The sequence below is a fragment of the Qipengyuania sp. ASV99 genome (assembly GCF_047872805.1).
Classification (GTDB): domain Bacteria; phylum Pseudomonadota; class Alphaproteobacteria; order Sphingomonadales; family Sphingomonadaceae; genus Erythrobacter.
Genome location: NZ_JBLQUK010000007.1, coordinates 113,280 through 170,830, shown reverse-complemented (window position 1 = coordinate 170,830; position 57,551 = coordinate 113,280). Strand labels below are relative to the sequence as shown.

Annotated in this window: 51 protein-coding genes and 1 other RNA gene (2 of these 52 cut by a window edge); 26 read left to right on the top strand and 26 right to left on the bottom strand. The window is 60.9% G+C overall.

Translation table 11 applies throughout. The features are described 5' to 3' along the window. Positions 1–143, bottom strand: partial view of a TonB-dependent receptor domain-containing protein gene (locus tag ACM64M_RS10070; RefSeq protein ID WP_416228554.1) — the 5' portion only. The gene continues 3,286 nt to the left of window position 1, outside the view; 143 of the gene's 3,429 nt are visible here — the first part of the coding sequence; it begins with the start codon at positions 141–143; its stop codon lies off the left edge, out of view. A gap of 368 nt (positions 144–511) precedes the next feature. Continuing rightward, entirely contained in the window at positions 512–3,088 is a 2,577-nt protein-coding gene (gene clpB / locus ACM64M_RS10065) for an ATP-dependent chaperone ClpB (protein WP_416228553.1), read from the bottom strand. A 151-nt stretch (positions 3,089–3,239) separates the two neighbouring features. Between clpB and ACM64M_RS10060 the strand changes: the two genes are divergently transcribed. The 4 genes from ACM64M_RS10060 (at position 3,240) to ACM64M_RS10045 (ending at position 11,554) form a co-directional block, all read left to right on the top strand. Beyond that, the gene (locus ACM64M_RS10060) at positions 3,240–5,492 is read left to right on the top strand and encodes a penicillin acylase family protein (protein ID WP_416228552.1); all 2,253 of its coding nucleotides are present in this window, start codon (positions 3,240–3,242) and stop codon (positions 5,490–5,492) included. 121 nt (positions 5,493–5,613) lie between these two features. Beyond that, positions 5,614–8,490, top strand: coding sequence for a M16 family metallopeptidase (locus ACM64M_RS10055; protein WP_416228551.1), 2,877 nt, complete (start codon positions 5,614–5,616; stop codon positions 8,488–8,490). Between the two features lie 204 nt (positions 8,491–8,694). Then, positions 8,695–8,994 (top strand): hypothetical protein, encoded by a 300-nt coding sequence (locus ACM64M_RS10050; protein ID WP_416228550.1) that lies wholly within the window; start codon positions 8,695–8,697, stop codon positions 8,992–8,994. A gap of 193 nt (positions 8,995–9,187) precedes the next feature. Then, the gene (locus tag ACM64M_RS10045; protein ID WP_416228549.1) at positions 9,188–11,554 is read left to right on the top strand and encodes a TonB-dependent receptor; all 2,367 of its coding nucleotides are present in this window, start codon (positions 9,188–9,190) and stop codon (positions 11,552–11,554) included. A 124-nt stretch (positions 11,555–11,678) separates the two neighbouring features. Here ACM64M_RS10045 and gatB read toward each other — a convergent pair whose 3' ends face one another. The 8 genes from gatB to rpsU all read right to left on the bottom strand — a co-directional run bounded on the left by gatB (position 11,679) and on the right by rpsU (position 18,367). Next, entirely contained in the window at positions 11,679–13,187 is a 1,509-nt protein-coding gene (gene gatB, locus ACM64M_RS10040) for an Asp-tRNA(Asn)/Glu-tRNA(Gln) amidotransferase subunit GatB (RefSeq protein ID WP_416228548.1), read from the bottom strand. Further along, positions 13,180–13,377 carry a hypothetical protein gene (locus ACM64M_RS10035; protein ID WP_416228547.1) on the bottom strand — a complete coding sequence of 66 codons (198 nt, stop codon included), beginning with the start codon at positions 13,375–13,377 and terminating at the stop codon, positions 13,180–13,182. Before ACM64M_RS10035 ends, gatB begins: the two co-directional genes overlap by 8 nt. Positions 13,378–13,413: 36 nt before the next feature. Further along, the gene (locus tag ACM64M_RS10030; RefSeq protein ID WP_416228546.1) at positions 13,414–13,785 is read right to left on the bottom strand and encodes a hypothetical protein; all 372 of its coding nucleotides are present in this window, start codon (positions 13,783–13,785) and stop codon (positions 13,414–13,416) included. Beyond that, positions 13,782–15,263, bottom strand: a complete 1,482-nt coding sequence (gatA, locus tag ACM64M_RS10025; RefSeq protein WP_416228545.1) for an Asp-tRNA(Asn)/Glu-tRNA(Gln) amidotransferase subunit GatA — start codon at positions 15,261–15,263, stop codon at positions 13,782–13,784. The genes ACM64M_RS10030 and gatA overlap by 4 nt, the downstream gene beginning before the upstream one ends. After that, complete coding sequence (gatC, locus tag ACM64M_RS10020; protein ID WP_416228544.1) at positions 15,264–15,566, bottom strand: Asp-tRNA(Asn)/Glu-tRNA(Gln) amidotransferase subunit GatC; 303 nt, start codon at positions 15,564–15,566, stop codon at positions 15,264–15,266. Positions 15,567–15,625: 59 nt separating this feature from the next. Next, the gene (locus tag ACM64M_RS10015; protein WP_416228543.1) at positions 15,626–17,341 is read right to left on the bottom strand and encodes a DUF4153 domain-containing protein; all 1,716 of its coding nucleotides are present in this window, start codon (positions 17,339–17,341) and stop codon (positions 15,626–15,628) included. A 36-nt stretch (positions 17,342–17,377) separates the two neighbouring features. After that, complete coding sequence (locus ACM64M_RS10010; protein ID WP_416228542.1) at positions 17,378–17,962, bottom strand: FKBP-type peptidyl-prolyl cis-trans isomerase; 585 nt, start codon at positions 17,960–17,962, stop codon at positions 17,378–17,380. 198 nt (positions 17,963–18,160) lie between these two features. After that, positions 18,161–18,367 (bottom strand): 30S ribosomal protein S21, encoded by a 207-nt coding sequence (gene rpsU / locus ACM64M_RS10005; protein WP_416228541.1) that lies wholly within the window; start codon positions 18,365–18,367, stop codon positions 18,161–18,163. Positions 18,368–18,650: 283 nt separating this feature from the next. Between rpsU and crcB the strand changes: the two genes are divergently transcribed. From crcB to ACM64M_RS09980, 5 genes are read left to right on the top strand one after another with little or no spacing between them, the layout of a single operon-like run. Beyond that, positions 18,651–19,082, top strand: a complete 432-nt coding sequence (gene crcB, locus ACM64M_RS10000; protein WP_416228540.1) for a fluoride efflux transporter CrcB — start codon at positions 18,651–18,653, stop codon at positions 19,080–19,082. Then, entirely contained in the window at positions 19,079–20,314 is a 1,236-nt protein-coding gene (locus ACM64M_RS09995; protein WP_416228539.1) for an RluA family pseudouridine synthase, read from the top strand. The genes crcB and ACM64M_RS09995 overlap by 4 nt, the downstream gene beginning before the upstream one ends. Continuing rightward, entirely contained in the window at positions 20,311–20,973 is a 663-nt protein-coding gene (locus tag ACM64M_RS09990) for an HAD-IA family hydrolase (protein WP_416228538.1), read from the top strand. The genes ACM64M_RS09995 and ACM64M_RS09990 overlap by 4 nt, the downstream gene beginning before the upstream one ends. Continuing rightward, on the top strand, positions 20,970–21,209 hold the full coding sequence (locus ACM64M_RS09985; RefSeq protein WP_416228537.1) for a hypothetical protein: 240 nt from the start codon (positions 20,970–20,972) through the stop codon (positions 21,207–21,209). Before ACM64M_RS09990 ends, ACM64M_RS09985 begins: the two co-directional genes overlap by 4 nt. Then, positions 21,206–21,910 (top strand): ATP12 family chaperone protein, encoded by a 705-nt coding sequence (locus ACM64M_RS09980; protein WP_416228536.1) that lies wholly within the window; start codon positions 21,206–21,208, stop codon positions 21,908–21,910. The genes ACM64M_RS09985 and ACM64M_RS09980 overlap by 4 nt, the downstream gene beginning before the upstream one ends. A 32-nt stretch (positions 21,911–21,942) precedes the next feature. Here the strand turns inward: ACM64M_RS09980 and ACM64M_RS09975 are convergent, their stop codons facing one another. From ACM64M_RS09975 to ACM64M_RS09960, 4 genes are all read right to left on the bottom strand, one after another. Next, on the bottom strand, positions 21,943–22,563 hold the full coding sequence (locus ACM64M_RS09975; RefSeq protein ID WP_416228535.1) for an ABC-type transport auxiliary lipoprotein family protein: 621 nt from the start codon (positions 22,561–22,563) through the stop codon (positions 21,943–21,945). A gap of 50 nt (positions 22,564–22,613) precedes the next feature. Next, entirely contained in the window at positions 22,614–23,561 is a 948-nt protein-coding gene (locus ACM64M_RS09970; protein ID WP_416228534.1) for an MlaD family protein, read from the bottom strand. Positions 23,562–23,623: 62 nt separating this feature from the next. After that, positions 23,624–24,451 (bottom strand): ABC transporter ATP-binding protein, encoded by an 828-nt coding sequence (locus tag ACM64M_RS09965; RefSeq protein ID WP_416228533.1) that lies wholly within the window; start codon positions 24,449–24,451, stop codon positions 23,624–23,626. A gap of 3 nt (positions 24,452–24,454) precedes the next feature. Continuing rightward, positions 24,455–25,567: an MlaE family lipid ABC transporter permease subunit gene (locus ACM64M_RS09960; RefSeq protein WP_416228532.1), complete on the bottom strand. Its 1,113-nt coding sequence runs from the start codon at positions 25,565–25,567 to the stop codon at positions 24,455–24,457. A 161-nt stretch (positions 25,568–25,728) separates the two neighbouring features. Here ACM64M_RS09960 and ACM64M_RS09955 point away from each other — a divergent pair, with 161 nt between their 5' ends. From ACM64M_RS09955 to ACM64M_RS09945, 3 genes are all read left to right on the top strand, one after another. After that, on the top strand, positions 25,729–28,851 hold the full coding sequence (locus ACM64M_RS09955; RefSeq protein WP_416228531.1) for a valine--tRNA ligase: 3,123 nt from the start codon (positions 25,729–25,731) through the stop codon (positions 28,849–28,851). Between the two features lie 201 nt (positions 28,852–29,052). Further along, on the top strand, positions 29,053–29,790 hold the full coding sequence (locus ACM64M_RS09950; protein ID WP_416228530.1) for a 7-carboxy-7-deazaguanine synthase QueE: 738 nt from the start codon (positions 29,053–29,055) through the stop codon (positions 29,788–29,790). 22 nt (positions 29,791–29,812) lie between these two features. Further along, positions 29,813–31,624 (top strand): TIR domain-containing protein, encoded by a 1,812-nt coding sequence (locus ACM64M_RS09945; RefSeq protein ID WP_416228529.1) that lies wholly within the window; start codon positions 29,813–29,815, stop codon positions 31,622–31,624. A 32-nt stretch (positions 31,625–31,656) separates the two neighbouring features. Here the strand turns inward: ACM64M_RS09945 and ACM64M_RS09940 are convergent, their stop codons facing one another. The 5 genes from ACM64M_RS09940 to ACM64M_RS09920 all read right to left on the bottom strand — a co-directional run bounded on the left by ACM64M_RS09940 (position 31,657) and on the right by ACM64M_RS09920 (position 37,881). Continuing rightward, on the bottom strand, positions 31,657–33,333 hold the full coding sequence (locus ACM64M_RS09940) for an ATP-binding protein (protein ID WP_416228558.1): 1,677 nt from the start codon (positions 33,331–33,333) through the stop codon (positions 31,657–31,659). A gap of 162 nt (positions 33,334–33,495) precedes the next feature. Further along, complete coding sequence (locus tag ACM64M_RS09935; protein ID WP_416228528.1) at positions 33,496–34,248, bottom strand: TIGR02186 family protein; 753 nt, start codon at positions 34,246–34,248, stop codon at positions 33,496–33,498. A gap of 14 nt (positions 34,249–34,262) precedes the next feature. Then, on the bottom strand, positions 34,263–35,177 hold the full coding sequence (locus ACM64M_RS09930; RefSeq protein ID WP_416228527.1) for a sulfite exporter TauE/SafE family protein: 915 nt from the start codon (positions 35,175–35,177) through the stop codon (positions 34,263–34,265). Between the two features lie 80 nt (positions 35,178–35,257). After that, complete coding sequence (locus ACM64M_RS09925) at positions 35,258–36,067, bottom strand: hypothetical protein (RefSeq protein ID WP_416228526.1); 810 nt, start codon at positions 36,065–36,067, stop codon at positions 35,258–35,260. A 362-nt stretch (positions 36,068–36,429) separates the two neighbouring features. Continuing rightward, positions 36,430–37,881 (bottom strand): glycosyl transferase family protein, encoded by a 1,452-nt coding sequence (locus ACM64M_RS09920; RefSeq protein WP_416228525.1) that lies wholly within the window; start codon positions 37,879–37,881, stop codon positions 36,430–36,432. A gap of 89 nt (positions 37,882–37,970) precedes the next feature. Here ACM64M_RS09920 and nhaA point away from each other — a divergent pair, with 89 nt between their 5' ends. After that, positions 37,971–39,203 (top strand): Na+/H+ antiporter NhaA, encoded by a 1,233-nt coding sequence (nhaA, locus tag ACM64M_RS09915; protein WP_416228524.1) that lies wholly within the window; start codon positions 37,971–37,973, stop codon positions 39,201–39,203. Positions 39,204–39,207: 4 nt separating this feature from the next. Here the strand turns inward: nhaA and ACM64M_RS09910 are convergent, their stop codons facing one another. Then, positions 39,208–39,645 (bottom strand): VOC family protein, encoded by a 438-nt coding sequence (locus ACM64M_RS09910; protein ID WP_416228523.1) that lies wholly within the window; start codon positions 39,643–39,645, stop codon positions 39,208–39,210. A gap of 146 nt (positions 39,646–39,791) precedes the next feature. Here ACM64M_RS09910 and ACM64M_RS09905 point away from each other — a divergent pair, with 146 nt between their 5' ends. Then, positions 39,792–40,553, top strand: coding sequence for an SIMPL domain-containing protein (locus ACM64M_RS09905; RefSeq protein WP_416228522.1), 762 nt, complete (start codon positions 39,792–39,794; stop codon positions 40,551–40,553). Positions 40,554–40,651: 98 nt separating this feature from the next. On the opposite strand, the gene ACM64M_RS09900 is transcribed toward ACM64M_RS09905, so the two are convergent. After that, complete coding sequence (locus tag ACM64M_RS09900) at positions 40,652–41,593, bottom strand: TorF family putative porin (RefSeq protein ID WP_416228521.1); 942 nt, start codon at positions 41,591–41,593, stop codon at positions 40,652–40,654. Here ACM64M_RS09900 and ACM64M_RS09895 point away from each other — a divergent pair. The 4 genes from ACM64M_RS09895 (at position 41,580) to ACM64M_RS09880 (ending at position 47,871) form a co-directional block, all read left to right on the top strand. Next, positions 41,580–41,981, top strand: a complete 402-nt coding sequence (locus tag ACM64M_RS09895) for a hypothetical protein (RefSeq protein WP_416228520.1) — start codon at positions 41,580–41,582, stop codon at positions 41,979–41,981. The genes ACM64M_RS09900 and ACM64M_RS09895 overlap by 14 nt on opposite strands. After that, a complete protein-coding gene (locus tag ACM64M_RS09890; RefSeq protein WP_416228519.1) occupies positions 41,953–42,759 on the top strand; it encodes a metallophosphoesterase family protein in 807 nt (268 codons plus the stop codon). The genes ACM64M_RS09895 and ACM64M_RS09890 overlap by 29 nt, the downstream gene beginning before the upstream one ends. 63 nt (positions 42,760–42,822) lie before the next feature. After that, positions 42,823–44,133 (top strand): UDP-glucose dehydrogenase family protein, encoded by a 1,311-nt coding sequence (locus ACM64M_RS09885; RefSeq protein ID WP_416228518.1) that lies wholly within the window; start codon positions 42,823–42,825, stop codon positions 44,131–44,133. Between the two features lie 213 nt (positions 44,134–44,346). Continuing rightward, positions 44,347–47,871, top strand: coding sequence for an autotransporter domain-containing protein (locus ACM64M_RS09880; protein WP_416228517.1), 3,525 nt, complete (start codon positions 44,347–44,349; stop codon positions 47,869–47,871). A gap of 98 nt (positions 47,872–47,969) precedes the next feature. Here ACM64M_RS09880 and rnpB read toward each other — a convergent pair. The 5 genes from rnpB to ACM64M_RS09855 form a co-directional block, all read right to left on the bottom strand. Beyond that, positions 47,970–48,407, bottom strand: an RNA gene (gene rnpB, locus ACM64M_RS09875) — RNase P RNA component class A. A gap of 71 nt (positions 48,408–48,478) precedes the next feature. Continuing rightward, on the bottom strand, positions 48,479–49,174 hold the full coding sequence (gene aqpZ, locus ACM64M_RS09870) for an aquaporin Z (RefSeq protein WP_416228516.1): 696 nt from the start codon (positions 49,172–49,174) through the stop codon (positions 48,479–48,481). A 69-nt stretch (positions 49,175–49,243) separates the two neighbouring features. Continuing rightward, positions 49,244–49,954, bottom strand: coding sequence for an N-acetylmuramoyl-L-alanine amidase (locus ACM64M_RS09865; RefSeq protein ID WP_416228557.1), 711 nt, complete (start codon positions 49,952–49,954; stop codon positions 49,244–49,246). 17 nt (positions 49,955–49,971) lie between these two features. Then, a complete protein-coding gene (locus ACM64M_RS09860) occupies positions 49,972–50,625 on the bottom strand; it encodes a histidine phosphotransferase family protein (RefSeq protein ID WP_416228515.1) in 654 nt (217 codons plus the stop codon). Between the two features lie 137 nt (positions 50,626–50,762). Then, positions 50,763–51,134, bottom strand: a complete 372-nt coding sequence (locus ACM64M_RS09855) for a M67 family metallopeptidase (RefSeq protein ID WP_416228514.1) — start codon at positions 51,132–51,134, stop codon at positions 50,763–50,765. Between the two features lie 144 nt (positions 51,135–51,278). On the opposite strand from ACM64M_RS09855, the gene ACM64M_RS09850 reads away from it, so the two are divergent. From ACM64M_RS09850 to ACM64M_RS09815, 8 genes are all read left to right on the top strand, one after another. After that, positions 51,279–52,244: an RluA family pseudouridine synthase gene (locus tag ACM64M_RS09850; protein ID WP_416228513.1), complete on the top strand. Its 966-nt coding sequence runs from the start codon at positions 51,279–51,281 to the stop codon at positions 52,242–52,244. Between the two features lie 133 nt (positions 52,245–52,377). Then, positions 52,378–53,280: an RNA polymerase sigma factor RpoH gene (gene rpoH, locus ACM64M_RS09845; RefSeq protein ID WP_416228512.1), complete on the top strand. Its 903-nt coding sequence runs from the start codon at positions 52,378–52,380 to the stop codon at positions 53,278–53,280. A 94-nt stretch (positions 53,281–53,374) separates the two neighbouring features. After that, positions 53,375–54,073 carry a monofunctional biosynthetic peptidoglycan transglycosylase gene (gene mtgA / locus ACM64M_RS09840; protein ID WP_416228511.1) on the top strand — a complete coding sequence of 233 codons (699 nt, stop codon included), beginning with the start codon at positions 53,375–53,377 and terminating at the stop codon, positions 54,071–54,073. Between the two features lie 4 nt (positions 54,074–54,077). Next, complete coding sequence (locus ACM64M_RS09835) at positions 54,078–55,049, top strand: cation diffusion facilitator family transporter (protein WP_416228510.1); 972 nt, start codon at positions 54,078–54,080, stop codon at positions 55,047–55,049. Next, positions 55,049–55,636, top strand: a complete 588-nt coding sequence (locus ACM64M_RS09830) for a sigma-70 family RNA polymerase sigma factor (RefSeq protein WP_416228509.1) — start codon at positions 55,049–55,051, stop codon at positions 55,634–55,636. Before ACM64M_RS09835 ends, ACM64M_RS09830 begins: the two co-directional genes overlap by 1 nt. Then, complete coding sequence (locus ACM64M_RS09825) at positions 55,633–56,403, top strand: anti-sigma factor domain-containing protein (protein ID WP_416228508.1); 771 nt, start codon at positions 55,633–55,635, stop codon at positions 56,401–56,403. Before ACM64M_RS09830 ends, ACM64M_RS09825 begins: the two co-directional genes overlap by 4 nt. Before the next feature lie 177 nt (positions 56,404–56,580). Next, a complete protein-coding gene (locus ACM64M_RS09820; RefSeq protein WP_416228507.1) occupies positions 56,581–57,192 on the top strand; it encodes a fasciclin domain-containing protein in 612 nt (203 codons plus the stop codon). Between the two features lie 165 nt (positions 57,193–57,357). After that, positions 57,358–57,551, top strand: the beginning of a protein-coding gene (locus tag ACM64M_RS09815; protein WP_416228506.1) for a hypothetical protein. It continues 334 nt past the right edge of the window; the window shows 194 of its 528 coding nt (coding positions 1–194); its start codon is at positions 57,358–57,360; its stop codon lies beyond the right edge, outside the window.

Genomic DNA, 57,551 nt, shown 5'->3' with positions numbered 1-57,551 from the left:
ACCTGCTCTTCCTCTTCTTCCTCTGCGGTTTCCTGACCTTCTTCGCCCGTATCCTGAGCGTTCACCGGGCCCGCCATAACGAAGGCGATGGCCGATGCGGAAAAGGCCAGAGCCTTCATCGAATTGCTGTGAAATTTCTTCATGATCACTCCAGTTGCGACAACCAGAGCCTAAGTCTCGAACCAATCCGCTTGCCAGCGTGCATTTACCCGATGCACGCGGAAGCGCCCCTAATTGGAGTCAAGACAAAGCCCCTGCGGTGTCGGATGTGTGCAATAGCGCAGGAATGATGTAAATGAGACGTTCAGGTTACGGCCACTTTTCGGGGGTGTGTTGCGCGAATCCCACAAACCGCTTTTCGCAAGTGCAACATCATAATTGCTGCGCTTTGCGAAAAATATAAGAATGGGAGGCTTCGCGCAATGATTCAAAACGCTTATCAAAACGATCAAAATTGAGTCAGAATATTACGCCGCGCCCTCGCACCGCAGAATACCAGAAACTTGCGTGATCATCCGACCGCGATCTCCAATTGACCGTCGCCTTCGTCAACCTTGATCACGGCTCCGTCGCTCACCTTGCCCTCGATCAGCATTTCGGCGAGCGGGTCCTGTAAATAGCGCTGCACTGCCCGTTTCAGCGGTCGTGCGCCGTAAACCGGATCATATCCGACCCGGCCCAGCCAACGCAGCGCCGCATCGGTCAGATCAAGCCTGATCTTACGGTCATCAAGCAGCCGTTGCACCCGCTTGACCTGAATTTCGACGATCGGCGCCATGTGCTCCATCGCCAGCCGGTGGAACAGGATGATCTCATCCAGCCGGTTGAGAAACTCGGGGCGGAAATGGCCGCGCACCACATCCATCACCTTGTCCTCTACCTCGGCCACCTTCTGATCGTCGCCCAGACTGGCGAGATACTGGCTCCCCAGATTTGAGGTAAGGATGATCAGCGTGTTGGAAAAATCAACCTTGCGCCCCTGTCCATCGGTCAGATGTCCATCGTCGAGCACCTGCAGCAGCACATTGAAGACGTCCGAATGCGCTTTCTCGACCTCGTCGAACAACACCACCTGATAGGGGCGGCGGCGCACCGCCTCGGTAAGGACCCCGCCTTCATCATAGCCGACATAGCCCGGAGGCGCGCCGATCAGGCGGGCGACCGAATGCTTCTCCATGAATTCGCTCATGTCGATGCGGACCATCGCGCTGTCATCATCGAACAGGAATTCGGCGAGCGCCTTGGTCAGTTCGGTCTTGCCGACGCCGGTGGGCCCGAGGAACAGGAAGCTGCCAAGCGGGCGGTTCGGGTCCTGCAAACCGGCGCGCGCGCGGCGCACGGCCTTGGACACAGCGACAATCGCCTGTTCCTGTCCGATCACGCGCTTACCCAGCAGCTGTTCCATAGCGAGCAGTTTGTCGCGCTCGCCTTCCATCATCTTGTCGATCGGGATGCCGGTCCAGCGGCTGACGATGCTGGCAATGTCCTCCTCGGTCACTTCCTCGCGCAGCAATGCGTTTTCGGTGAGGTCCTCGGCCGCGGCAAGGCGCTTCTCCAGCTCCGGAATGGTGCCATAGGACAGCTCGCCCGCGCGGGCGAGATCGCCGGTGCGCTGCGCCTGTTCCAGTTCGAGGCGCGCATGGTCGAGCTCTTCCTTGATCTTGCCCTCGGCCTCGATCTTGTCGCGCTCGTTCTGCCAGCGGGTGGTGAGTTCGGAACTCTGCTGTTCCAGCTCGGCCAATTCCTTGCGCAGGTTGGCGAGCCGGTCCTGCGACGCGGCATCGTCTTCCTTGGCGAGCGCGCTTTCCTCAATCTTCAATTGGATGATCCGCCGGTCGAGCGCCTCAATTTCTTCGGGCTTGCTTTCCACCTCCATGCGGATGCGGCTGGCGGCTTCATCCATCAGGTCGATGGCCTTGTCGGGCAGAAACCGGTCTTGAATATAGCGGTCGGAAAGCTTCGCCGCGGCAACAATGCTGCTGTCGGTGATCCGCACGCCGTGGTGCAATTCGTATTTGTCCTTGATCCCGCGCAGGATGCTGATCGTGTCCTCGACCGAAGGTTCCTCGATATAAACCGGCTGAAAACGCCTTTGGAGCGCGGGGTCTTTTTCGACATATTTGCGGTATTCATCCAGCGTGGTCGCGCCGATGCAGTGCAATTCGCCGCGCGACAGGGCTGGTTTGAGCAGATTGGAGGCATCCATACTGCCCTCGCTTGCGCCGGCCCCGATCAGCGTGTGCATCTCGTCGATGAACAGGATGATCTGCCCGTCCGCATTCTTGACCTCGTCGAGCACGCTTTTCAGCCGTTCTTCAAATTCGCCGCGATATTTCGCGCCTGCAATCAGCGCACCCATATCGAGGCTCATCAAGGTGCGGCCCTTGAGGCTGTCGGGCACGTCGCCATTGGCAATACGCAGCGCGAGGCCTTCGGCGATTGCGGTCTTGCCGGTGCCGGGTTCGCCGATCAGCGCAGGGTTGTTCTTGGTTCGGCGGGCGAGGATCTGCACGGTACGGCGGATTTCTTCGTCGCGGCCAATCACTGGGTCCAGCTTCCCGTCGCGCGCTGCTTGCGTCAGGTCGCGGGCGAATTTCTCCATCGCCTCGTAATTGGCCTCGGCATTGGCGCTGTCGGCGCGTTTGCCGCCGCGCAGGTCTTCGATCGCGGAATTGAGGCTTTGCGGAGTGATGCTTGCCGCTTTCATCGCATCGCGGGTGGAATCGGGGGCCATGGCGAGCGCGGTCAGCAACCGTTCGACCGTAACATAGGCGTCGCCTGCCTTGTCTGCGAGCTGTTCGGCGCTGTCGAGCACTCGCACGCTGTCATTGTCCAGCCCCGGCGTCTGCTGCGCCCCACCGCCCGTGACTGCAGGGATCTTGGCCAGCCCCGCATCCACCGCACTCACCGCTAGCGCCGCCTCGCCCCCGGCGCGCTGGATCAATCCGGCGGCCATGCCTTCGCTGTCTTCAAGCAGAGCTTTTAGCAGATGCAGCGGCGTGATCCGCTGATGGTTCATGCGGATTGCCACGGTCTGCGCGGCTTGCAGAAAGCCCTTGGCACGGTCGGTGAATTTTTCGAGGTTCATCGCGGTCCCCTGTGAGGCGAAGCGAAGCGCAGAGCGCCGCGCCGGTGTGTTACCCGACTAGGTGGGTCTGGAATGCATCTTTGCAAGCCCTGCTTGACGCGCCCCCCGCCCGCAGCGATTGTCGCGCCAAGAGAGCTTGGAGAGACTCATAATGAAATGGCTTAAAGGCGGCGCGATCGCGCTTGTGGCGGTGTTGGTTGCTGTGTTTATCGCATTGGCGACGTGGGAGCCGTTTTTCGCCCCAACCAGCACCGCGCCCGAATATCGCGAATATTCCGCAGAGATAGTCCGCGACGAATTTGGCGTGCCGATGATCTATGGCGAAACCGATGCAGACGTCGCATACGGCGTCGCCATCGCGCATGCCGAGGATGATTTTTTCACGCTGCAAGATGTCGCCGCCATGTCCAAGGGGCGTTACGGCGCAATCGCTGGCGAGGACGGCGCGACGTTTGATTTCGTCTATCACTTGCTCGATGCACGCGGCACGGCGGAACGCAAATATCCCGAACTCCCCGCCGACACGCGCGCCCTATTCGAAGCCTATGCCGCCGGGCTCAACCAATATGCTGAAGAACACCCGGATGAGGTCAAATTGGGCAATCTGTTTCCGGTCAATGGCACCGATATTGCGGCGGGCTTCGTGCTGCGTCAGCCGTTTTTCTACGGGCTAGGCAATGTCGTGGGGCCGCTGGTTGCAGGCGAGGAATTGCGGCGCGAATTTGGCCCCGACATTCCCGGCTTTCCGCACGACGGATCGGGCAACGAACCGGACGCCCCGGCAACCGCAGACGAGGTTGCAGAAGCGGGCGACGTGGCCATGCGAAATCTGGTGCTGCCATGGGGCGAGGATGCCGACCATCTCGGCTCCAATGCCTGGGCGGTCAGCCCGGAACGATCGGGCGGTCCCACGACGCTGATATCCAATTCGCATCAGCCTTTGCGCGGCGGCGTGGCATGGTACGAACTCGGCGTGCAATCGGGCGAAGGCTGGCATTTTACTGGCGCGAACTTCCCCGGATCGCCGTTTCCCTTCCTTGGTCATAATGAGGATCTGGGCTGGACCAACACCGTCAACCGCCCGGATATGGCCGACATCTATCAGCTGGAGGTGAACGAAGCGGGCACGCAGTACCGGCTCGATGATAAGTGGATGGATCTGGAAACGAAAACGGTCACCTTGCCGGTCAAGATGGGGCCGATCACCCTGCCCGTTCGCCGCACAATCTATCGCAGCGTTCACGGCCCGGTGATCAAGAACGACAAGGGTTACTTCGCCATCCGTTACGGCGGGATGGACAGCGTCGCGCAGCTCGACGCCTATTACCGCATCAACAAGGCCAAGACGCTGGAGGAATGGCAGGCGCAAATTGCGCGCATGGCGATCCCATCGACCAATTTCCTTTATGCCGACAAGGCGGGCAACATCGCCTATGTCTACAATGCCGCGATCCCCGACCGTCCCGATCTGGACATTGTGCAGGCGAACTGGCGCGGCATCCTTGATGGAACGCGCAGTGATCTGATTTGGGAAGGCACTGTCGATTATGCGGAGATACCCAAGCTGATCAACCCAGCCTCGGGCTGGCTGTACAATTCCAACAACGAACCCTTTACTGCGGCGGGCGCGGGCAGCGATCTTGACCCTTCGGATTTCTCTCCGGTGCTGGGAATTGAGCGCAAACAGACCAACCGGTCGCGCCGCGCCTATGCGCTGCTGAGCGCGGCTGAAGGGCCGCTTGACCGGGCGGCGCTGGAACGGATCAAATACGACACTGCCTATGAACGCGCAGGCTATGTCGCTGACCTGTTTGATGCGGCGGAAAAGCTGGATGTGACCGGCAATGCCGAACTTGCCGAGGCGCGCGACCTGCTGCTTACATGGGATTTCACCGCCGACAATAAAGGCGCAGCCGATGCGATTGCGCTGCTGATGATCCGCGATTTCATGAGCGCTGAATACAACAACAAAAACCCGGATGAGATGCCCGATGCGGCCGAATATCTGCTGGAAAAGCGGACCCATCTCATGACGCATTTTGGCCGGATTGACCCGCCCATGTCGGACCTGCTGCGGCTGCGTCAGGGGGATGTCGATCTGCCGCTGGATGGCGGATCGGACACTTTGCGCGCCTCGACCACATGGGAAGTGCAGGACGACGGGCGGTTGAGCCTCGTCCATGGCGACAGCTTTATCCAATGGGTCGAATGGCCCGCTGACGGCGGGCGGGTGCGCTCGGAATCGGTCCAGCCGTTCGGTGCGGCGACAACCAGGCCAGATAGCCCGCATTACACCGATCAGATGCAGCTGTTTGTCGATCACGCGCTGAAACCGGTGCGGTTTTGGGAAGAGGACGTGCGCAAACATGCCACCAGCACCCGCCGGGTCACCAATACCCGCTGAATGGAACTTGTCGGCGCAAAAGCGCGTTTTGTCGGACAACGGCGCTTACTTATTGATCGCAGGCGGTTCAGCGCGCAATCACGCACCAAATATTTGTAATATCTCTCGGGGAGCCTTTTTGATGAAACCACGTCTAGCCACCACCAGCCGTCTGGCCCTAAGCGCCGCGCTCAGCATCGCGGTCGCCGCGCCGCTTTCGCCCGCGCTGGCCGATGGGCACATGGAAACAGCCGCCAGCGCAAATGCAAGCGCCACCGATCTTGCCGAACTGGTTGCGCAGGTGCAGATCCCCTATGAGGAATTTGAGCTTGAAAACGGGCTGACCGTGATCGTTCACACCGACCGCAAGGCTCCGATTGTCGGCGTCGCGGTGTGGTACAATGTCGGGTCGAAAGACGAACCCGCAGGCCAGACCGGCTTTGCTCATCTGTTTGAACATTTGATGTTCAATGGCAGCGAAAACGCCCCCGCCGATTATTTCCAATACCTTCAGGAAATGGGTGCGACCGATTACAACGGCACCACCAATTTCGACCGCACCAATTATTTCCAGACCGTGCCCCGCCCTGCACTGGAGCGCGCTCTGTGGCTCGAAAGTGACCGGATGGGCTATCTGCTCGGCGCGGTGACGCAGGAAAAGCTCGATAATCAGCGCGGCGTTGTCCAGAATGAGAAACGTCAGGGCGACAATCAGCCCGGCGGCCTTGTGTTCTATGAAATCCTCGAGACCCTGTTCCCCGATGGCCATCCCTATCAGCATTCGGTGATCGGCTCGATGGCTGATCTTGATGCGGCGTCGATGGAGACCGTGCAAAACTGGTTCCGTGACAATTATGGCCCCAACAACGCGACGCTGGTGTTGGCCGGGGACATTTCCGCCGAGGAAGCCCGCCCGCTGGTCGAACGCTATTTCGGCCCCATCGCGCGCGGTCCGGTCAACACCCCCGCCGCAGCCGAAGTCCCCACACTCGAAGCGCCCGTGCGCACGGTCATGCGCGACGCCGTTGCCGCGACCTCGATCAGCCTTTATTGGCCCGCCCCCGGCATCACCAGCGAAGAACTGACCGCGCTTTCGGTCGGTGCCGATGTGCTGGGCGGTTTGCTATCGAGCCGACTCGACCAGATTCTGGTGCGCGAAGAACAGCTCGCGGTCGGCGTATCGGCGGGCAATTACGATTTCCAGCGGGTCGGCGTGCTGAATGTCAGCGCTACCTTGCGCGACGGGGTGGAACTGGAGGTGCTGGAAAAACGCCTCAACGAAATCATCGCGCAATATATCGCCGAAGGTCCGACCGCTGATGAAGTGCGCCGGTCGGCCACCAGCGATCTGGCCGGGACGATCCGGGGCCTTGAACAGGTCGGCGGGTTTGGCGGCAAGGCCGTGGCGCTGGCGCGCGGCGAAGTGCTCGCAGGCGATCCCGGCTTTGCGGTGAAGCAGCTTGAAGTGCTGGCCTCGATCACCCCGGAAACGGTCAAGGCAGCGATGGAACGCTGGATGACCCGCCCGGCGTTTACGCTGGTGCTCGAACCCGGCGAACGCGATGCGGAATATGAAGAGGCCGCCAGCGTCGCCGCCGAAGCGGACAACGCCTCCGAACGCGACCGGTCAGCTGAAACGATCACCGTCACGGTTGAACGGCCTGCGCCGCCAATCGACAGCGTGCCGCAGCTCGACTTTCCTGAATTTCAGCGCACCACGCTCGCCAATGGAATGCAGCTGACCTATGCGCAGCGCGATGCCGTTCCGGCGACCTATGTCACCATGTCGTTTAACGCCGGTAGCGCGGCCGACCCGGTCGATATGCGCGGGCTGGAATCGCTCACGCTGGGCCTTTATGACGAAGGCACCGCCAGCATGACCAGCCAGCAGATCGCCGAGGCGCGTGAGCGTCTGGGGGTCAACATTTCGATGGGCGGCGGCGATGACCGTTCGACCTTCACCCTGTCGGCCTTGTCGGCCAACCTTGCGCCGTCGCTGGACCTGTATCGCCAGATCCTGCGCGAACCGGCCTTTAATGCGGCTGACCTTGAACGGGTAAAGGCGCAGACGATCACCGGCATTCGTCAGGAAATGCGTTCGCCCAGCGGGATCGCGCAACGCACCATCGGCACCGAATTGTTCGGCACGCAGGCGCCCTATGGCGGGATCAGCACGGTCGAAAGCGTCAGCGCCATCACCCGCGATGATCTGGTCACATTCAAGGACACCTGGATCCGTCCTGACAATGGCGAGGTGTTCGTCATCTCCAGCCTGCCATTGGATGAAATCGTGATGCAGTTGAACGCCGCGTTTGGCGACTGGAGCGCGCCCGGCGTGCCCAAGGGTGAAAAGGACTTCTCCACGCTCCCCGCAGAAACCTCCGACGGCGGGCGCATCGTTCTGATCAACCGCCCCAATTCCCCGCAGAGCTTTATCCTTGGCGCGCAGGTGACCCCGCTTGATGCGAGCGATCCCGGCTATGTCGATTTCACCAATGCCAACAATTCGCTGGGCGGAAACTTCCTCGCGCGGCTCAACATGAACCTGCGCGAGACAAAAGGGTGGAGTTACGGCGTGCGTGGCGGAACGCAGGCGCGTGAAAACACCGTGATCTATGCAATTTCGGGCGGGGTTCAGGCCGACCGGACCGGCGATTCGCTCGCTGAGCTGGTCCGCGAAACCACCACGTTCCTGACCACCAATGGCGTGACCGCCGACGAACTGGCGCGCAATGTCGCCAGCGAAATCGGTGAACTGCCGGGCAGTTTCGAAACCTCCAGCGCGGTGCTGGGCGCGATGGAAGCCATTGCGCTGTTCGACCGGCCCGACGATTATTACGAAACGCTGGTTGGCAAATACACCGCTCAAACGACCGAAAGCCTGGATGCCGCCGCGCGCGCCGCGCTGGATGTGGAGGATTTCATCTGGGTCGTGGTCGGCGATGCAGAGGCGGTGATGCCGCAGCTCGAATCGCTCGGCATGCCGATTGAGCGGCGCGAAATGGAAGGCACCGAATAACCCCGCAGCGACGCGCATTGCGCGCTTACGTTACGGCTTGCAAAGGTCGCGGGAAATAATCCGGGCGGGGGCTGCATCATCGCAGCACCCGCCCGTTTCTTGTTCGCCCGTTTGAGGTTGAACCCCCTCGAATGACGTGTAAGAACCGCAGCCGAGCCAGCGTCTGAGCGGGCATTGGCGCACGCATAGAATGGGAGACACAACATGTCCGTAGCAGGAACGTATAACACCACCGTCAAAAGCCCAATGGGCGATCAGGCAGGCACTTTCACCGTTGAAGACAATGGCGACGGCACTTTTTCGGGCAACATGGCCGGCGGCATGGGTTCGATGGATGTCGAAGACGGCAAGGTCGATGGCAACACGCTGACCTGGAAAATGAACATGGTCGTGCCGATGCCGATGACGCTCGAATGCCAAGCGACCATCGACGGCGACACGCTGACCGGCAGCGTCAATGCTGGCGCCTTCGGTGCCATGCCGGTGTCGGGCACGCGCGCCTGACCCCAGCAATAATCTGACAGCAAAAAACCCGCCGGAGCCTGTTGCTCCGGCGGGTTTTTTGTTGCTGCACTGCAACAACTCGCGGCCTTTTTCTGCCTTCACTCAATTGAAATCAAACAGCAACCAGCCTGTCACGCGCCAGTCCTAGCGCGGCGGAGTTCCCTTTTCCCCCTCCCAAAAAGGCACTCCAGAAATGAACACGACCTTCCTGCGCAGCATCCTGCTCGCCACCATCGCGCTCCCCGCCTTTCCCCTTGCCGCCCAAACCGCGCCCAATAGCGAGGAACAGGAGACCGGCAGTTCGGGCAACACCATCATCGTCACCGCGCAGAAGATCGAACAGCGCGCGCAGGACGTGCCGATCACGATTTCCGCCGTCAGCGGCGACCGGATCGAAGAGCTGGGCGTAACCGATCTTGATGAGCTTTCCAGCTATGTTCCCGGATTGCTGATTCAGGAACAGAGCGCCAACAATCCCGGCGTTGTCATCCGCGGGATCACCTCGGATTCGGGCTCCGCACAGCAGGGCCCGCGCGTTACGCTCTATTACAACGGCGTCGACATTTCGCGGTCGCGCGGGTCGTATCAGGCGATCTACGATCTTGAACGGGTTGAGGTCATCAAGGGCCCGCAAGCGACCTTGTTCGGCACCGCCTCTGCCGTTGGCGCGATCAGCCTGGTTTCCGCCCGCCCGCGCGAAGGATTTTCCGGCGCGCTCTCCGGCGGCTACGGCAATTTTGAACAGACCGTGGTAAGCGGCCACCTCAACGCCGGTTCGGACACGCTCGCCGGGCGCGTTGCGTTCGAATATCGCCAGCGCGACGGCTATGTCGAAAACCTCGCCGCCAGCCAGGAAGAAGAGCTTTATGCGCAGGACCAGCTCGGCGTGCGCGCCTCGCTGCGTTACACTCCGACGGCGGATGTTACGGTCGATCTGATCGGCACCTATGACCAGCAACGCAATGGCGGAACTCCGTTCGTTTCGGGCACATTCCCGGCATTTGCAGGCGCACCGGGCGGCGAAGCCAATGCATTCGAAGACGCCAATCTCGGCGGCTCGCCGTTTTCGGCGCTGCATCTGGGCGACGATCAACTGGGCCTCAACCGCGAGGTTTACGATCTCAACCTGACCGCCGAATATCAGTTCGCCGATGAATGGACCTTCACCACGGTCAACGGTTACCGCGAATTTGACAGCGCCGAAGTGTTCGACGCCGATGGCACCGCCGCACCGTTCCTTGAATTCACCGAAATCGCCGATGGCTGGCAAATCAGCCACGAGGGCCGCTTCAGCTACAATGGCTCGGACCTGCGCGCCAGTTTCGGGTGGAACGCCTTTATCGAGGAAGGCCGCCAGAACGTCCCCTTTTCGACCGAAGAAGGCACCTTTCTGCAATGCCTCAGCTCGATCTTTGGTGCGCCGCTCATCCCCGGCATCCCCTGCGTCGCGGCGGATGGCAGCGTGCCATCGGCGGCAGTCACCGGCCTTGCGACGATGGGTGCAGCAACCGCGATCCCTTACACTTCGGTGTTTGAAAATCAGGGCCGCAACGAAGCCTATTCGGTGTTCGGCGATGTCACCTGGCTCGCCACCGACAATCTCGAACTGACCGCTGGTGTGCGCCTGCTCGACGAATATCGCCAATCGGGCTTTTTCGCCGACATCCCCAATGCGGTGCTCAGCGGCGCTCCGCTCATCCCCGGCCAGATCGACACCAATGGCCAGACCTTCACCGCCGATGACAGCTTTCAGGCGGTGCTGCCGCGCTTCAACGTCCTGTACCGGATCAGCGACGATGTGAACGTGTTCGCCACATTGTCCAAGGGCCGCCGTTCGCCGGTGGTGCAGGTCAGCGCGCGGCGCGAGGCATCAGGTCTGGCTGCGCGCAATCTGCAATCGGTGCCAGAGGAAACCGTGTGGAACTATGAAGGCGGCATCAAGCTTTCCAGCGGGCCAGTGTCCGCCGCCATCGGCGTCTATTATCAGGTCTATGACGGGTTCCAGGTGACCGTGCAGGAACTCGACGCCAACGGCAATCCGACCGGCGCAACCCGCACTGAAAGCGCAGGCAAGGCCAGCAATCTGGGGGTTGAAGCAGAGCTGGCTATCGACATCGCCGATTGGCTGCAGGTGTTTGCCAATGGTGGATATATCGACGGCGGAATTGACGAGAACAACAGCTTTGCTCCGCAATTCTCCGGCGCTCGTTTCCGTCTTCAGCCAGAATTTCAGGCGTCTGGCGGCTTCACCGTCGATTATGAATTTGGCAATGGGATGCGGTTCTTCGCCACCCCCAGCGTGACGCATCGCAGCGAAATTTTCTTCGAAGTGCCCAACAATCCGGTCACTTCGCAGGATTCGGTGACACTGGTGAACGCCCGCGCCGGGATCAGCTTTGCCGATGAACGCTATGAAATCGCTGGCTTCATCCGCAACGCCTTTGACGAGGAATATCTCCTCGACGCTGGCAACACCGGCGGCGCATTCGGGATCCCGACCTTCATCCCCGCAGAACCGCAATTCTACGGCATTCAGGTAACCGCGCGCTTCGGCAATTGATTGGCCGAGTCACGAAAAGACAAAGCCCGCCGGAGTTAACGCTCCGGCGGGCTTTTTCGTTCGGTTATTCGCGCCGTAGCAAGTGCGGTCCAGGTCGCCCGCGTGACCCGGCTCTTGGCCATGCTTACCCCAACCGGTCCTTCAAAATCTGGTTCACTACGCCCGGATTGGCCTTGCCCTGCATCGCTTTCATCGTCTGGCCGACGAAGAAGCCGAACAGCTTGTCCTTGCCGCCGCGATATTCTTCGACCTTGTCCATATTGGCGACCATGATCGCGTCGATGGCGGTTTCGATCGCGGCACTGTCGCTGACCTGTTTCAGCCCTTCGCTATCGGCGATTTCCGCCGGTTCGCGGTCCCTGCGCAGCACCAGTTCAAAAATTTCCTTGGCTTGGCCGCCGCTGATCTCGCCCTTGTCCTGCATGGCGAGGATTGCGGCCTGCCGTTCGGCAGTGGCGCGCGCCGGATCGGCTTCGTCGGCAAAATTCTCTCGCGCCGATTTGATCACGCCGGGCGCAACCGACAGCGCCCAATTGGCAACCTGCGTGGCGACTGCGTTTTCGGGCTTGCCGATTGCGATGGCGGTTGCAGCGAGCAGCGTTTCAAACCGCGCGAACGTCTCAACCTCGGCGGTCAGTTCGCGGGCATTATAGGGGGTAAGGCCCAGCTCGGTTTCATACCGCGCGCGTTTGGCATCGGGCAGTTCGGGCAGGCTGGCGCGGCATTCTGTCAGGAAATCATCCTCCAGCACCAACGGCAGCAGGTCCGGGTCAGGGAAGTAGCGATAATCATGCGCATCTTCCTTTGACCGCATGGTGCGCGTGGTGCCGGTGGCGACGTCAAACAGCCGCGTTTCCTGCACCACTGTGCCGCCGCCTTCGATCAGATCGACCTGCCGGTTGGCCTCATATTCGATCACCTGCATCACGAAGCGCACCGAATTGACGTTCTTCGTTTCGGTCCGCGTGCCAAATTCATCGCCCGGACGGCGCACGCTGACATTGACGTCGGCGCGCATTGATCCTTCTTCCATATTGCCGTCGCACGATCCGACATAGCGCAGGATCGCGCGCAGCTTGCGCACGTAAGCCCCGGCTTCTGCGGGGGAGCGCATGTCGGGTTTGGAGACGATTTCCATCAACGCGACGCCAGAGCGGTTGAGGTCAACATAGGACATGGTCGGGTGCTGATCGTGCATCAGCTTACCCGCGTCCTGTTCGACGTGAATCCGCTCAATCCCGATGATCTTGTCTTCAGCGATACCCGCCTTTTCATCGGCCTCGATCAGCAGCTGCCCTTCGCCGACAATCGGGTGGTAAAGCTGGCTGATCTGGTATCCCTGCGGCAGGTCGGCATAGAAGTAATTCTTGCGGTCAAACCGGCTCCACGCATTGATCTGCGCCTCGATTGCCATGCCGGTGCGCACCGCCTGACGGATGCATTCGCGATTGGGCACGGGCAGCATCCCCGGCATCGCGGCATCGACAAGGCTGACCTGGCTGTTCGGCTCCGCCCCGAACGCGGTTGCCGCGCCCGAAAACAGCTTGGCGTTGGAGGTGACCTGCGCATGGACCTCCAGGCCGATCACGACCTCCCATTCGCCGGTTGCGCCCTGGATGCGGTAATTACTCATCGGTTTCTGCCTTGTTTGTCTCAATGCGCCGGGCAGGCTTTGCCTCACCCGGCGATGTCGGAGCGGGTTCGCGGATTACCTTTCCGCTCGCATCAAATCGCGCCTCGCCATGATCGATGGTCTTGGAGAGATACATCACCACCCCGCCCAGCAGCACAAAAATCACCAGAAAGATGGTAGCGGCGATCAACGGTTTGGCTCGCTGATCGGGGGGAAAGGAGTAAGGTCAGCCACCCGCCACCTCCAGCAATTCCGCCTCGACCGCTTTCAATTCTGCGCGCACCACATTGTCGAATTTCTTGGTGCCTGTCACTGTGATCTCTTCGAGAAAAAGCACACTGAGCGTCCGGTATTCGGGGTAGTTCGCCAATTCGCGCACGGTCGCGGCGAACAGTGGGCCATTGTGCACGGTGCGGGTTTTCACGTCCATTTGCGCATGAAGCGACTTGAGCAGTTCGGCATAGGCAAAGTACCGCTTGTTGGGTTCTTCAGGCTTGGTCTTGCGCGCCGCGATCAGGTAACCGATCGCCAGCAGCCATGCGGGCGCAACAAAGCCGACCGCGACGATAGCAAGAATGCCCCATTCAAACGCGCTCACCACCACCGCTCCGGCGCAGCTACGAACCCGGCGCGTTCCTGAACGGCAAGGCCCGCATTCAGCACGCCCTGTTCGTCAAACGGCTTGCCCACCAATTGCAGGCCGAGCGGCAGGCCGTCGGGGTTAAGGCCCGCAGGCACGCTCATCGCGGGCAGACCCGCAAGGCTCGCAGGGACCGCGAAGACATCGTTGAGATACATCGTCAGCGGGTCATCGTTGAGGCTGCCGAGCGGGAACGAGGCCGTCGGCGTCGTAGGCGCGAGGATCACGTCGCACTGCTCGAACGCCCGTTCAAAATCGCGCGCGACCAGCGCCCGCACTTTCTGCGCCTGCGTGTAATAGGCGTCGTAAAAGCCCGCGCTGAGCACATAGGTGCCGATCAGGATGCGGCGCTTGACCTCGTCCCCGAACCCGGCGGCGCGCGTGGCGGCGTACATATCTTGCAGGCCCGCTCCGCTTGGCAGATCGCGCAGGCCGTATCGCACCCCGTCATAGCGCGCGAGGTTGCTCGACGCCTCTGCTGGGGCGATGATGTAATAGGCCGGCAATGCGTATTTGGTGTGGGGCAGCGAGACATCGACGATGGTCGCGCCTGCATCCTTGAGCCACGCCTTGCCCTGTTCCCAGCTGTCTAGGATCGCCTGATCGGTGCCTTCCATGCGGTATTCGCGCGGGATACCGACGCGCTTGCCCCGATGGTCGCTCGACAGCGCGGCTTCCCAATCGGGAACATCCATTTGCAGCGAGGTCGCATCCTTGGGATCGAACCCAGCCATCGCGCCGAGCATGATCGCGCAATCCTCCACTGATCGTGCCATCGGTCCGGCCTGATCGAGGCTGGAGGCGAAGGCGACGACGCCCCAGCGGCTGCACCGGCCATAGGTCGGCTTGATCCCGCAGATGCCGGTAAAGGCGGCAGGTTGACGGATCGAACCGCCGGTGTCGGTCCCGGTTGCCGCAGGCGCAATGCGCGCGGCTATCGCGCTCGACGATCCGCCCGACGAACCGCCGGGAGACATGGCGGCATTGCTGCTTGCCTTGCGCCAGGGGGAGGCGACATTGCCGAAATAGCTGGTTTCGTTCGACGACCCCATGGCGAACTGATCAAGGTTCAGTTTGCCCAGCATCCCCGCGCCCGCGTTCCACAATTTCTGCGAAACGGTGCTTTCGTATTGCGGCACGAACCCTTCGAGGATGTGGCTGGCGGCGGTGGTCGGCACACCGCGCGTCGCAAACAGGTCTTTCATGCCAATCGGCACGCCCGCCATCGCGCCCAGTTGTTCGCCAGCGGCGCGCGCTTTGTCCGCCGCATCGGCAGCCGCCAGCGCGTGGTCGGGAGTGGTCACGATGAAGGCGTTGAGCGCTGCGGCTTCGGCCACCGCCGTGTTAAACGCCTCGGCCACTTCGCGCGCGGTGAAATCTCCGCTGGCCACGCCGTCGCGGATGGATTTCACACCGAGTTTGGTCAGGTCAGTCATTTATTCGATCACCTTGGGCACGCCAAAAAACCCGTGTTCGGCCGCAGGAGCGTTGGCGAGCACATCGGCCTGTCGCCCGCCGCCGGTAAGGGGGTCGGCATCGACCACATCGTCGCGCAGCCGCAGCGTGTTCGGGATCACCGCCGCCATCGGTTCCACGCCGGTGACATTGACTTCGCCCAATTGTTCGACCCAATTGAGGATACCGTTGAGTTCGGGCACCATGCGTTCGAGTTCTTCGTCGCCCATACTGATCCGCGCCAGCGACGCGATCTTGGCAACATCTTGTTTGGATACTGACATATCCGCTGCGTTAGCCGCGCGCAGGGGAGCCTTCAAGCGCGAGTTGCGCGCGAATTGGCCTATTCGAAGGGATCGCCAACAGCTTTGCCGTCGATGAATAACTGTTGCCCGGTGAAGGGACGCAGTTCGACCTCGCCTTCAAAGTCCGGCGTTCCATTCAGTCCCTCGTATTCGTGGATAAGCTTTCCATTCACCACACGCTGCGTGATCGCCTTTGCAGCGCCCGGTTTGACAAGCAGGAGATGCGGGTTGGAGCCATACCCCGACTTGGTCATCACCGCGATTAGCTGACCGCTTTTGACCTGCCCAAGTGGAACCACGCGGCATCCTTCCCGGCAGAGGATAACCTCGTCACGCAAATGCGCACGGATTGCATTTGCCGTGGCTTCATCGAATGCGGATAGATCGGCCTTGAACGCTATTTCGCGGCGCTCTCCGGTCGTGATCCGCCCGTAAGGACGACTTTCGAGGGTCTGCGCTTCCTTGGCGAGTGTCGCGACTTCGCCCTCACGCTTCGCCAGCTCTGCCAACGCCGCGCGGCCCGCATCGCCAAAATCCCAGCGCAGCGCGGCATAATCGAAATCCTCCGCGCTGACCGCACCGGAATCGAGCCGCGCAATCTGGTTCGCTGCCGAAATCGCGCCGAAATTGAAAATCGGCAACGCAAGAATAAGCGCAATCACGCAGGTCACCACCGCCAGATGCAGGTTCGCCTGGCGCAAATAGCCGCGCCAGCCATCCCGCCGCCCGCGCAGCGCGGAGACGAAATAAGCGACCCCGTAAGCCACCGCGACCGCAATCGCGATCAACGCCCACAGCCGTTCGGGGCTTAGCCCGTGCTGCGCAATCCTTGTCCCCATCGAAACCGCGGCCATCACCGCCAGCGGCAGGATGCCGAGCGCCAGCACGAACCCCGCAATCCGCAGCAGCCGCGAAGGGCTCGCCTGTTCGTCATCATCGCGCACGACCGAATTGGCGAGCACAAAGCACCCCACCGCAATGGCCAGCAACATCGGGGTGGCGCTTTTGGTTGCTTCCCACAGCACATCAATGCCCGACACCAGCACCGCAATCAGGAACAACGCCAGCGCTATAGCCAGCGGTACGGCGAGGATCGACAGCACCAGCAGCACCACATTCTGCAGCGTCCCGATGATTTTCAACTGATTGCGCAGCACGCCCAGTGCCGCGCCAAAGGCCGCGCCGGAAAACACCCAGCCGAACACTGCCTGATCGAGCAGATCCTTTAGCAGATCGATCTGGATCGCGCTGAAAAGCTCAGCCAGAACCGCTATCAGCGCCCACGACAACCCGACAAAGGCCAGCGCACCCGCAGCAGTAATCGCATCGGTCCAGACGTGGAAATGGGTTTCCTTGTAACTGGTCCGCCAGCGGTGCCGGTGAAATCCGGCCTGAAACAGCGGCACCGACAAAGTGACCGCCAGCACACCAGCCGCGACCCAGAACCCTTCATCGGCATAGCGTTCACCCGCGCTGGTCGCGCGCCAGGCAATACCGGCCATCACCAGCGCGACCCCGCCGGCAAAGATGCAGGAGGAACGCCAGCGCTCGGGCGAAAGCGTGACCGCCGCAGCGAGCGAGCCGAACACCAGTGATGCAGTGATCGCCATACGCCACGGCACCTGTTCGCCGCCGTCGCTGGCGATGTGAACAAGCAGTCCGGCAAGCGCCAACAGGGCCGCCAGCACCCACGGGCGCAGGTCCCATTCGGTCAGGCTGGAATCCTCGGCCGCGGGAGTTCGATCATCAAGCATCGGACCCAACCCCCGGGCAAAGTCCGAAAGCCTTCATCATTCCGCCGCAGGTGCTTCGGGTGCAGGACCTTGCGGCCCGCCAAGCCCGCCCGGTCCCGCCTGCATCGCCTGTTGCAGGATCGACAGATTGCGGTCGAACATTTCGCGGGTCATGAAATCGACCACTTCGATCTCGAACAACAGATCGGCGTTGGGCGGGATCGGCGCGCCCGGAGGCGGCTCGGCACCGTAAGCCTGTTCGGCGGGGATGAAGAGTTCGTATTTCCCGCCTTTCTGCATCTGCTGCAGACCCATGTAGAACCCTTCGATGGTGGCGTCTTTTTCAACCGGGAACGGGCTGCCTTCGGGAAACACCCCTTGGATCGGAAGCGGGATGTCCTGCGATTCGTCGAACACATCGCCGGTTGCGGCCAGCATGCCTTTGTATTTCACAAAGACCATATCGCCTTCCTTGGGAAATTCGCCGGTGCCGGCCACGATAGTATCAACGCTAAGCCCCTTGGGCACCGCGGCCCACGCGAGGCCGCCGCCAATCAGAATGGCGATGACAACTCCCAGCCAAAGCTTGGTCAGCGAGCCCTTGGCAACGGGCTGGATCGGAACGCGCGTGATTTCGGTCATTGATCTATCTCATCAGAATGGGCGCCCCCGAACTGCCGATCGGCAGGTCAGCCATGCAAAGACCCCGATTTCGCATGGCAAAAGGGCGCGGAACGGTCCGCGCCCTGATGGCTTATCCCGGTTAGGGTTTCAAGCGTTCTCATGCGGCCAAACCACGTTTGACGAGCGCGCTGGCGCGCAGCGTGAAAACGCGCGGCCTTACTTGATGCCGTCGCGTTCCATCCGCTTGCGTTCAAGCTTGCGTGCGCGGCGAACCGCAGCAGCCTTTTCACGGGCGCGCTTTTCGCTGGGCTTTTCGAAGTGACGACGCAATTTCATTTCGCGATATACACCTTCGCGCTGCAGCTTCTTCTTGAGCGCGCGGAGGGCCTGATCGACATTGTTATCGCGAACCATGATTTGCATAAATGACTTCTACCTTGTTTCAATCGCATCGGACCCACAATATCAGGCCCGCCGCGACGAATCGCGGGAATGCGCGTAAATTTGACGCTGGAACGGGCGCGATTCCTTCCCGGAACGCGCTCAATCTGGGGGTTACATAGCGCCGCCTCGCGAAAATGGCAAGATGGCAATGGCACTGATGCCGTCCTGAACGACCGCATCCTGCCCCTGCGCCCGCATCCCTAACGCTGTTGTGACACTGGCGCTATGCAGAGGCGGCTGCTCTGGCTAAAGGCACCGTCCTATGACCAGCGCTACGCTTTCTCCCTTTGCCGCCTCGCTTTATGTCGCCCTTGGCGGCGGGGTCGGTGCGCTCATGCGGTTTCAGGTGGGGCGCGCGGCGGCGCATTTCATCGGAACGGCGGGCGGATTTCCCTGGGCGACGCTGGCGGTCAATGTCATTGGCAGCCTGCTGATGGGTGTGCTGCTGGGCTGGCTTGCGCGGTCCAGCCACACTCCGCAAAGCGCCGAGACGATCCGCCTGCTGCTGGGCGTCGGCTTGCTCGGCGGCTTCACCACATTCAGCGCGTTCAGCGCCGAGATGATCACCCTGATCCACCGCGGGCAAATGCTGCAAGGGCTTGCTTACGGCTCGGTTTCGGTCCTCGCGGGAATGGCGGCGTTTCTGGCCGGGCTGGTGGTCATGCAAACTGTTATGATGCAAAGCGCGCCATGACCGACACACCTGACAATATCTCACCGCGCCCCGATCCCGCCGCTGCCGAGGTTCGGCAATTCACCGTGGGCGCAGATGATGACGGCATCCGGCTGGACCGCTGGTTCAAACGCAATCTGCCGCAAATCGGCTTTGCCACGATCTCGCGCTGGGCGCGCACCGGTCAAATCCGGGTCGATGGCGGGCGGGTGAAGCCTGAGGACAGGCTGGCCACCGGGCAGGTGCTGCGCGTTCCTCCCGGCGGCGAGGTGCAACCCAAGACCGCCCCCAGAACCCGCAAGCTGAGCGCCGAGGACATCGCCGAGGCGCACGCCATGGTGATCCGCGAAACCCCCAGCGCGATCGTGCTCAACAAGCCCCCCGGACTTGCCACGCAGGGCGGCAGCAAGACAACGCGGCACGTTGACGGGTTGCTCGATGCCTTTGTCGATGATGACAAGACGCCCCGCCCGCGGCTGGTCCACCGGCTCGACAAGGACACCTCGGGCGTCCTGCTGATCGCGCGCACACCCGGCAGCGCGGCGAGTTTTTCGCGCCGCTTTGCCGGACGCAGCGCGCGCAAGGTCTATTGGGCGCTGGTGGTCGGCGTCCCGCAGGTCCGCGAAGGCACCGTCGACGCCCCGCTTGCCAAACAGCCGGGCACCGGCGGCGAAAAAATGCACGTCGATGAAGAGAACGGCGCGGCGGCAAAGACCCGCTACCGGGTGATCGAACGCGCCGGGATGCGCGCCGCCTGGGTTGAATTGGAGCCGCTGACCGGGCGCACCCACCAATTGCGTGTGCATATGGCGGCGATCGGCCACCCAATCGTGGGCGACGGCAAATATGGCGGGCAGGATGCGTTTCTGACCGGGACCATCAGCCGCAAGATGCACCTCCATGCGCGCCGTCTGATTATCGCCACCCCGGATAGCGCAGGCGGACAGCCGGGCGGCGGCAAGTTGGATGTGACCGCCGAACTGCCGCCGCATTTTGCCGCCAGCATGGAGGCGCTGGGGTTCGACCCAGCGCAAAGCGACGCCTCCCCGATCCGCGACGAAGCGCCCGAACGCACACCTGCGGAAAAGAAGCAGGCCGCGCGCCGCCACTTCAAACAGGCGCGCAAGGAATCCCGCGCGCCGCGCCGCGAACGCGGCGCTGCACCGGCAACCAAAAAGACCGGGGCCAATCCAAAGGGGTTGAATAGGCCAAAGGGAAAACCAAAAGGAAAGCCAAAGGGCAAGAAACCGTGACCATCCGGCTCGCGGTCTTCGATTGCGACGGGACGCTGGTCGATGGGCAGGCCGATGTGCTGTGGGCGATGCAACGCGCCTTTGAACGGGCACAGCAGGCCGCGCCTGACCCGGCGCAGGTGCGCCGGCTGGTGGGCCTCAGCCTGCCCGTGGCGATCCGCGAACTGGCCCCCGATGCGAACGAAAGCCAGCGCCGCGATATCACCGAATTTTACAAATCCAGCTTTCGCGCCCGCCGTGAGGAAGGGCTGCTGGACGAACCTCTGTATGACGGGATCGCCGCGCTGCTGCACGACCTGCGCAGCGCCGGGTGGAGCCTGGCGGTGGCGACCGGCAAATCGGACCGCGGGCTGACCGCTTGCCTCGCCGCGCATGGTCTGACCGATCTGTTCGTGTCGTTCCAGACCGCCGACCGCCACCCGTCAAAGCCGCATCCCGCCATGCTGGAGGCCGCAATGTTCGAGGCCGGAGCGCAGCCTGAAAACACCGTGATGATCGGCGACACCAGTTTTGACATGCAGATGGCCTGCACTGCCCGCGCCGCCGCTATCGGGGTTGCCTGGGGGTATCACAGCCCTGCCGAATTGCTGGCCAGCGGCGCGCGAATGGTGGCCCGCAATTCTGCACAACTGGGCGAGGAACTGGAACGATTGGCATGACCACCCCTGCTTCCCCCGAAGAAGCCCGCGCCGCGCGGCGTTACATGGTGATGAACGCGGTGCGGGTCCTGTCGATCCTTGGCGTGATCGGCGGTCTTGCGATTGCCCGCGGTGTGATTGCCCTGCCCTATGCCTTGGGAGCGGCGCTGGCGATTGTCAGCATGGTGGCGTTCTTCTTCGCGCCCCCGGTGCTGGCCAAGCGCTGGAAAGCCGGTGACCGGGAAAACCCGCAATGAAGCGCTTTTACAAGGCTGTCAGCGTCCACCGCGCCGCAGCGGGCGGCTGGCAGGTGACGCTTGATGGGCGCGGGGTGAAAAGCGTCGGAGGCAGCCCGCAAGAGGTCCAAAGCGAAGCACTGGCGCGCACGCTCGCGCAGGAATGGGAGGCGCAGGGCGAGGCGCTCGATCCCGCCAGCTTTGTCGCGCGGGCAATGGTCGATTACGCCATCGATGTAATCGCCGCCAATCCTGCCGCAATCGCGGACAAATTGCTGACCTATGGCGACACCGACACGCTGCTTTACCGCGCCGATCCGGAGGATGCGCTCTATGTGCGGCAGTTGGAAATATGGGAGCCGATTGTCACCGCGTTTGAACAGCGCGAAGGGATCGCGCTTAGCCGGGTAAGCGGTATTGTCCACCGCGTGCAAAGCGATGCAGCGCTGGCGCATTTGCGCGCGCGGCTATGCGCGCAAGGCCCCATTGCGCTGGCCGGGATCGAGGCGATGACCACTCTGTCGGCATCGCTCATGATCGGGCTTTCGGCGAGCGCAGCCGATAGCGAGGTCGAGGCACTGGCGCTGTGGCAGGCCGCCTGTCTCGAAGAGGAATGGCAGGCCGATCTATGGGGCCGCGACGAAGAGGCCGAGGAACGCCGCGCAAAACGACAGGCCGATTTCCTGAAGGCCCGCGAAATCACGCGGCTGGCGCTGGGTTAGCGGATCAGCGCGTTAGGTGCTCACACCAGCGCTCACTCCAGCACCCAATCGGCGACTTCGCCCGCGACCGTGTTGGCGGCGCGGTTTAGCGCGGGGCCGACAAATTCGGCTTCGGGTGCGACGCCGCTTTCGCGCGCTTCGAAACGGCGTGACAGAACCGCGCCGCTGCTGTCGGTGCGGACCGCGTCAAACCGCACCACCACCGATGATGTCGGCGCATCATAGCTCATCTCGCTCAATGTCCCGCGCAAGGATACGCCCGCCAGCGTCGGCGTGTCATCGCTGTCCAGCACCAGGGCGCCGCCGCGCAGACGCAGGATTTCCCCGATCATCCGGCGAAACAGCCGCGCTGGCTTTTCGATCCACACCGCCTCTTGCAGATAGGCGACCTGCGTATCGGAGACATTGACCGGCACGCGCAACACATCAAGCTTGGCCGGGACTTCGGGGGTCAGCACCGCAATCGCCGCAGCGCTGTCTTCGCGCCCGGCACTCGCGCCCGCACCGGCGGGGGCGCTGGCGGTGGCGGACAGGGTGATGAGGCTTTCGGGCGGCTCTGCGCCCAGACTGATGCAAGCGGTAAGGGCAAGGCTGGCCCCGGCCGCTGCCATGCCAAGACCCGCGCGCCGGAGAATGTTTGCAGGGCTAATCATTCGCGTCGTCCTCTTCATGCCCAAATCCTGTGCCTGCCCAATCACCCGTTTCATGGTTCATAATCCGGCAGCGTCTGCCCGCCAATCAGCGAGCCTGCGCCCTGATTTTCCAGCCTTTCGGTGATCGCGCGCAACGATCGGCTGGTGCTGCGCAAATCCTGAAGCGTGGCCTCAGCGGCGGGAAGGGTCGATTCGCGCAATTGCCGCGCCGCCGGGCGAGTGTCCTCCAGCGTGGCTGCCAGCGCCGCAGCCGCTTCATTGGCCGACCGCAAGGTGCCCCGCAGTTCCTCGGCCAGCAGCGGCCCTTCTTCGTTGATGAGCCTGTCGGTCGATTGCGTCGCCTGTTCAAACGCATTGAGCGCTTCCCCGGCTTCCTTCAATGCCAGTTCAAGCTCGGCAAAGGTGCCCTCCAACCGGGGGGCTGCATCGGCGAGTTCGCCGGTCAGACGGTTGGAATTTTCGAGTATCCCGGCCAGCTGCTCCTGATTTTCCGGTCCAAGCAGAATGTTGAGGTTCTCGGTCAAAGTCGCCAGTCGTTCGAGCAACAAGGGCGCGTTGTTGAGCAGCGCATTGATACCGCCATCCTTGGGCGGGATCACCGGATAGCCTTCGGGACAGGCAGTGGTTTCGCATGTGATCGCGGGCGCACCGCCGCGCGCGCCATCGAGCAGGATCGTCGAAACCCCGGTAAAGCTGGCCTGGATCGTCGCGGTCGTCCCGATCAGGATCGGCACATCGTTCTTTACCCGGATGCGCACCCGCACGAATTCGGGATTGTCCTGAGACAGCGCAATATCGACCACCTGCCCCACCGGCACCCCGGCATAGGCAACCTGGCTGCCAGTGGCGAGGCCGGAGACGCTCTGCCCGTAGAAGATATCATATTCGCTTTGTTCGCCCTGACCCAGCCGGGCGATCCACACGACAAAGGCCGCCAGCGCGAACAGCAGCAGCAGCGTAACCGCGCCGACCCAAAGATGATTGGCTCTTGTCTCCATCGTGTGTTCCTATGAACGCCCTTGGGCGGCTGTGTCCATTGCCCGATTGTCGGTGTTGTGCATCACCACACCTGCTCGGATGCGGACAAGGTCTTGAGATTGTGGGTGTTGCGCGCCCCGCGCCCGCGCGGTCCGTTGAAATATTCCTCGATCCATGGATGCCGGGTTTCGAGCAATTCGGGGATCGTGCCGACCGCAATGATCTTTTTCTCGGCGATCACAGCCACCCGGTCGCATATCTCGTATAAGGTATCGAGGTCATGCGTGATGAGGAACACGGTGAGACCCAGCGTATCCTTCAATTCGCGCGTTTGACGGTCGAATTTGGCCGCGCCTATTGGGTCGAGCCCGGCCGTCGGCTCATCCAGGAACAGCAATTCGGGATCAAGCGCGAGCGCGCGTGCCAGACCAGCGCGCTTCTTCATTCCGCCCGAAAGTTCGGACGGATATTTGGCAATCGCATCCTCGGGCAGGCCTGACAGCAGCACCTTGTAACGCGCAATCTCGCGCCGCAGTTCATCGCCAATTTCGGGGTAGAATTGTTTCAATGGCACTTCGACATTTTCGCCCACGGTCAGCGTCGAAAACAGCGCTCCGCCCTGAAACAGCACGCCCCAGCGGCGGCGGACGCCGATTTTCTTGTCGAGATCCTCACCGGTGATGGTCTTGCCCAGCACGTCGATCCGGCCCGCGGCGGGTTGCTGCAACCCGATGATCGATCGCATCAGCACCGATTTGCCGGTGCCCGATCCGCCGACCACGCCCAATATCTCGCGCCGCCGGACAATCAGGTCGAGCCCGTCGTGAACGGTGAAATCGCCGAATCTGTTGACCAGCCCTTCGACCACGATGGGCGCGTCGTCGTCCGGGTTCTGCCGTTCATCGGTCATCGCCTACCCCCACCCGATTTCGGTGAAGAACACCGCAAAGAACGCATCGAGCACGATCACCGCAAAGATCGCCGAAACCACTGCCATTGTGGTGCGCGCGCCGACTTCTTCGGAATTACCCTGCACCTGCATCCCGTGATAACAGCCCGCCAAAGCCACGATCAGCCCGAACACCGGCGCCTTTATCAGCCCGACCCAGACATCGTGGAGCGGCACCACTTCCTGAATCCGTTCGAGAAAGGTGAAAAACGGAATGCCCAGCGACACCGTGCCGATCACCGCACCGCCGACAATCCCCACGACCGAGGCGTAAAAGCCCAGCAGCACCATCATGAAGGTGCAGGCGAGAATGCGCGGGATTATCAGTTTTTCAATCGGGGAAATGCCGATGGTGCGCATCGCATCGACTTCCTCGGTCAGTTTCATCGTCCCGATCTGCGCGGCAAAGGCGCTGCCCGAACGCCCGGCAACCATGATCGCGGTCATCAGCACGCCCAGTTCGCGCAAGGTGATCCGCCCGACGAGATTGACCGTGAGCGTCTCCGCGCCGAACTGCGCCAATTGCACCGCGCCCTGCTGCGCGATGACGATCCCGATCAGGAAACTCATCAGCCCGATAATCGGCAGCGCGGACACCCCCACCAACTCCATCTGGCGCACCAGAGCGCGCATCGGAAATTGCGAGGGGTGGCGAATCAGATTGCCGAACCCGATCAGGATCTGACCAAAGAACCCGACCACCCCGAACACACCCGATCGCGCAGCATAGACCTGCTCGCCCATCGCAATCGGCACACGTTCCCATACCGGCACCCGGTCAGGGGGTGTGCCGCCGGGACGGCCCGCGCCTTCCACCGCATCGAGCAAACGCCGCGCGCGCGAACCTGCGCCGGTGATCTCGGCACCATGCTGCACGGCAAGGCGGCAAGTGATCCATGCCCCGACCGTGTCGATCTGGCTTACTTCGGCAAGGTCGATGGCCGAAAGCGGTTCTGCCACATGCTGCAATTGCGCATCCAGCGCGCCGATGGTCGAAACCAGCAGCGGCCCGGAAAAGGCAATTCTGGTGCCGCCTGCGCCGTCGTCGTGGAGAGTGAATTGAGCAGAACCGTCCATTGCGGCAAGGATATGCGGGCAAATGCTATTCATCACAAGGGGGGCATCGCAGGGAGACATAACAAGCGGCGCGTGTCCGGTGTTGCACCGCAGCGCCGGGCTTGGCATGGGGGCGCTTGCAGGGACCCCGCCCCCATCAGCCTCAGCGAGCACCGATAAAGATGACCTTACCCACCACATTCAACCCGGCCGAGATTGAGGCAAGGTGGTATTCGCATTGGGAGCAATCGGGCGCGTTTCGCCCCGATCGCCCCGATGCCGAAGCCTTCACCATCGTCAATCCGCCGCCCAATGTGACGGGAAGCCTGCATATCGGCCATGCGCTCGACAACACATTGCAGGACGTGGTGATCCGCTATGAACGGCTGCGCGGCAAGGATGCGCTGTGGGTGGTGGGCACCGACCACGCCGGGATTGCGACGCAGATGGTGGTCGAACGCCAGCTTGAGGCGCAGCAGGACAAGCGCACGAATTACAGCCGCGAGGATTTCATCGACAAGGTGTGGGAATGGAAGGCCGAGTCCGGCGGCACCATCACCCACCAATTGCGCCGTCTGGGCTGTTCGATGGACTGGTCCCGCGAACAATTCACGATGGACCCGCATTTCACCAAGGCGGTGATAAAAACCTTCGTGGACCTCTACAATGACGGGCTGATCTACCGCGACAAGCGGCTGGTCAATTGGGACCCAAAGCTGAAGACCGCGATCAGCGACCTTGAGGTCGAGACGCAGACGATTGCGGGCCATTTCTGGCACTTCAAATATCCGCTGGCGGACGGCGCGACGCTGCCCGATGGCCGCGATTTTATTGAGGTCGCCACCACCCGCCCCGAAACGATGCTCGCCGATATGGCGGTGGCGGTGCATCCCTCCGATGAACGCTATGCCAGCGTCGTCGACAAACATGTGATCCTGCCGATCACCGGTCGGCGCATACCCATCGTTGCAGATGAGCACGCCGACCCCGAACTGGGCAGCGGCGCGGTGAAGATCACCCCGGGGCATGATTTCAACGACTTCGAGGTCGGCAAGCGCGCCGGCTTCGCCCCCGCCGAAATGCTCAACATGCTCGATGCCGAGGCGAATGTGTGTCAGACGGCTGACGGTCTGGTGCCGGAGGAATTCCTCGGCCTGCACCGTTTCAAGAAAGACGGCAAAGATGGCGCGCGCGAAGCCGTCGTCGCCCGGCTCAAGGCCGATGGATATTTGATCCCGCATATCGCCAAGACGAAAAAGGGCGAAGAGGTCGAACACGACGCTGAACCTCGCCAGATCGCCACCCCCTTTGGCGACCGCGGCGGCGTGGTGATCGAACCATGGCTGACCGACCAATGGTATGTCGATGCGGCGAAGCTTGCGGAAAAGCCGATTGCGCAGGTGCGGTCTGGCGAGGTCGAGATCGTACCCAAGTCGTGGGAAAAGACCTTCTTCAACTGGATGGAGAACATCCAGCCGTGGTGTGTTTCCCGGCAATTGTGGTGGGGGCACCGGATCCCGGCGTGGTATTGCGCTTCGAAGGAGGCGACCGATAGGGAGGTCGTTCGGTTGATGAGCGATGATCCCGGCGAAGACGTTGGCCTAGATTTCTTCGATAGCACCTTCAATCGAGAGCATACGATCATCGCGCATGATGAGCATGAAGCTCGACGGATGGCGGCAGCCTATTACGAGGTAGATGAGGCAGAAATTAGCTTTGCCCCGGACAACTACACGCTGCCAGACGTTAATCCCTTCACCTTAGAGCGCGACTCCGACGTCCTCGACACATGGTTTTCCAGCGCGCTTTGGCCCTTCGCCACGCTGGGGTGGCCGCTCGTTCCTCCCCGGAACGGGGAGGTGGCAGCGCGCAGCGCTGACGGTGGGGATTCGCCCCACACACCAACGCTCCAAGATGCGAGTCCCCTCCACCGTCCTGCGGACGGTCCCCCTCCCCGGAACGGGGAGGATTTGCTCGCCAAACACTTCCCCAACTCGCTCCTCATCAGCGGCTTTGACATCCTGTTCTTCTGGGATGCGCGGATGATGATGATGGGGAATTACAACATGGGTCAGGCCCCGTGGCCGCGTCTCTATCTCCATGGCCTCGTGCGCGCGGCGGACGGCGCGAAAATGTCCAAGTCCAAGGGCAATGTCGTCGATCCGCTCGGTCTGATCGACCAATATGGCGCGGATGCGCTGCGGTTCTTCATGGCGGCGATGGAAAGCCAGGGCCGCGACATCAAGATGGATGAACGCCGCGTCGAGGGATACCGCAACTTCGCCACCAAGCTGTGGAACGCGACCCGCTTCTGCCAGTCGAACGGCATCGGCGCATCGACCACGTTGCGCGCACCCAAAGCAAAACTCGCCGCCAACCAGTGGATCATTGGCGAGGTGCAGCAATGCGTTGCCGAGATCGACAAGGCGATGGCGGACCTGCGGTTCGATGCGGCGGCCAATGCGATCTACCAGTTTACATGGTCCAAATTCTGCGATTGGTATCTGGAACTGGTGAAACCTGTCTTTAATCCTCCCCGTGCCGGGGAAGTGGCTGCGCGCAGCGCTGACGGAGGGGACTCGCCCCCAGCACCGACCGGCGCGGACGCGAATCCCCTCCACCGTCCTGCGGACGGTCCCCCTCCCCGTTCCGGGGAGGATTGGTCGCCCGCATCCGAAACCCGCGAAGTCGCCGGATGGGCGCTCGATCAGATCCTCGTCATGCTGCACCCCTTCATGCCCTTCATCACCGAAGAACTGTGGCACGCTCAGGGTGAGCGGCCCTATGATCTGATCCTCGCCAAATGGCCCAACCCGCGCGCCGAAGTCTCGAAGGAGGCAACCGACGCGATCGACTGGGTGATCGACCTCACCACCAATGTCCGCAGCGCCAAGAACGAGCTGGGCATTGCGCCGGCTGCGAAATTGGCGGCGTTCGTGCCGGGGCCATCCGATCTGGCGAGCAGCACAATCGACCGCAGCAGCGCTGCGATAGAGCGGCTTGCGCGGCTGACCCCGGTGACCATCGGCGAAGCACCCGCAGGCCCCGCGATGCAGGTCACAGCCGGAGGCGACGTGTTCGTGATCCCGCTCGAAGGGATCATCGACATTGAGGCCGAGAAATCCCGCCTGACCAAAGCGCTCGAAGCCTCACGGAAAGAAGGCAAGAGCCTCGAAGCGCGGCTCTCCAACCCCGCCTTTGCCGAACGCGCCAAACCCGAAGCGGTGGACAAGGCGCGCGAGGATTTTGCGCATCATCAAGGCGAGGTTGAACGCCTGACCGCAGCGCTGGCGCGGCTGGGGTAACACCCCGGGCCAAGCGAGAGTTTCCTACAAGGGTCAATCATGGCATGAGACCGAAATGAAGGTTTCCGGGCAACTTGTTTTCTGTTGGAGAAGTGTCAAGCGCGCTTTTTGGGGTGTTTCGCGTTACCTTACAACGCTTTACACCTGTTTCGGAACGCATGACACAGTGTCAAATGTGTCAAGCAGGCGCGGCGATTCACCATGGCCGCGCTGACCCTGGCGACCGACGATACCGGCGGGCCAGAAATCTTCGCCAGCCTGCAGGGCGAAGGGCCGAGCGCGGGCATGCCGGTGGCCTTCATCCGCACCTCGCGCTGCAATCTGGCCTGCGTGTGGTGCGATACGCCCTACACGTGGCATTTCGAGGGCGATGACCGCTCGCACCGCGACGGCACGACCTTTGCGCGCAAGGACAATCAAGTCACGCTCAGCCCGCAGCAGGCCGCCGCGCAAATCGCTGCGCTGAGACAAAACCGCCTCGTCATCACCGGGGGCGAGCCGCTGCTTCAGGCCGGCGCGCTGGCGGAAATGCTGGAACATCTGCCCCACATCAGCGTCGAAATCGAGACCAACGGCACCGTAAAACCGCCCGCGCGGATCGACATAAGGGTGGACCAATACAACGTCAGCCCCAAGCTCGCCCATTCGGGCAATGCGGGCGAACTGGCGCTGATCCCGGAGCGAATCGATGAATTTGCCGCCGATCCTCGCGCCTACTTCAAATTCGTGATTGGCACGCCGGATGATGTGGACGAGGTGATTGCATTGCGACGCAAATTCCGCCTCGCCCCCGACCGGGTGTTTCTGATGGCTGAGGGGACCGACAGCAACACTCTGAGAAACCGTCAGAAATGGCTAAGCGTCCTGTGTCTGGAACATGGTTTTCGATTGTCAGACAGGCTTCACATTCACCTTTACGGAGACACGCGGGCGACGTAATATTCATCTGGGGGCAAGGTTCATGGATATTTTCATCAGCTATTCGCGGGCAGACCGGGACCGGGTGGCGCACATTGCAGATGCACTTCAGGCCGAAGGATACGAGGTCTGGTGGGACCGCGATATTCGCGCGGGCGAAGAATTTGACCATGTCATTGATAAGGCGATCAAGAAATCCAAAGCCATCGTGGTGGTCTGGTCGCGGCACTCGATCAGCAGCCGCTGGGTCAAGGAAGAGGCCGAGGACGGGGTTGAGGCAGACACTCTGGTCCCGGTCACCATCGACCCGATCACCATCCCGCGCGGATTTCGGCGGATTCAAGCGGCCGAATTGCAGGATGGCGGCGACAATCCGACCCACAGCACGAACTGGCCGGAATTCCTTGAAAGCGTGCGCAAGATTGCTGGCACGGCGAGCGCCGAACCCGGGACCAGCACCCGCTCACAGGCAGAATTGCTGCGGGTTCTGACCGCCACCGCGGCGGCGAAATCCGGCCCCGCTGCGCCGCCCGCAGCGGTCAGGAACCAGTCCGTGCCCGCGCCCGCGTGGAAACGGTATTGGCCGATGGGGGCCGGAGTCCTTGGCGTGTTGGTCGCAGGCTTGCTGGCCCTGCAATTCATCGGCGGCGAAGCTCTGCGCGGCGCGCCGCCTCCGCCAGAGGACATGACCCCGGTGGTGCTGGGCATCTATCCCGATGAAAGTTTTGGCATCGATCAGGCCGACGGTCTGCGCGCCGCATTCAGCGATACGCCCTCGGTCATGGTGCGCGATCTGGCTGCCTCGCTCGATGCGATGAAGGGCCGCAACGCGCCTGAATTGATCGAAGGGCTGAAAACCAATCTGGCAGAGCGCAATGTCATTGCGATTGTCGGCCCGTCGATCACCGAATTCACGCCCGAGGTGCTGCGCGTGGTCGAGGAAAGCGGCCGCCGCCCGGCGATCGTCCTGACGACGGCGGGTTCGCGGCAGGATATTGGCTGGGACGATAGTGACTTGCCGCTGTTCCGTGTCGGATCGGGGGTTGATGAACGCGCTGAGCAATTTGCACGGCTGGCGCAGAACACCGTGGCCAGCGGGGTCGAACTGATCCTGCTGTACGAATCGGTGCCCAATTCAGACGAGCTGACCTACGGCGAGTTGTTCTTCAAACGGATCACGGAACGCCTGCCCGATTGGCAGCAATGGTCCGATCAGAAACAAGTGCGCAGCATTTCCTATGTGCGCGGCGAGATCATGGAGAAAGCCTCGCTTCCCCGGATTCGCCCCATCTTTGACCAGAACAAGATGATTATCGTGGTGGGCCTGTCGGGCGATTTCCGTGAACTGGTCGAAAATCTCTATCGCGCCGGAGACCCGCCGCGCGCCGCCTTGCTGGGCGGGTGGAATTCGAGCGGGGTCTTGCAGGAGATCAGCCGCACCACCGCAATCCAGCATACCAGGTTGTTCGACATGACCGACGTCTATCGCAGCCCGGCTGACACCCGCGGCCTGCCCGATTCGGTGCGGTTTCAGGAAACCTTCGGGATCCTGACCCCGGCCTTGCGGCAAGAAGCGGTGGCATATGATTCAGGCCTCGTCATCAAACAGGCGGTCAATCAGATGGAAGGCGAAGTCACCGCCGAAAAATTGGTCGAGATCCTGCGCGGTCAGCGTTTCAACGGGGTCACCGGCGAAATCAGCTTCAGCGAGGAAACCGCCTCTTGGGGCCAGAACATCGGCCAGGCAGGCGGGATGCGGCCGCTGTATAATCTGCGCTATGATCCCGCTGCAACAAGTTGGCAGGAAATCGAAAGCTTTGATGCGCTGCTCGCGCGCGGCATTGCGCGACGGTAATTGACGGAGGGATGATGGTGCCAGCCGGGCGATCAGCCCTGCGAACGCCAGCGCAGGACGACCCGCTCGACCAGTTCCTCTTCCCCGCCGCCGCTCTGCCATAGGGCGGAAAAACTGGGGTCTTCGGATGCGGGGCGTTTGTGTTCCTCGAGCGTGTCGAAATTGACGCGGATCGGGATAGCGACGCCCTCACCGCAAATGATGCATTCGCGGTTGCGCAGCGCCGGGATGGAGTCGAGAAATCCGCGTGCGCCTTCGGGCATTGCGGCTTTCACAAACGCCTGATCGCGGTCGTTGTTGAGCCGCATTGAAATGATCGTGCCGCATTGCGACAGCACGCCTTCAGCAAGGTCAGAGGGGCGCTGCGTGATGAGGCCCAGCGAAATGCCGTATTTGCGCCCTTCCTTGGCGATGCGGCTGAGAATCTTGGCAACCGAAGAGCCGTCCGAATTCTTTTCGTTCGGGACATAGCGGTGAGCTTCTTCGCAGACGAGCAGGATCGGGCGGGTTGCTTCTTCGCGGCCCCATATCGCAAAGTCGAACACCAGCCGCGAAAGGACGGCGACAACGGTGGAGGTGATGTCCGACGGGACGCCGGAGACATCAATGATAGAGATCGGCTTGCCGTTGCCCGGCATCCGGAAAACCTTGGAGATGAAGTTGCCCATCGTGTCCCCCACCAGCATGCCGGAGAACATGAATTGGTAGCGGGGATCGTTCTTAATCTCGTCCAGCTTGCCCTTGATCCGCATATAAGGCGCAGACGACGTCGCCTTGTCGAGCTTGCCCATCTCGTCCTGAAGCTTCGTCGAAAGGTCGGACAGCAGATAGGGGATCGGCGAATCCACGGTGATTTTGCCCATGGTTTCCGCAAGCCGGTTTTTACCGCGAGCGTGCAGCAGGCATTTCGCCAGAATGTCCATATCAACCTGACGTTCGTTGCCGTCACTGGTCAACAACACTTCGCAATGTTCTTCGAAATTCATCAGCCAGTACGGCATTTGCAAATTCGAGACGTCGAGGATCTGACCGGTCTGGCGGAATGCAGCGGAATATTCGCCATGCGGGTCGATCATCACGATATGACCCTCGGGTGCGGCCTCGCAGATGCGGTGCAGGATCAACGCAGCGCTGGTCGATTTGCCCGTGCCGGTCGATCCCAGCAAGGCAAAGTGCTTGCCCAGCAAGGCATCGATATACAGACCGGCGCGGATGCCCTTGGTCGGAAATACCGTTCCGATGGTAATGTTGGCGCGGCCATCGCTGGCGTAAATCTGTTCCAGATCGCGGGTCGTAGCAGGATAGACCATCGCGCCGGGGACCGGATAGCGGGTAACCCCGCGCTTGAACCCGTGGATGCGCCCGGTGAGAACTTCTTCGGAGCCTTCGCCAAGGAAATCGATATGCGCGATAATCCCGGATTCGTTGCGGCGATCCTTGCGTTGATCGCGGACATTGGCGAGCAGCCAGGCATTGCCGACGCGGATCTTGATCTGGCTGCCGACCTGGCCTGCCAATGCGACCGAGCGATCATCGTCATCCATACATTCGTTGAGCCGTTGCAGGTCGAGCGCGATTTGCGAGCCGGCGCCCGAAATTTCCAGCACTACGCCGACTGGCAGGCGCGCGTTATCGATCGCTTGGTCTGCATCGTCCGATGCGGCGGCCTTGCCTGCTGCTGCAAAATCATGGCTGCCCATATCGGTCATGCGGTCGTACTTGGCCCTTTGGATCGTGGTGCCGGACAGTTTGGGTCCGGGCGATTGCTCGCCCAATGGCAATGCCGCAACGGGGTTAAGATCGCGTCAACATTACCATGCGGCGCTGACAGAAATCGCTCAATTCAAAGGCGGCAGCAGCCTGTCGCGGGTTCAGGACTTGGCGAACAATCTGCCCGCAAACCATCCCATCCCTAGCGACAGGATAATCGCGCCAAGCCCGTAAAACGGAGCCCAGCGCTGCGCTGCGACCACGACGCGGCCTTCGAGCCCAACTTTGACCACCTCGATATCCGCCGTTGCGCTGGCCAGCACGCGGCCATTGGCAATGGCAAAGGTTTCGGCGGTGTATTCGCCGGTCGTGACATTTGACGGCAGCGCAATGCGTGCCTGATACAGCACGCCTTCGCTGATCCGCACCCCGTCTGGCTCTTCTTTATAGAGCCCCAGCCGTTCGCGCATTTCGACCAGGCCGCGCGCAAATCGGGCCTGTTCCTCGGGTTCGATCTGACCGGTCGGGCTTAGCTGGATAAATTCGGTTCCCAGCTCGTATATCGCGGCCGTGCGGGGATCGACGATCTCTTCGATCGGACTGGACGCGGCGACCGCGAAGAACGATGGGGCAGACTGAAAATCGCTCGATCCCGAATTCATCCAGATACCTGCGATCCGCTCTTTTTCGCGCAAACGGATCGGCTGCGAGGGCCCTTTGAGCACCACGACAATGTCGTATTGAGTGCGGCTGGCCGACCCCGCCGGGTCAATCACCGCACCGTAAAGCAGCAGGTCCGCGCCGGTAAACCCTTGCCGCACCTCGACCCGCGACTGGCTGACTTCAGGCACCAGGACAGGTTCGCGCTGGCCCATCAAGACTGGTGCCACCGTCAACAGAGCCATTGCAGCCATTATGCGCGGGTGGTTCATAGCGGGCTGACCGTGTAAATTTCGTCAGGCTGCACGCCGAGGCCATACAGCATCCGCAGCGCGACCAGAATAACGATCCCGGCAAGCACCAATCGCAGCACTTCGGGCCGCGCTTTCATGGCGATCTGAGTGCCGAATTGCGCACCAAGCACCGATCCCAGCAGCAGCAATCCGGCCAGCACAATATCCACCGATTTGGTTGTGAGCGCATGCACCATGGTCGTCACCATCGTCACAAACAGGATTTGGAACAGCGAAGTTCCGACCACAACATTACCGCTCATCCCAAGAATATACAGCATCGCCGGGACCAGAATAAAGCCCCCGCCAACTCCCATCAGCATAGTCAAGATACCCACCAGAACGCCCAAGATCGCGGGCGCAATCGGCGAAATATACAGACCCGATCGATAAAACCTCACGCGGTATGGGAGGCCAGACACCAGCGGGTGGTGGCGCCGTTTGCGCGGCTTTGCCTCGCCCTTGCCATCTTTCGGGAACAGCGCGCCAAGCGCCTCTCGCATCATCAGAGAGCCGATCGAACCGAGGAGCAGAACATAGAGAATGCTAATGACGACATCGATCTGCCCCCATGCCTGAAGCAGTCGAAAAAGCAGCGCGCCAATCAGTGCGCCAATTGCTCCGCCGCCCACCATGACCATGCCCATGCGGTAATCGACGCCCTTGCGATTTCCATGCGCGATCACTCCCGAAACGCTGGCCCCGGTCACCTGAGTGGCGGCAGAGGCGGCTGCGACGGTGGGCGGAATCCCGTAGAATATCAGCAGCGGCGTAGTCAGGAACCCGCCGCCGACACCAAACAGCCCTGAAAGGATACCGGTCAACCCGCCCAGCAGCACAATGAAGAGGCCATTCACCGACAGATTCGCTATGGGCAGATAGACATCCATGCAAATCGCCTACCGCAGCGGCGATAAGGTGGGAAGTGAGCGCGTGCCGCTGATCCCCGAAACCCGCTTTCGCGTCACGCCTAGAACCGTGTCGAAAGCGTTGCGGCTATTCCAGAGTTGGGCGCGGCATCTCCGGCGACCCGCTCTCGCCAATCCACTGCAAGGCGAGCGGGCACATCCGCTATAGTCATGTCGATCCGCATGGTGGGGCCGACGTCGAGTCGGCTGGCATCGCGCTGCGCGCCGCCCCAGCCCCCGCCGCCCACACTCAGCCGCAGGCTGCGCTTGTCAGCGCCGCCAAACCGGACGACTTCGCGCGTGACAGCAATTTGTCCATCGGCATAGGCAGTGTCAGCACGGCCACCGACATAGCCCGCGCCGCCGTAGGCTTCGGCGCGCAGATCGAATGGCAGTCCAACTGCCGGTAGCTCTGTCGCCGCATAAGCTGCAGGGCGCACTTCGGTGCCAAAAACGTTGTCGGTCACGCGCAATTCCGCACCTAGCCGTACTGGCACTGCCCCCAAAGGCCGCGCTGACAGCCCGGCGGCCACTTCGTTCTCGCCATCGGGCACGAATGCCCGGTAGGCGCGCAGATAGGCGCGCGGATCATGGGCAGAGTTCGGCGCGGCACGATATTGCAGGTTCACGGCCATCTGGCTTGCCCCGTAAACCGGCACGCGCCCTTGCGAAATCGACGTGGAATCGGAACCCGCGCGGTAAAAGGCAAAGGCGTCGAGCGACCAGCGATCGGCGCTCTGTTGCGGCGCAAAATACGGCGGAGCAAAGGCTCCCGCATCCGCTCCGCCCGATCGCGGCCCAGAGGATTGGTGCGCACGGCTCACTTCGTGCGCGGCTTGGGGTGCAATGTCGACCCGAAATGCAGCTGCCATCAGAAGCTGATGCCCGGCAGCCACGATTGGGCTCAAAGCGATCGAGTTTAACCCTGGTGGCACAGGGTCCGTTGCAAGCGTGCGGCTGTTGGCGCGGGCGAAGGTTGAACTCTGGCGCCCAAAACCGCGCGCTGGATCAACCGACACCCATGCATTGCCCGACCGCCCTGGGTCTGGGAGAGTGTTGGTTGAATTCCCCGCTTCGCCCCGATCAGCGAACAAGAATCCCGGTCCCGGCAGTTCAAGCGCGGTAGTGGGAAACGGACTTTCCCATAGCGCAGCACGCCCAGACACCCACACGCCCAGCAGTAAGCCGAGCATGACCAGCGGGGTCCCTCGCCGGCGGCTTGCAAATGCAGCCTTCATCCGCTTGCCAACCCATGGGCCTTGGTTAAGGGCCGTGTCGAAATTTTGCCGCGCTGCGCCGGATGGAAACTATGCGGGGTCTTGTCCCATTGCGCCGCAGCACCAAGAATCGTCCGGGAATAAGCCGAGACTGCGCGGCGGCCCGACATGATCGCCACCACATTGGTCAGCGGTATACGAAGCACCGCATAAACACCTTCGGCCAAGCCATAATTTCGCGCGGTAAAGGCAAAGCGAAAGCAAACTCGCCATGCGAAAAATACCAGATTTATGATCAGCAATGTCCGTAGCTCGGGACCCAGCGGCATGCCCTCCGCCAAGCCCAATGATACCGCTATTGCCAACACCAGAGTAAGCGCCAGCAATGTATAACCCAGCGTTAGCACAAGAGCGGTCAAGGGGCCGCGCCGGTCGCGGGCACGCATCCAGCTTTCAATGACGCCGCCAGACCAGCCGGTCCGGTCCCATCCCTGCAGTGCAATTCCATGCACCCAGCGGGTCTTTTGGCGCACGATATGATCAAGCCGCGCCGGGAAATACGCACGGGTCGCAATCAGCAGATCATCCTCACCTCGTGCTCGCACAAACCGGCAGTCCCCGCCCTGCTCTCCAATGGCAAGGCCAAGTTCATAATCCTCGGTCAGCGATTCTCGCGCGAACGGGAAACCGTCCTCGTGGCGTTGACACAATTGTTCCAGTGCCTTGCGGCCAATTGCGCAGCCCACCCCTGCTGCCGGGAGTGCCGCGCGAATTTCGCTGCGCACCACCATCCCCTTGCCATGCGCTTCGGCAAATTCTTCGCAATAATGGCTCCCCATCCAGCGGTGCCCGGATTGCGGAAGCGGTTCCACCGGGAGCTGTGCAAAGTCGGCACCATCGGCAATCGCGCTGTCGAGCAATCCCAGCCCGGCAGGGTCAACCATATCTTCTGCATCGTGAAAGATGACGCAGGCAAAATTCTGACCCATGCGCCGTTCGTCATCGCGCATCGCCTGAAACAGGCGATTGAGACAATCCGCCTTGGTGCTGGGGCCGGCGCAGTCGTGGATCACCAGTCGCAGGCGCGGATCGCCAACGCCGCCCAGAACCCTTCCGCCCTGCATCGCGGCCTCGAGTGTGGCGGGGTCATTGCGGTATATCCCGACATACAGCCGCAGGTTATCTTGCGGCCAGACCGCCAACAGATGCGCGATGGTTTCGCCGATCACTTCGTCTTCTTGCCATGCGGGAATGAAAATTGCGGCCCTGTCATGCAGTGTGCGGCGCTGATATTCGCCCCGATTGACGCGAGGCGTCCGCGCACGCCCACGCGCCCGGAGCCATAGCCAGACAGCATCGACCGCCAGATCATCCAGCGCTCCGATCAGAAAAAATACACCCGCAAACAGCAACAGCTCATGCTGAAACACAGCCAGCCATTGCCACACGTCCCAATCAAAAACAGACAAAGCGACCCCTCTCTCTGTTAAGAAATTAGCGTAACCGTCCCGGTTAAGCCTTGCAACCGTTCTCACTTTTCTAAATGAGGGCGGTGAACATGACTGACAATAAAATTATACCCCCCAATCCGCTCCGTTCTCTGTTCGCGCCTGTGCGCGCGCTTTTTGTCGGCGATGCGTCGGCGGGCGTGCTGCTGATCCTGATTGCGGCTGCGGCGATGCTGGCGGCCAATTCCCCTCTCCACGAGGAATATCACACATTGTTCCACGGTGAGCTGTTCTCGGCTGACCTGTTCAAGCTCAACACTTTGCATCTGTGGATCAACGACGCGCTGATGGCGATTTTTTTCTTCGTCGTCGGGCTGGAGGTGAAGCGCGAGTGGATTGAGGGACAACTATCTACCAATGATCAGCGCAAACTGCCTGTGCTCGCGGCGATAGCCGGGATGGCGGTGCCAGCGTTGATCTACGTTTCGTTCGTTCAGGCCGAAGACGCCGAGGCGTTGATGTCAGGTTGGGCAATACCTGCGGCGACCGATATTGCCTTCGCCATGGGTGTGCTCGGGCTGCTCGGCAACCGCGTGCCATCGTCGCTGCGGCTGTTCCTGCTGACCGTGGCGATTGTGGACGATATTGGCGCAGTGCTGGTGATAGCGGTCTTCTACACCGCCAATCTCAAACTCGGCTACCTTGCGCTTGCCGCAGTGGTGGCGGCAGTCATGTATGCGTTAAACCGCATGAAGGTGGCGAGCTACTGGCCGTATATCCTGCTCGCATTGGTGCTTTGGTATTTCGTTCTCAATTCCGGGATTCACGCCACCATTGCCGGTGTCGTTGCCGCGCTCATGATACCGATGGTTGGGCCCAACGACGAAACCATGGTTGAAAAGATGGAGCATTCGCTCGCTCCATGGAGCGCCTACCTTATCGTGCCGGTGTTCGGGTTTGCGAATGCAGGTGTGGATTTTACAGGGATGGGCATCGACCAGGTGCTCGCTCCATTGCCGCTGGCGATCGCGGCGGGCCTGTTTCTGGGTAAGCAAGTCGGCATTTTTGCGGCAATCTGGGGCGCGGAGAAAGTCGGCTTTGCTGTCCGGCCCAAGGGTTCAAACTGGCCAGAGGTGTGGGGCGTATCGATCCTCTGCGGGATTGGCTTTACCATGTCGTTGTTTATCGGCGAGTTGGCGTTCCCCGGCTCGCGCGAGTTGATCGACGAAGCAAAGATCGGAACGCTGCTCGGTTCGCTCATTTCCGCGGTGGTGGGTTTCACCATCCTGCGCATGACGACAACCCACCCGGACGACGACCGTTCGCCTTACCTAGGCGACTGAGCGATTACCAACTGCCGGTGTTTTCCATGCTGGCCCAGGGTTCCTGAGGCTCCAGCCGGCCTACCTGCAAGAGTTCTATCGAAATTCCATCGGGCGTTTTGACAAATGCCATATGCCCATCGCGCGGCGGACGGTGGATAATGTGGCCGGCATCGGCGATCCGCTGACATGTCTCGTATATATTGTCGACGCGGTAAGCGAGATGACCAAAATTGCGTCCGCCCTTGTATGATTCGGCTTCGCTGCCGTCTTCGGGAGGCCAATTGTAAGTCAGTTCCACTTCGGCCACGCCTTCCTGTCCCGGTGCCGCGAGGAAAATCAGCGTGAAGCGGCCTGCTTCAACCTCGAAGCGGCGAACTTCTTCCAGCCCAATCAGCTTGAAGAAATCAACCGTCGCCTGCGGGTCAGTGATCCGCATCATGGAATGGAGAAACTTGGTCATAGGAATATCCTTTCGCCCCGCCGGCTTAAGCGCTCAACCAATGACCGCAAGGGTGGAATCCTTCACATATTAAATTATCCGTTCAAAATCGGTTCATCGCTATTTTGGCACAGCTCATCGCGCAACCTAACAGGCCGGAGATCGTCATGAGCGAAGATACACAAGTCGAAACACCATTGCCCATCGGGGATCGTAAAACCCTGCTTGAGCCAGTCACCCTGCGCTGGTTTGGCACCGCGGGGATTGCGGCGATAGGGTTGGTGCTTGGCGGCTATCTGCTGGGTGACGGGCTGCTTCGGGCCAAGGACGCGGACCGCGCGGTCACAGTGCGCGGACTGGCGGAGCGCGATGTGGTCGCTGATTTGGCAACCTGGACGATATCCTATTCTGCCAGTTCCACCAACCTCGCCGACGCGCAGGGTAAGGTCCGCCGCGACACCGACGCCATCGAAGGATTTTTCAAAGATCTCGGGTTTCCCGACGACGCGCTTCAACCAACCGGCGCCAATGTCTCTAGTTTCACCGATCAGGGCAGCACGACCTACACGGTTCGCCAACGCTTGTCCCTGCGCACCGAAGACGTCGAGCGGGCACAGCGGGCCGTCGCTCAACAATTTGATCTGGTCGGGCGCGGGGTGTTCCTCGAAGAAGGTTCAGCGATGAGCTATTCCTTTACTGGCCTAAACGCGATTAAGCCCGAAATGGTGGCCGAAGCGACCCGCGATGCGCGCGCTTCTGCCGAGCAATTTGCCGAGGATTCGGGCGCGAGCGTCGGCACCATCAAAGAGGCAACGCAAGGCTACTTCACGATCGAGGCCCGCGACGGCGAAAGCGGCGGTTGGGGCGTTTCAGACAGCCCCTATAAGAAGGTCCGCGTTGTCACTACGATCAATTTCCTGATCGATTAGTCCGTACGCAAAGGAAAGGGCGCAAGACCATTGTGGTCCTGCGCCCCCGTTCCTCCCGCTTGTCTGCGGGCTGTGTTCATTTTCTGGAGACTGCAGCCTCAGAAACTTGCAGCGACAGTCAACACGAATGCATCGTCAGTGAATGTGCCGAACGGATCAACCAGCACATCCCCTTCGACACCGACATAAGCGGCAGTAAAGGTGACCGGGCCGACAGCGAGATCAGCTCCGATCGACCAGTCAATCGCTTTGCTGTCATTGGTGAAGGTCAGGAAACCATCGGTGTAACCCAGATGGCCGTTGATCGTGATCGGCGTATCAGGAATGCCGATGCCCAGATCGGTGTAGAGATACAGATTGTCGGTCGAACCGAGCGAATCCTGATCGGGCGCATAGGCGACCCCGCCAGTCAGCGAAGCTGGACCGATTGCGACGCTCAGCGATCCGTAAAATTCAACATAATTGAAATCGCCAGCGCCAGCATCGGGATAGAGATAGGCGATCACACCGACATCGGCGCTCAAACCGCCAGCAATATCGCCGCTCCAACCGCCGTAAACATCAACCTCGGTCGACCCGAATCCGACAGTCTGTTCATCGAGGTTCGATGCCCACGTGCCGACATAGAGGCCTGAGGAATGGCTGAGATCAAAGCCGCCTTGAACGGCAAACTCACCGCCGGAAAGATCGACGCCGCGAAACCGGTATTCGGACGTGAAAGCAATGTTGCCTGAAAAGGTAATACCGCTTTCGCCGCCCATGTTGCTGACATTTGTTTCATCAAGCGGTTCGCTCGCACGTTCGACCTGTGTGGTCAGAACGAGCCCTGAGCCATTGGCGCCATGGTTGTCGAGCGCAGCAGAGGTCGCGATGAGTTCTTCGCTAATTGCGGGATCAACAACGGCTTCCTCCGAAACATTGCCCTCAGGCGAAGTCGTGGAGGCTTGCGATGAAGCATCAAGAGCGAAAGCTGGAGCCGCAGATAGCAGCAGACCAACAGAGAGGGTTGCGGCCGAGAGGCCGCGGATGGACGTGAGCATGACAACTTCCTTAATTTTTGTTGTTGCTTCGTCCCACCTGCACATTCAGCGGCTGCGTATTTTTATGAGCAATCTCTGCCAAATGCGAAACAATCGTGCACACAAATGCTGCATAGCACAAGAGAAATTGCGGCTGGGTCCTGACCTGCGTCCACAAACGCACAGCACTGTTGATTTTATGCATCAGCTTTCCAACAGGTTCACTACAACAATCAATGGCGCCGCAGGCCAGCAAGACATGGCTCGGTTGCTGTCTCGTTCCAATCCGATTAAAAGCTCGCTTCCGCGCGCGTCCTTTAGTGCAGCACGCTGCCAAGCGGATCTGACAAACGACGCCTCACCGGATCAAATGAAAAGCCATGTTCAACGCTATACGCAATCTGTTTAGACCGCGCCCTCGGCCGCCGCTGCCCGCTGTGCCAGACGGCACGCGTTACTACGTCATTGGCGACATCCACGGCCGCCTCGACCTGTATGCGGCGTTGATCGACGCAATTGATGCCGACGATGCATCGCGCGAGGCTGCGGATACGGAAGTTGTGCTGCTCGGCGATTTGGTTGACCGCGGCCCGGACAGCGCCGGGGTGATTGCCCGCACGCGCGCTTGGCAGGCAAAACGCAAAGTAAGGGTGCTGGCGGGCAATCACGAAGAGATGTTCCTCAACTCCTTTGAAAAACCGGAGGTGCTGCGCCATTTCCTGAAACATGGCGGGCGAGAAACGGTGCTGTCTTACGGACTGTCGCGCAAGCAATTCAACGCAATGAACCTCGATGAATTGTTTGCCTTGATGCCGCAGCTTATCCCTCAGTCTGACCTTGATTATCTCCAGAGTTTTGAGGACATGATCGTCGCAGGCGATTACCTGTTCGTTCATGCCGGGATCGATCCCTCGGTTCCGCTGGATCAACAGAAGCGCAGCGACATGCTGTGGATCAGGGACCGGTTCCTCAATCATCATGGCCCGCTGGAAAAGGTCGTCGTCCATGGTCATACCATCTTTGATCAGGTGATGGATTGCGGCAACAGAATCGGGATTGATACTGGCGCTTTCCGTTCAGGTGTGCTTACGGCGCTCGTGCTTGAAAACGACCAGCGCAGGATCGTCCAGGCCAGCCAGATCGACGGCGGCCCGGTGGAGGTTTTCCAGGGCGAGCGCCCGCAGTAGTTGCGCGGCGGTTGCGCGGTTCGAGCACAGTTTCGCGGTAAGTTTCATAGGGGCAATGACGCCATGAAGATTGCAATGGTGGGTTCGGGCTATGTCGGGCTCGTTTCGGGCGCATGTTTTGCCGATTTCGGCCATGATGTGGTGTGCATCGACAAGGATCAAAGCAAGATCGACCGCTTGCATGAAGGCGTGATGCCGATCTATGAGCCAGGTCTCGATGCGCTTGTCGAAAGCAATGTGAAGGCCGGGCGCCTGTCCTTCACCACCAGTCTTGCTGAGGGGATCAAAGGTGCCGCCGCTGTCTTTATCGCAGTCGGCACGCCAAGCCGCCGGGGCGATGGCCATGCGGACCTATCGTTTGTCTATGCAGTGGCAAGGGAAGTGGGCGAAAGCCTCGCCAATGACGCAGTGATCGTCACCAAATCGACCGTGCCCGTCGGCACCGGCGATGAAGTCGAACGTATCATCAGGGACACCGGCACCGCACAAAAATTCTCGGTTGTGTCGAATCCCGAATTCCTGCGTGAAGGTGCTGCGATTGGCGATTTCAAGCGCCCAGATCGGATCGTGATCGGGGCGGAGGACGAATTTGGCCGTGAAGTCATGCGCGAAGTCTATCGCCCGCTATTCCTCAACGAATCCCCCATCCTGTTCACCTCACGCCGCAGTAGCGAGCTGATCAAATACGCCGCCAACGCCTTTCTCGCGACCAAGATCACCTTTATCAATGAAATGGCCGATCTGTGCGAGAAAGTGGGCGCGAATGTGCAGGATGTCAGTCGCGGCATTGGCATGGACAACCGCATCGGTTCGAAATTTCTCCACGCCGGTCCAGGCTATGGCGGATCGTGCTTTCCCAAGGACACGCTGGCGCTGCTAAAGACAGCGGAGGATTATGACAGCCCGACCCGGATCGTCGAAGCGGTGGTGAAGACCAATGAGAGCCGCAAACGGGCGATGGGCCGCAAAGTGCTCGATGCATTGGGCGGCGCGGACAAGGCGCGTGGCAAGAAGGCGGCGCTGCTGGGCCTGACGTTCAAGCCCAACACCGATGACATGCGCGATTCTCCATCAATCGCGATCGCCCAGACCCTTACCGACGCCGGGGTCGAAGTATCCGCTTATGATCCCGAAGGAATGGAGCAAGCACGGCCATTGATGCCGCATGTGACCATGTGCGATGATCCCTACAGCGCCATCGCAGGCGCCGAAGCGATTGCGATTGTCACCGAATGGGATGCCTTTCGCGCGCTCGATCTGATGCGAGTCAAGGAACTCGCATCAGCACCTGTGCTCGTCGATCTGCGCAATATCTACAGCCCGGAGGATGTCCGCGCGGCTGGCTTCATCTACGCGAGCATTGGGCGAAACTAAGCGAGATCAGCAAAGTCTGAGAAGTTTCGGCGGCACCTGGCGACATTTTCGCCAAGTGCCGCTTTTTATTGTATGCTACCGAAGCAGCACTGGCACCGGCAATCTACAAGCTGTTGTTGCGCCTGAAAAAATTGTCACGTCGGCTCTGGATTTTTCGCCGCACTAGAGTAGCTTCCGACTCGGGTAGGGGTTTTTACTTAATTGGGGGCATATATGAAGAAACGCAATTTTCTGTCCGGCGTCGGTATTGTGGCGCTTGCCGGAGCGCTTGCCGCTGTGCCAGCGCATGCTTCGGAAGGCGAAGCCGAAGGGGCAACTCTCGATGATACACAGGCCGAGGAATATCGGCTTCCCGCTGGTCCGACCTCGCGTTCAATCATGCCGCGTGTGGCTGGTCCTGTCACCGTGGATACATTCGCGGGCTTTGACGAGACGACTTTCAGGGCAGCATTTGAGGGATCGATCGATCGATCGCTTCTGCAATTTAGCGGCAACCTTCGCGCCGGTCGGCCCAACATCGATCCGCAGATAATCACCCGCGACGATGTCGATCCAAACGGGCCGGGCGCGGTCGATGTGAACAACACTCAGCCTTCAGTTGTGCAGATGTTTATCGGGCGTCATTCTGACGGTGCAGTTTTCCTGAACTGCACCGGAACCCTTATCAATCCGCGCACGGTTCTTACCGCAGCGCACTGCGTCAATTTCTTCTCATCAGAAACATGGGGCACTGCCGAAAGCGGGGCACCATTTGCGATTCTGATCGGCACCGGCCCGGATACGGGGCCACAGCGCACCGCATTCATTGATTCGGGCGCGGGCTATGCCGAAGGCGGCCTTGCGACAAGCACTGACGTTGTGATCCACGCCTCAGCTAATTCGGATGACGGCGGGCTTCCTTTCCCATGGGCTGATATTGCGCTGATCGCGGTCGATACGCCGATTACCGACGTGCCTTCGGCCCCACTGCTGCTGACCCCGCTGACCGAGCTTACTCATGTTGTGCAAGTCGGCTATGGCACCTTTGGCGATGCATTTGGCGGCGGCACTACCGGAAGTTCATTCCTCCGGCGCATTGGCGAGAACATGCTGGGCGCGGTCGCGTCTCTTGCGGATCTTGATGATGCAGTGTTCCCAGCCGACGCACCTAATGCCATATCTTTCGGCTCTCCCAGCCAGACTTATTACATGACCGATTTCGACTGGCCTGATCGTGACGAATTAGGCTTTTCAGACCTTTGCAACTTTTCAGGTGGCGGCATTTCTTGCCCGACAATCGGTGCGGTGCTGGCGATTGACTGGTTCGATGGCGATGCGCTGCCAAACGAAGTCGCAACCGCGCCGGGCGATAGCGGTTCGCCGCTGATCGTGGACGAATTGTATGATTTCCCGGTGGTGACAGCCGTGTTGAGCGGCGGGGTAAGCTATTTCAACCTGTCCCCACCCTTCAACAATTCTTATGGCGACATCAGCTTTTACACGCCGCTATTTCCCTTCTTTGAATTCATCACCGAAAACACCGCATACAAATATGTCTCAGCGGTCGAAGGCGATGGCGTTTGGTCCGATCCGGGGCATTGGACGCAGGATCTTGATCCGGGCTTCTTCATCGATGACGGCTCGGGCAATTTGGTCAATGGCGTCCCCACGGGCAGCGAAACTGGCGTTTTCGAAACCGGCCCCAATGTGGGCACGATCCTTGGCGTTGATATTGCTGGAGCCGAATCCGGCTTGTCAATTCAGCTGCCGCCCGTTGGAACTCCAAATTTCGGCGCCAACACGCCGAACAGTTCGGCCCTACTCGGACCGGGTTCGACCGGTTTCGTGCCGCAGAACACCGATGGCACACCGGGCACTTCCTTTGCCAACCCCGCGCAATATTTCGAAGTCCATCTCAACAATGCCGGAACGACCACCGTCGATCTTGACGTAGAAATCGACAGACTGGTGATCAGCGGTGAAGATTCCGGCTTCGTGCTTGGCTCGGCATGGGATTTTACCAGCCTCATCAATGTTGAGCAATTTGCTGGAACCGCCGAAATCAACGGCACGCTCAACACACCAATCTACACGCTGGCCAGCGGTGTCATCGAGGGTGATGGCGGCACGATTGACACCAATGTGCTGTTCAACCTCGAAGGGCTCTTGAGCGCAGGCGGGATTGGCGATTTCGGCGCGCTCACCGTCGATGGCGACTATGTCCAGACGAGCGGAGGCGCACTGTGGTCCGATTTCACTGTGGGTCGGCGGCGGCTAGTTACAGCGGACAGCTACGATGTCACGGGCGCTGCAGTGCTTTCCGGGGACCTGATCGTCGCTAGCACCGACCGGCGTCTTAGGTTCGGCAGCGAATACACCGTGTTGAGCGCTGGCGAGATCGACGGCAGTTTCGAACGGACCACCTTGCTATCGAGCTCCGCGCTGCTTCAGGCAGAACACCGGGTTGAAGGCAGTGACGTGATCGTAAAAATCACCGCTCGCAGCCTTCGCGACATTCTCAGCGGCAACAGCTCGATGAGGTCGCTGGGTTCGGCGATCGATACGATCCGAGTATCGAGGTTCGATCAGTTCGCAGACTTGTTTGCGGTGCTTGACGGGGCCACTTTCGACACGTTGGCGTCAACGCTGACCTCGCTGGCTCCGACCAGCGCGTTCAACCAGACCTTTACTGCCAATACGTTTTCGCAGCGGTTCACCGGTCAGATTGCACAGCGCACGCTCGCGCTGCGCGGTGGATCGAGCGCGGCGGGCGGGTTTTCGGCAGCGGGCAACGCCAGTTTTGCCTTGGCCGGAACGACGCCGGGTCAATCCGGCCCAATCGGCATTTTCGGCAGTGCTTCGGGCGTATTCTTAAACGGCGGGCAGCAGTCTGGCGTCCTGGGTAATGGCACAAGCGGGTTCGGCGCGTTCGGCATCAATGGCACCAGCTCCGGAGATATCGGCGCGAATGCTCTGGAGCAGGCTGCGCTCACTGAGGCCGGCGAGATGACCATCGGGGCCGATCTGCAAATCGCAGAAGGGTTCAGCTTTGGGATCGCGGTTTCGAACATCCGCAACAGCCAGCAATCGGCTGGCGCATTGCAGCCACAGGAAGACAGCAGCCAATCGGTCGCGATCTATGCCACCTGGTCTGATGGCGAGTTGTTCGCCGATGGTTATGCCGGAACCGCCAGCCAGAAGTACGGAGTTGAACGCGCGGCGCAGGGTGACTTCCGCACCGCCTTTGAAAACGCCATTGGTCAATCGGGCGGCGACCAGACCTTTGGCGGAATGCGGACTGGCTATGCCTTCGACCTTGCCAAGGGCTTTGAAGTCGGACCGGCGCTGAGCATCGATTATGTCCGCAGCTCAATCGGTGGTTTTGATGAAATTGGAGCGGGCGCGTTCGGTCTGTCGGTGGCGGACCGTAGCTTTACATCGCTGGGAGCCAAAGTCGGGGCAATGGCTTCACTCGACATCCGCACCGGGGAAGCCAGCGCAATCCGCGCTTTCGGCTCGGTTGCCTATGCAAAGGAGTTGGCGGACACATCGGACGTCGTCACCGCACATTTCGCTGGCGCGGCCGACACGCCCTTCACCATCGCCAATCAGCTTGACGGGCAGTGGGTGTCGGTCAATGCCGGAGCAGAGATGGCGGTTGGCACCAACCTACGCGCTTCGCTCTCTGTCACTTCCGACATGGGCCGGGGCGCATTGTCCAACGATCAGGGTCGCGTCTCGCTGAGCTGGCGGTTCTAGAACTGCTACCCACTGGATCGGCAATCAAGATGCCGGGTCTTGCCATTATGGCAAGGCCCGGCGTTTAGCGTTGCGGGGCCATGCTGTCAGGCGAGGCGGTGTCAGGGAGCATCATAAGCCGGGTTCTGTCTCCGCAACCAGTATCATCCGCGTTTCCTTGGCGACCAGCGCTGCGGTGGCAGCCATTCATCTGGGCCGGGCATTGCTGCACGGCTCTAGCAGCCAACCCGGGTCTCTCGGAGCGAAACACTCCTGCCAAGCCCATGAAGAGCCGGGCGCGAGACCCCTATTTGGCCTTGCTCCGGGTGGGGTTTGCCATGCGGACACTGTTGCCAGAGCCCCGGTGCGCTTTTACCGCACCCTTTCACCCTTGCCTGTGACCTTTAGGGTCCATCGGCGGTATACTCTCTGTGGCACTTTCCCTGAACGCACGCCCAATGACGCACGCCCGGCGGGCGTTACCCGCCACCCTTGTTTCGTGGAGCCCGGACTTTCCTCGCGCGCCCAAAGGCACACGCGACTGCCTCAGCCCCCTGACGACGTGGCTTATACAGGAAGGGCCGACTTTAGGAAAGGCGGCCCTTCACTTTCCAGACTGGGACAGCGCTTATGCCGCTTCATCATCCGAAAGCAGGTAGTTCCAAACCAACGCGCCAATCGCGGCACCAACAAGAGGCGCGACCCAGAACAGCCAGAGCTGCGACACAGCCGCCGTGTCGGCATAGAAGGCCACGCTGGTCGAACGCGCCGGATTGACCGATGTGTTGCTTACCGGAATTGAGATCAGGTGGATCAACGTAAGCCCCAGGCCAATTGCAATCGGGGCGAACCCAGTCGGAGCCTTGGCCGAAGTCGAACCGAGAATGATGATCAGAAACAGCGCGGTCAGCACGATTTCCGCTACCAGAACTGCAGTCATCGAATATCCGCCGGGCGACAGATCGCCATAGCCATTGGACGCGAAACCACCCGCTTCGAAGCCTGCCGTCCCGCTCGCGATGACAAACAGAGTGCCCGCTGCCACAAACGATCCAAGCACCTGTGCCACCCAATAGGGCAGCAATTCGTTCCAGCCGAACCGCTTGCCGAGCGCCAGGCCAAACGAAACCGCCGGATTGAAGTGACCGCCCGATATCCCGCCGACAGCATAGGCCATGGTCAATACCGTCAGGCCAAAGGCCAACGAAACGCCCACAAATCCAATGCCCAGTTCCGGATAGCCTGCGGCGAGGACCGCCGAACCGCACCCTCCAAACACCAGCCAGAAAGTGCCGACAAACTCGGCTGTCAGTTTCTTCATCATCTTGCGTTTCCTCCCATTATCGTTGTTGTTTGCCGGTGTCGGAACACCCGCCACTTCCCCCCAAACCCATTATCTCGCGCTCCCCCGATCGCGCTCCAGCAGCAGGCTCCACAGGATCGCACCAAGCTGCGCATCAGGTTGTCCCTCGATCCGCTCGGGCCGCCAGCGCCGCTCAAACGCCTCGATCGCCTTGCGCCCTTCGGTGATGTCATAGCCAAACCGTTCGAGCGCGAGGATGAACGCGCCTTCGTTGTGGAACGGATCGACCAGTTCAAGCTTTGCCGGACGCTTCAGGCACAGCCCGTATTCCGCCAGCCGATCCCATGGGAACAGCTCGCCCGGGTCGATCTTTCGCAAGGGCGCGACATCGGAATGGCCGACAACATTGGCGCGCGGAATGTCGTGTTGCTTCACTATCCGGGCGACCAGCGGAACCAGCGCCTCAAACTGCGCATCGGCAAACTCGCGGTAACCGCCTGCATGTCCGGGATGATCCAGCTCAATCCCGATGCTCGCCGAATTCACATCCTTGATCCCTCGCCAGTATGAAGAGCCCGCGTGCCAGGCGCGCTTTGCCTCCGAAACCAGCTGCGTGACCTTGCCGTCTTCGCTGATGAGGTAATGCGCGGACACGCCGGCATCGGGATCGGTCAACCGCGCCAATGCGGTTTCGACCGGTTTCATCTCGGTGTAATGCAGCACCAGCATCGTCACCGGCAGGGCGCGCTCGTTGAAATTGGGCGATGGGAGCACGGCATGGACCAGTTCGCTAACTTCCATGTCCCGCCAATCGCCGTTCACCAGATCATGCCTTCCGGCTCGGGCAAGACCCCGCCCAGCACCAGCGCATCCTCGCTCAGCGCATATTGCAGACCGCCGCCCATTTCCTCTGCCAGCAGCGCGATCATATGCGCCGCCGCCGTGCGGCTAGTGATATCAGCCGGGTCCAGATCACCCTGCAACGCCGCGCCGATCGTCTCGTCAAAGGCGATCCGTGGGCCCACCGCGCGCGCGACGATTTCGACATTGCCATCACGCCGCTCCGCTCCGATATCGAGCGTGCCGCCGCGCACCAGCGCATCAAGCGCGATCTGCGCAAGGTTGAGCAGCACCTTGATCGCCGGTTTGGGCAGACTTGCCTCGGCAATCGCCCAATTCAGCTCCACCCGCTTGTTCTCGCCAGCGAGCGCGGAGATCACATCCTGCGCCTCTTCGACCGGCACCGCCTCTCCGAACCCGCCAGCCGCGCCAAACGCCAACCGGAAGAACTTGAGTTTCTGGGTGCTGATCCGCGCGCTTTGTTCGAGCAATTCAACGCAGCGCGCGCGCATTTCGGGATCGCGTTCATCGGCGAGCAGTTCCAGCCCGTTCGACAGCGCGCCTACGGGTGAAAGCATGTCGTGGCACAGCCGCGAACACATCATCGCGGCGAGATCAGTTTGCGAGGTCATTTCAGGTCCGGTTTCCTACAGGATGGAACACATGGAACACAGTCCTAGGGGCAAAAAATACATCTATCCACTTTGGGTCGATGAATGCCTTCGAATAGTCGGGGACGCAGTGAATTTCGGTTTTCATCCCTCGCGTTCTAATCCTCAACGACAATGTAGGAAAGGGCACGAAAGCCCTTGGTGTCATCGCACCATAGCCTCACATTGTCCCCTGCGATGATCGCCCAAACTTTCCCGTCGCCCGCCGCCATTGCCCGGTCGGTTGCCGAAGGGACCGGTTCACCGCTCGGATGCGAATGGAAATAGCCCATAAGCTTCGGCCCGCCCTCACGTTCAGCCCGGTGCGCATCGATCAGCGCCTGCGGATCAATCTCGAAATGGGTTTCGGGCGAAAGGTGAACGTTGCGGGTTTCCAGCGCCTGGGTAATCCGCTCGCCTTCCCCCAGAAGGATGCCACAAGCCTCACGCGGAAAGGCAGAAACCGCAGCGGCGCGCATTGCTTTGTCCACATCATGCAGCACCTGAATTTCCGCTTGCCTTGGGCAATTTCGCCCCGCGTTGACGTGCAGTTTGTTAGTCCGGAAAGGCATCGCTTCTCGCTAAGTCAAGTGCAGCCCTTCGACAAGCTCACGGCTGGAGGATAAAGGAATGCAGTGAGCAACCAACACACTATCCATGGCACCATCGCCGCCCCCGCGCGCCTCGACAAGGCGCTGGCCGATGCGACCGAACTGTCGCGGGCGCGGGTGCAGGCCTTAATCGCGCAAGGGCATGTCCAAATCGACGGGCAGCCCGCGCTGTCTCCTTCGGCCAAGGCGCGGGCGGGCGCGCAATTTCGCATCAATGTGCCGGCCGCCGCCGAGGCCGAGGCGCAGCCGCAGGACATTCCGCTGGTGGTTGTCTATGAGGACGAACATCTGATTGTGGTCGACAAGCCTGCCGGAATGGTTGTCCACCCGGCGGCGGGCAATCCCGACGGGACGCTGGTCAATGCACTGCTGCATCACTGCGCCAAGAACGGCGGGGGAACGTTAAGCGGCATCGGCGGGGTCGCGCGCCCCGGCATCGTCCACCGCATCGACAAGGATACATCGGGTCTGCTGGTCGTCGCCAAATCCGCCGCCGCCCATGAAGGGCTGGCGGCGCAATTTGCAGCGCATAGCGTCCACCGCCGCTATCTTGCCGTATGCAGCGGTCAGCCCTCGCCTGCGTCGGGCAGGATCGAGGCAAAGCTGGGCCGGTCCGACGCCAATCGAAAGAAAATGGCGGTGCTCGACAAGAATTCCTCACGTGGGAAACACGCGATCACCCATTATACCGTTCTGGACCGGTTCGAATCGAGCGCGCTGATCGAATGCCGACTGGAAACCGGGCGCACCCATCAGGTGCGCGTTCACTGCGCGTCAATTGGCCATGCATTATTAGGGGATCAACTCTACGGAAAAACGCCCAGCCCGCTCAAAGCCTTATTGTCCCGGCTGCAATTTGCCCGTCAGGCGCTCCACGCCGCCGAATTGGGTTTTGAACACCCGGTTACCGGCCATAGGCTGCAATTTACCGCAGATTTACCCGGCGACATGCAGGAACTGATCGACGAACTTGGGCGTTTTATTCGATGAAGCGCGCAACAAATTGCGCAAACCTATCGTATAAGGATGCAATGCATTGTATATGCAACCCAGTGGCCCGAACGCCCGGATGCCCATCAGGGGTCCGGCAAGCGCGGTCGACGAATGAAAGGTATGGAACACAGTGAGCAAATCGACAAGATCCGTGCCCGCACTCAGCGGAGAGCAGAGCCTCAACCGCTATTTGTCGGAGATCAAGAAATATCCGGTGTTGACCGCTGAGCAGGAATATATGCTCGCCAAACGTTACGCCGAACACGAAGACCCCGAAGCCGCATCGCAGTTGGTATCCAGCCATCTGCGGCTCGTCGCCAAGATTGCGATGGGGTATCGCGGCTATGGTCTGCCCGTCTCTGACCTCATTTCCGAAGGCAATGTCGGCCTGATGCAGGGCGTCAAGAAATTCGAGCCCGATCGCGGGTTCCGCCTCGCCACCTATGCCATGTGGTGGATCAAGGCTAGCATTCAGGAATATATCCTGCGGTCGTGGAGCCTCGTCAAAATGGGCACCACTGCGGCGCAGAAGAAGCTGTTTTTCAACCTGCGCCGGATGAAAAAGCAGCTGGAAGCCTATGAAGATTCCGATCTGCACCCCGATGACGTGACCAAGATCGCCACCGATCTGGGCGTGCCCGAACAGGAAGTCATCAACATGAACCGCCGGATGATGATGGGCGGCGATGGCTCGCTCAACTCACCCATGCGCGGCGGTGAAGAAGGCGCAGGCGAATGGCAGGATTGGCTGACCGATGATCGCCCCTTGCAGGATGAAATGGTTGCCGAGGCCGAAGAGGCCGACGTGCGCCACGAAATGCTGATCGAGGCGATGGGTTCATTGAACGAACGCGAACAGCACATCCTGACCGAACGCCGCCTGACCGACAAACCGCAGACGCTGGAAGAACTCAGCCAGGTTTACGACGTCAGCCGCGAACGCATCCGCCAGATCGAAGTGCGCGCCTTTGAAAAGCTGCAAAAAGCAATGCAGCGGATCGCCGGCGACCGGCTGCTGCCGGGTATGGCGTAAGCCGCTGATCCGGGCGGGCCATAAGGCTGCTGCCTGGACCAACGCACATCACAACAGCATTGCGAGCGGGCATTTGCGCGACTAGATCGCGTCTATGGCCCGCTCGCTTTCCCTGCGTTCGCTTCCCCTGCGGATCGCTCGCATCCTTGCCAAAGCAATTCTGTGGTTCATCGGGCTGAGCCTGTTGCTGGTGCTGGTGTTCAAATGGGTGCCGGTGCCTGTCACCGCGACCATGGTGATGGACGAAAACGGCATCACCAAGGATTGGGAAAGCCTCAGCAATATCGACCCCAATCTGGTCGCGGCGGTGATCGCGGCGGAGGATTCCAAATTCTGCACCCATTGGGGCTTTGACACCGAAGCGATCGAACAGGCTGCGCGCGAGAACGCAGATGGCGGGCGCATCAGGGGCGGTTCCACGATCAGCCAGCAAACCGCCAAGAACGTGTTTCTGTGGCAGGGCGGCGGCTATTTCCGCAAAGGGCTGGAGGCGTGGTTCACCTTCTGGATCGAAGCGGTGTGGGGCAAACGCCGGATCATTGAAGTCTATCTCAACGTCGCCGAAACCGGGATTGGCACATACGGTGCAGAGGCCGGGGCCCAGCGCTATTTCGGCCATTCCGCTGCGCAGCTTTCCGCCGATGAAGCCAGCCGCATGGCCGCCGCTCTGCCGCAGCCGAAAAGGCGTGCGGTGATCAATCCCGGCGGCTGGCTGGCGCGGCATGGCAACAGCATCGAACGCCGGATCGGCATTGTGAAGCGTGACGGACTCGATTCCTGCGTCTACGAATAGGGCAATGGGCATCGGGCACGATCATTTCGGGCATTCTGGGCATCATGCGCATCGTGCGCATGCTGCGGCTCCAACCGATTGCCACGGCCTGCATGATCGTCACGGGCACCACCATGCGCCGGTTGATTTCGGCAATGCGTTCCTGATCGGGATCGGGCTCAACATTGCCTTTGTCGTGGTCGAGGCGGTGTTCGGGCTGCTCTATGGCTCAATGGCGCTGGTGGCCGATGCGGGCCACAATCTGTCCGATGTGCTCGCCTTGATTCTGGCTTGGGGCGCGAGCGTCGCGGCAAGGCGCGCACCGAGCGAACGCTATACCTATGGCTTCAAGAGCTCGACCATCCTCGCCGCGCTTGCCAATGCGCTGCTGCTGGCGGTCGCCATCGGGGCGATCCTGTTTGAAACCGCGCACCGATTGTTTGAACCCAGCGAGCCGCAGGGCATGATTATCGCCATCGTCGCAGGGGTCGGGATCGCTATTAATGCCGGCACCGCGATGCTGTTCATGCGCGGGCAGGAGGATCTCAACATTCGCGGCGCATACCTCCACATGGCTGCCGATGCCGCCGTGTCGGCAGGCGTGGTGGTGGCCGGGCTGGCGATAATGTTCACCGGTTTCTGGTGGATTGATCCGCTGGTCAGCTTTGCGATTGCGGCGATGATCGCCTGGGCAACCTGGGGTCTGGCGAAGGACAGCCTGAAGATGGGCTTACTTGCAGTTCCTGCAAGCATTGACGTGGCCGAAGTGCGCGCGCATCTGGCATCGCTCAAAGGGGTAAACGCGGTGCATGATCTGCATATCTGGCCAATGTCGACGACCGAAACCGCACTCACCGCGCATCTGGAGATGCCCGGAGCACCTGATACTGATGCGTTTCTGCGCGATCTTGCCGATGGGCTGCTGGCGCGCTTTGGCATTGGCCATGCCACCATTCAGATTGAACGCGGGACCGATCCCTGCAAGGCCGGTTGTTGATGGCGGACGGCGCGCAGGATCCACAGACCGCCGTGCGGGAGCGGCTGCGCGCCGCAATGGCGCGACTGGCTGACGGCGACAGCACCGCGCTGGAGGAAATCTACGCGGCGACGCGGGTGAAACTGTTTGGAATATGCTTTCGTATCTTGGGAGACCGAAAGGAAGCCGAGGACGCCTTGCAAGACGTATATGTCAATCTGTGGCAGCGCGCCGACCGATACGACCCCGCGAGGGCCAGCCCTATTTCGTGGCTGGCGACCTTTGCGCGCAACCGCGCGGTGGACCGGCTGCGCACGGGCAAGGTGCGCGGCGGATCGGTGCCGGTGGAGGAAGCCCTGCCGCTGCCCGACCAGACCCCGCTCGCCGATGCACTGCTCGTCGATGCGGAGCGCAATGCGCAGATCCACATTTGCATCGCCGGGCTGGACCCCAACACGCAGACCCATATTCGCGGCGCTTTCTTCGAAGGCTACACCTATGCCGAACTGGCCGAACGCGCCGATGTGCCGCTGGGCACGATGAAGAGCTGGATCCGCAGAGGCTTGCAGAAATTGCGCACCTGCCTTGAAGCGAGTGAGGCGTCATGAGCGAGGAAACCGGCACGAATTTCCCCAAAAGCGAACGCGACGACCCGATGATCGCCGCCGAATTGGCGTTGGGTCTGCTCGAAGGTGAGGAATTGCTCGCCGCACGCGGGAAAGCGGCGAGCGATAACGCCTTTGCCGCGCGCAAGGCGTGGTGGGACAATTGGTTTGCGCCGTGGACCGATGAAATCGCTGGAGCGCAGCCCGGCGCGCATGTGTGGGACGAAATCGCAGCGCGGATTGCAGCGCAGCAGGTCCAGACCGCTGCCCCGGCGGCAAATGTCGTCGCGCTCGAAACCCGGCTACGGCGCTGGCAATGGGCAACCGGGATCACCTCTGCCGCTGCCGCGCTGGCGATTGCGCTGCTCGCCCTGCCTCCTGCGACAATTGCGCCGGGGCCGGGCGAGGATACTCCGCTGCTGGCAGCCGCTGAGCCGCTGGTCGCGCAGATGCCGATTGGCGATAGCGGCCTGCGGCTCGACGTGACCTATATTCCTGAAAGCGAGCGGATGCTGGTTGCCGCGATTGGCCTGAGCGCGGACGGTGTTCACGATCACGAATTGTGGCTGGTGCCGCCCGGCGGCGGCGCGCCGCAATCGCTGGGCGTGGTTGCGCCGGGCGAGGTGCGCAGCACCATCCTGCCGGCAGAGATCACTCGCAATCTTGAAAATGGTGCAGCTGTGGTGCTGACCCGCGAACCGATTGGCGGCAAGCCTGCGGACAAATCTGCCGGTCCGGTGGTTGCCCAAGGCGCGTTTTCGCAGGTCTGATCGACCTGCGCTGGCTCAGCCCGCGGCAAAGGTGCAACGCTTCATCGCACGGGTGATACGCTTGGCCGAAAGCTGAGCCAATTTGCCGCTCTTTCGCGGCGCGGGATCATCCCTGACGCGGGCCGCTGCGTAGCTCCCTTGCCTGACCACATGGTCGCGCAAACACAGGAGATACCGATGCCTCTGACCACAAAGACATTCAAGACCGCCGCATTTGCCGCTCTGGCCGCCACCACCGCGCTGGGCGCAATCGGCGCTGCGCCTGCCGCCGCTGATGGCCATGCCGGGATGGATCATTCCGGCCACGACGTGCCCATGGTTGGCGGTGCAGCCATGTTCCCGACCAAGACAATCGTCGAAAACGCCGTCAATTCCGCCGATCACACCACGTTGGTCGCCGCCGTGCAGGCAGCTGGACTGGTCGAAGCGCTTTCGAGCGAAGGCCCCTTCACCGTATTCGCGCCCACCAATGACGCTTTCGCCAAGCTGCCCGCAGGCACCGTGGAAACGCTGGTAAAGCCGGAAAACAAGGGAACACTCACCTCAATTCTGACCTATCACGTGGTCGCGGGCCGGGTTTCGGCAAGTGATCTGGTTGCGATGATTGAAGCGGGCGGCGGCACCGCTGAACTGACCACGCTGAGCGGTGGCAAGCTGACCGCGCACATGATGGGCGACATGGTTGCAGTCATGGATGCCGCAGGCGGCATGGCGACAGTAACACAGGCTGACGTGTTCCAATCCAACGGTGTGATTCACGTCACCGATGGCGTGTTCCTGCCGGGCTAAACACCCTTCCCCAACTAGTGCCGCCTTGCCGTTCCCCTCGAACAAATGAGGCAGCGCTAAACACAGGCCCCGTCCGGTTCAACCTCCAGAGCCGGGCGGGGTTTTCTATTTCTCATTTGCAATAAAGCGTTCTTTTGTTAATGTCACAAAATATGGGGGGACAATATGAATAAATTTTTTCTGGCAACTTCTGCTCTTGCGCCGATTTTACTTGTAGGTTGCAATCAAGGTGAAATTGAATCGGGATCGGATTCGGATAAATCGGAAACTGCTGCCCGAACTTATCCCTGCCCTGATCGCGGGGGTAAGAGCGTCGAAGCAGTGGTGGCCGTTGGCCAGGAATATTTTGACTTTGAGCA

Excerpts from the sequence above, each read along its gene's own strand:
- clpB (WP_416228553.1), bottom strand. The coding sequence starts at position 3,088 with ATGAACCTCGAAAAATTCACCGACCGTGCCAAGGGCTTTCTGCAAGCC.
- ACM64M_RS10060 (WP_416228552.1), top strand. The coding sequence starts at position 3,240 with ATGAAATGGCTTAAAGGCGGCGCGATCGCGCTTGTGGCGGTGTTGGTT.
- ACM64M_RS10055 (WP_416228551.1), top strand. The coding sequence starts at position 5,614 with ATGAAACCACGTCTAGCCACCACCAGCCGTCTGGCCCTAAGCGCCGCG.
- ACM64M_RS10050 (WP_416228550.1), top strand. The coding sequence starts at position 8,695 with ATGTCCGTAGCAGGAACGTATAACACCACCGTCAAAAGCCCAATGGGC.
- ACM64M_RS10045 (WP_416228549.1), top strand. The coding sequence starts at position 9,188 with ATGAACACGACCTTCCTGCGCAGCATCCTGCTCGCCACCATCGCGCTC.
- gatB (WP_416228548.1), bottom strand. The coding sequence starts at position 13,187 with ATGAGTAATTACCGCATCCAGGGCGCAACCGGCGAATGGGAGGTCGTG.
- gatA (WP_416228545.1), bottom strand. The coding sequence starts at position 15,263 with ATGACTGACCTGACCAAACTCGGTGTGAAATCCATCCGCGACGGCGTG.
- gatC (WP_416228544.1), bottom strand. The coding sequence starts at position 15,566 with ATGTCAGTATCCAAACAAGATGTTGCCAAGATCGCGTCGCTGGCGCGG.
- ACM64M_RS10015 (WP_416228543.1), bottom strand. The coding sequence starts at position 17,341 with ATGCTTGATGATCGAACTCCCGCGGCCGAGGATTCCAGCCTGACCGAA.
- ACM64M_RS10010 (WP_416228542.1), bottom strand. The coding sequence starts at position 17,962 with ATGACCGAAATCACGCGCGTTCCGATCCAGCCCGTTGCCAAGGGCTCG.
- rpsU (WP_416228541.1), bottom strand. The coding sequence starts at position 18,367 with ATGCAAATCATGGTTCGCGATAACAATGTCGATCAGGCCCTCCGCGCG.
- crcB (WP_416228540.1), top strand. The coding sequence starts at position 18,651 with ATGACCAGCGCTACGCTTTCTCCCTTTGCCGCCTCGCTTTATGTCGCC.
- ACM64M_RS09995 (WP_416228539.1), top strand. The coding sequence starts at position 19,079 with ATGACCGACACACCTGACAATATCTCACCGCGCCCCGATCCCGCCGCT.
- ACM64M_RS09985 (WP_416228537.1), top strand. The coding sequence starts at position 20,970 with ATGACCACCCCTGCTTCCCCCGAAGAAGCCCGCGCCGCGCGGCGTTAC.
- ACM64M_RS09980 (WP_416228536.1), top strand. The coding sequence starts at position 21,206 with ATGAAGCGCTTTTACAAGGCTGTCAGCGTCCACCGCGCCGCAGCGGGC.
- ACM64M_RS09975 (WP_416228535.1), bottom strand. The coding sequence starts at position 22,563 with ATGATTAGCCCTGCAAACATTCTCCGGCGCGCGGGTCTTGGCATGGCA.
- ACM64M_RS09970 (WP_416228534.1), bottom strand. The coding sequence starts at position 23,561 with ATGGAGACAAGAGCCAATCATCTTTGGGTCGGCGCGGTTACGCTGCTG.
- ACM64M_RS09965 (WP_416228533.1), bottom strand. The coding sequence starts at position 24,451 with ATGACCGATGAACGGCAGAACCCGGACGACGACGCGCCCATCGTGGTC.
- ACM64M_RS09960 (WP_416228532.1), bottom strand. The coding sequence starts at position 25,567 with ATGGACGGTTCTGCTCAATTCACTCTCCACGACGACGGCGCAGGCGGC.
- ACM64M_RS09955 (WP_416228531.1), top strand. The coding sequence starts at position 25,729 with ATGACCTTACCCACCACATTCAACCCGGCCGAGATTGAGGCAAGGTGG.
- ACM64M_RS09950 (WP_416228530.1), top strand. The coding sequence starts at position 29,053 with ATGGCCGCGCTGACCCTGGCGACCGACGATACCGGCGGGCCAGAAATC.
- ACM64M_RS09945 (WP_416228529.1), top strand. The coding sequence starts at position 29,813 with ATGGATATTTTCATCAGCTATTCGCGGGCAGACCGGGACCGGGTGGCG.
- ACM64M_RS09940 (WP_416228558.1), bottom strand. The coding sequence starts at position 33,333 with ATGACCGATATGGGCAGCCATGATTTTGCAGCAGCAGGCAAGGCCGCC.
- ACM64M_RS09935 (WP_416228528.1), bottom strand. The coding sequence starts at position 34,248 with ATGGCTGCAATGGCTCTGTTGACGGTGGCACCAGTCTTGATGGGCCAG.
- ACM64M_RS09930 (WP_416228527.1), bottom strand. The coding sequence starts at position 35,177 with ATGGATGTCTATCTGCCCATAGCGAATCTGTCGGTGAATGGCCTCTTC.
- ACM64M_RS09925 (WP_416228526.1), bottom strand. The coding sequence starts at position 36,067 with ATGGCAGCTGCATTTCGGGTCGACATTGCACCCCAAGCCGCGCACGAA.
- nhaA (WP_416228524.1), top strand. The coding sequence starts at position 37,971 with ATGACTGACAATAAAATTATACCCCCCAATCCGCTCCGTTCTCTGTTC.
- ACM64M_RS09910 (WP_416228523.1), bottom strand. The coding sequence starts at position 39,645 with ATGACCAAGTTTCTCCATTCCATGATGCGGATCACTGACCCGCAGGCG.
- ACM64M_RS09905 (WP_416228522.1), top strand. The coding sequence starts at position 39,792 with ATGAGCGAAGATACACAAGTCGAAACACCATTGCCCATCGGGGATCGT.
- ACM64M_RS09895 (WP_416228520.1), top strand. The coding sequence starts at position 41,580 with ATGGACGTGAGCATGACAACTTCCTTAATTTTTGTTGTTGCTTCGTCC.
- ACM64M_RS09900 (WP_416228521.1), bottom strand. The coding sequence starts at position 41,593 with ATGCTCACGTCCATCCGCGGCCTCTCGGCCGCAACCCTCTCTGTTGGT.
- ACM64M_RS09890 (WP_416228519.1), top strand. The coding sequence starts at position 41,953 with ATGTTCAACGCTATACGCAATCTGTTTAGACCGCGCCCTCGGCCGCCG.
- ACM64M_RS09885 (WP_416228518.1), top strand. The coding sequence starts at position 42,823 with ATGAAGATTGCAATGGTGGGTTCGGGCTATGTCGGGCTCGTTTCGGGC.
- ACM64M_RS09880 (WP_416228517.1), top strand. The coding sequence starts at position 44,347 with ATGAAGAAACGCAATTTTCTGTCCGGCGTCGGTATTGTGGCGCTTGCC.
- aqpZ (WP_416228516.1), bottom strand. The coding sequence starts at position 49,174 with ATGATGAAGAAACTGACAGCCGAGTTTGTCGGCACTTTCTGGCTGGTG.
- ACM64M_RS09865 (WP_416228557.1), bottom strand. The coding sequence starts at position 49,954 with ATGGAAGTTAGCGAACTGGTCCATGCCGTGCTCCCATCGCCCAATTTC.
- ACM64M_RS09860 (WP_416228515.1), bottom strand. The coding sequence starts at position 50,625 with ATGACCTCGCAAACTGATCTCGCCGCGATGATGTGTTCGCGGCTGTGC.
- mtgA (WP_416228511.1), top strand. The coding sequence starts at position 53,375 with ATGGCCCGCTCGCTTTCCCTGCGTTCGCTTCCCCTGCGGATCGCTCGC.
- ACM64M_RS09835 (WP_416228510.1), top strand. The coding sequence starts at position 54,078 with ATGGGCATCGGGCACGATCATTTCGGGCATTCTGGGCATCATGCGCAT.
- ACM64M_RS09830 (WP_416228509.1), top strand. The coding sequence starts at position 55,049 with ATGGCGGACGGCGCGCAGGATCCACAGACCGCCGTGCGGGAGCGGCTG.
- ACM64M_RS09825 (WP_416228508.1), top strand. The coding sequence starts at position 55,633 with ATGAGCGAGGAAACCGGCACGAATTTCCCCAAAAGCGAACGCGACGAC.
- ACM64M_RS09820 (WP_416228507.1), top strand. The coding sequence starts at position 56,581 with ATGCCTCTGACCACAAAGACATTCAAGACCGCCGCATTTGCCGCTCTG.